The organism is Jiangella gansuensis DSM 44835 (assembly GCF_000515395.1).
Classification (GTDB): domain Bacteria; phylum Actinomycetota; class Actinomycetes; order Jiangellales; family Jiangellaceae; genus Jiangella; species Jiangella gansuensis.
Genome location: NZ_KI911782.1, coordinates 3,706,416 through 3,764,086 on the forward strand (window position 1 = coordinate 3,706,416; position 57,671 = coordinate 3,764,086).

Sequence of the window (57,671 nt, forward strand, 5' to 3'; positions counted from 1 at the left end):
CCGGCCGGCCCGGCTGGCGCGGCGGCCACATCGGCCGGGCGGCCGACGACCCCACCCTGTGGGTGGTCACCAGCGAGTGGGAGAACGTGGGCTCCTACCGGCGCGCACTGTCCTCGTACGAAGCCAAACTCGAAGCGGTGCCACTGCTGTCGCTCGCCGTCGACGAGCCGACCGCGTTCGAAGTGGTCGCCACCCTGCCCGCCGCCGGCGGCGCCAGCGGCGGAACGGTCGGAGCCGTACGAGCCGCCGACGCCGACGACATCGGGCTCGGCGCCGCCGCCAGCCCCGTCGTCCCCACGGATTTCGACCCGCCCTCGGGCGAAGGATCGGCCCCGTGACCGGCGCCCACCTGCATACCGAAGCCGCCGATTCGTTGCCGGTCGGGCGGCACGTCCGCAACCTCGTGCTCGGGGTGCTCATCCCGCTCGTGCTCGCCACCATCGCCGGGCTGATCGTGCTGTGGCCTTCCGGCGACCGGCCCAGCATCGAGACCGGTGAGCGCACCGACGCCACCATCCTGTCCGTCGGCCCGTGCACGGACATCGTCGACGCACCGCCCCCACCCGAAGGCGAGGACGGCGGGCAGACCGCCGACCAGTGCCGCGAGGCCGTCGTCCGGGTCGACGCCGGAGCCGACGAGGGTGCGGAGACGGTCGTGCCGCTGCCGTTCGGCCTCGGCGCCCCGGAGTTCGAGGAAGGCGACGCCGTCGTGCTCGGCGCCATCCCGGACGCGCCGATCGAGAGCCGCTACGAGGTCCTCGACTTCCAGCGCGACCTGCCGCTCATCTGGCTCGCGGCAGTCTTCGCCGTCGCCGTCGTCGTGCTGTCCGGCTGGAAGGGCCTGGCCGCACTGGGCGGTCTCGGTGTGTCCATGGTCGTGTTGCTGGTGTTCGTGCTGCCGGCGCTGCTGACCGGTCAGGCGCCGCTACCGGTCGCGGTGGTGGGCGCGTCGGTCATCATGATCGTCACGCTGTACCTCGCACACGGAGTGTCGATGCGTACCTCCGTCGCGCTCATCGGGACGCTGATCAGTCTCTCGCTCACCGGGCTGCTGGGCGCGCTGTTCACGTCCGTGGCGCACTTCACCGGGCTGTCGGGCGAGGCGACGTCGTACCTCGGCACCGTCAACACCGAGATCGACGTGCGCGGGCTCCTGCTCGCCGGTCTCGTCATCGGTGCGCTGGGCGTGCTCGACGACGTGACGGTGACGCAGAGCGCGGCGGTGTGGGAGCTCGCCGCCGCGGACCCGACGTCGTCGCGGCGCACGCTGCTGGCCGCCGGCATGCGCATCGGCCGCGAGCACGTCGCCGCCACCGTCAACACACTGGTGCTCGCGTACGTCGGCGCGTCGCTGCCGCTGCTCATGCTGTTCACCGTCATGGAGCAAGGGCTCGCGAACGTGATCACCATCGAGGCCGTCGCCCAGGAGGTCGTGCGTGCCCTCGTGGGCGGGCTCGGCATCATCGCCGCGGTCCCGGTCACCACCGGGCTGGCCGTGCTCGCGGTGCGCGGGCGCACTCACCGCCCGGCCGGGCGCCGGGCCGCGCGAACACCGTCGTCGGCATGACGACGACACCCGCGCGAGCAGCTGGTGTCGTCTAGGCTCGAACCTTGACCTGCCGCCGACACCCGGGATAGGAGTGACCGCCCGTGCCTGCGCCCGTCGATGCCATCGTGTCCCTCGCCAAGCGCCGCGGGTTCGTCTACCCGACCGGAGAGATCTACGGTGGAACGCGTTCGGCGTGGGACTACGGCCCGCTCGGGGTGGAGCTCAAGGAGAACATCCGGCGGCAGTGGTGGCGGGCCATGGTGCAGCAGCGCGACGACGTCGTCGGGCTCGACTCAGCGGTCATCCTGCCGCGCGACGTGTGGGTCGCATCCGGCCACGTCGACGAGTTCGTCGACCCCCTGGTCGAATGCCAGGCATGCCACCACCGGTTCCGCGCTGACCAGCTGGAAGAGGAGTTCGCCGAGCGCAAGGGCCGACCGGCCGACGGCGGTCTGGCCGAGGTGCCCTGCCCCACGTGCGGCGCGAAGGGCTCCTGGACCGAGCCGCGGATGTTCAACGGCCTGCTCAAAACCCACCTCGGCCCCGTCGAGTCCGAGGAAGGCCTGCACTACCTGCGCCCGGAGACCGCGCAGGGCATCTTCGCCAACGTCCTCAACGTCATGAACTCCTCGCGGAAGAAGCCGCCGTTCGGCATCGCCCAGGTGGGCAAGTCGTTCCGCAACGAGATCACCCCCGGCAACTTCATCTTCCGCACCCGCGAGTTCGAGCAGATGGAGATGGAGTTCTTCGTCGAGCCCGGCACCGACGAGCAGTGGCACGAATACTGGCTGCAGACCCGGTGGGACTGGTACCTCGACCTGGGGCTGTCCGCGCAGAACCTGCGGCTCTACGAGCACCCGGCCGAGAAGTTGTCGCACTACTCCAAACGCACCGTCGACATCGAGTATGACTTCGGCTTCGGCGGCGGCACCTCCGGGTTCGCCGAACTCGAAGGCGTGGCCAACCGCACCGACTTCGACCTCTCCACGCACGCCAAACACTCCGGTCAGGACCTCAGCTACTTCGACCAGGAGAAGGGCGAGCGCTGGACCCCGTACGTCATCGAACCGGCCGCCGGGCTCACCCGCTCGGTGCTGGCGTTCCTGCTCGACGCCTACGACGTGGACGAGGCACCCAACACCAAGGGCGGCGTCGACACCCGCACGGTGCTGCGTTTCGACCCGCGGCTGGCGCCGGTGAAGGTCGCGGTGCTGCCGCTGTCGCGCAACGCCGACCTCTCGCCCAAGGCCCGCGACCTGGCCACCCGGCTGCGGGCGCGCTGGAACGTCGAGTTCGACGACGCCGGCGCCATCGGCCGCCGCTACCGCCGGCAGGACGAGATCGGCACCCCGTACTGCGTCACCGTCGACTTCGCCACCCTCGACGACGACGAGGTCACCGTCCGCGACCGCGACACCATGCACCAGGAGCGCATCGGCCTGGACCGCGTCGAGGCCTACCTCGCCGAACACCTCCCGACCTGCTGACCCGTTCGGACCGTCCCCTTGCACCCGGCGCGGCCCGTTCCGCGCCCCCTCCCCGGTTGATCTTGGAGTAATGGCGGAATCGCCGCCCGATTTGCCGGATAGATACCGCGGTTACTCCAAGATCAACGCGGCCCGGGGCGGTGTGGGCGCGACTATCGGGGACAATGGGGGTGACATGACTGCGACCCTTTCCGTTCCCCCGCTGCGGCTCGGTCCGCTCCAGGTCGGCCCTCCGGTGGTGTTGGCGCCGATGGCCGGCGTCACCAACGCTGCATTCCGGCAGCTCTGCGCCGAGCAGGGCGCCGGCCTCTACGTCTGCGAGATGATCACCTCCCGCGGTGTGGTGGAGCGCGACGAGAAGACCCTGAACATGCTGGTCTTCGCCGACGTCGAGGCGGTGCGGTCGGTCCAGCTCTACGGAGTCGACCCGTACTACGTCGGCGAGGCGGTCAAGGTGCTGGCCGGCGACTACGGCGTCGCCCACGTCGATCTCAACTTCGGCTGCCCGGTCCCCAAGGTCACCCGCAAGGGCGGCGGGGCGGCGTTGCCGTACAAGCGTGGACTGCTCGATCGCATCCTGCGTTCGGCGGTCTCCGCGGCTGAGCCGTACGGCATCCCCGTCACCATGAAGACCCGCAAGGGCATCGACGACCACCTGCTCACGTTCCTCGATGCCGGCCGCATCGCCGAGGACGCCGGCTGCGCGGCCATCGCGCTGCACGGCCGCACCGCCGCCCAGCACTACTCCGGCTCCGCCGACTGGGGCTCCATCGCCCGGCTCAAGGAGCACGTCGGCATCCCGGTGCTCGGCAACGGCGACATCTGGGAGGCGGCGGACGCGGTGCGCATGCTGGAGCAGACCGGTGCCGACGGTGTCGTCATCGGCCGCGGCTGCCTGGGGCGTCCGTGGCTGTTCCGCGATCTGGCGGCGGTGTTCGCCGGCCAGGCCCTGCCGCCGTTGCCGACGCTCGGCGAGGTCACGGCGATGATGCGCCGGCACGCCGAGCTCCTGGCCGAACTGATGGGCGAGGAGCGCGGCCTGCGCGACATGCGCAAGCACATGGCGTGGTACCTCAAGGGCTTCGTCGCCGGCCAGCAGGTGCGGGCGTCGCTGGGCATGGTCTCCACGCTCGCCGAGCTCGACGCGCTCCTGGCCGAGCTCGACACCGACCAGCCCTACCCGCTGGCCGAGCTCGGCACCCCCCGGGGCCGCCAGGGCAGCCCGCGCGCGGTGGCGCTGCCGGCCGGCTGGCTCGACGACGCCGACGGTGCCGGCGACGACCTCGCGGACGCCGAGATCGGCATCTCCGGCGGCTGAGGCGTCAGGGGCCTCCGGCGACCGGCCACGTCGCAGGGGGAAACCGCGCATACGGCTCCCGGGAGCAGCGGTCTGTTGCGCGCTGTGCACCCGCGGAACCGGCCACAGGCGTTGATGCCATCGGGCTGGCGCCGCGGCCGGGCTGCTCCAGCCTCTTGACAGCGGACATTTGGTGCGTAACCTCGTCGTAACCGGTTACTGATACCGGTTACATTTCGCTGGAGGTCCAACAAATACGGGGTCGCGGGGGCACAGACGGGGGTTCGACGGAGAGGAACCGCTCATGGCTCGTCCTGGATCGCGCCGGCCACGTTCCCGGTCTCGCCGCCGGCAACGGCGCCACCGACCCCCTGCGGTGCTGGCGGCGGTCGTCGCACTGATCGCCGGCCTGCTCGCCGTCGCCGCTCCGGCGCAGGCACAGCAGGAGGAACCGCGTTTCAGCGCTCTGGTCTTCTCCAAGACCGCGGCGTTCCGGCATGACTCGATCCCGGCCGCCACCGCCGCCGTACAGCAGCTCGCGGCTGAGCACGACTTCACCGTCGATGTCACGGAGGATGCCGCCGCGTTCACCGACGAGAACCTGGCGAACTACGACGTCGTCATCTGGCTGATGACCACCGGCGACGTGCTGAACGACGAGCAGCAGTCGGCGTTCGAGCGCTACATCCGGGCCGGCGGCGGCTACGCCGGCGTGCACTCCGCATCCGACACCGAGTACGACTGGCCGTGGTACGGCGAGCTGGTCGGTGCCTACTTCCAGGGTCACCCGCGTAACCAGGACGCGACCGTCCACGTCGCCGACCGGTCGCACCCGTCGACCGCGCACCTGGACGCACAGTGGCCCCGGTTCGACGAGTGGTACAGCTTCCGCACCAACCCGCGTGGCAACGTCCATGTGCTCGCCAGCCTGGACGAGAACACGTACGACCCCGAGGCGAACCCGATGGGGCTGGACCACCCGATCGCGTGGTGCCAGCTCTACGACGGCGGCCGCTCCTGGTACACGGGCGGCGGCCACACGATCGAGAGCTACGCCGAGCCGGCGTTCCTGCAACACCTACTGGGCGGTATCGAGACCGCGGCCGGCGTCGCCCCGGCCGACTGCGGCGGCACGGTGTGGGACAGCTTCGACAAGGTCCCGCTCGACACCGGCACCGCCAATCCGATGGAGCTGGACGTGGCCGCCGACGGCCGGGTGTTCTACATCGAGCGGGCCGGCGAGGTCCGGATGATCGACCCCGTCACCAGCCAGACCACCGTCGTCGGGACCCTCGACGTCTACACGCAGCGTGAGGACGGGCTGCTCGGCATCGCCCTGGACCCTGACTTCGCCACGAACAGCTGGATCTATCTCTACTACTCGCCGGACGGGACCGAGGCGGAGCAGCGGCTGTCCAGGTTCACCCTCGACGGCACCACGCTCGACCTGGCCAGCGAGATCCAGCTGCTGGAGGTGCCGGTCGACCGTGAGGAGTCCGGGCACGCCGGCGGGTCGCTGGCGTTCGACGCCGCCGGCAGCCTCTATGTCGCCACCGGCGACGACACCAACCCGTTTGAGTCCGACGGCTACGCCCCGATCGACGAGCGGCCCGGCCGGGCGTCCTTCGACGCCCAGCGCAGCTCCGCCAACACCGACGACCTGCGCGGCAAGGTGCTGCGTATCCACCCCGAGCCCGACGGCACCTACACCGTGCCGGACGGCAACCTGTTCGCCCCCGGCACCGCCCAGACGCGGCCGGAGATCTACGCGATGGGCTTCCGCAACCCGTTCCGGATCGAGGTCGACGCCGCAACCGGCGCGCTGCTCGTCGGCGACTACGGACCGGACGCACCGCAGGCCGACCCCGAGCGCGGCACCGAGGGCCAGGTGGAGTGGAACCGCATCACCACGGCCGGCAACTACGGCTGGCCGTACTGCCACGGCGCGGGACCGTTCCGCGACTGGGACTTCGCCACTCGGACGGCCGGCCCTGCCTTCGACTGCGCCAACCCGGTCAACGACTCACCCAACAACACCGGCCTGACACAGCTCCCGCCGGTCACCGCCCCCGACATCTACTACGGCCGCTCCGAGACCGGCACCAACGCGCCGGAGCTGGGCACCGGCGGCGGCGCGATGGCCGGGCCGGTCTACCGCTACGACGAGGCCCTGGACTCCGACGTCAAGTGGCCGGCCTACTACGACGGCACCGCGCTCTTCTACGAGTGGACCAGCACCGACGACGGCTACCTCCGGCCGTTCGACAACGACGTCTGGGAGTTCCGCCTCGACGACGGCGACATCCACGACATCAACCCGTTGCTGACGTCGATGGAATTCCAGCGCCCGATGGACATGACCTTCGGGCCCGATGGAGCGCTGTACCTGATCGAGTGGGGCACCGGCTTCGGCGGCAACAACGCCGACTCGGGCGTGTACCGCATCGAGTACACCGGCGGCGCGACCCGGCCGACCGCGGAGGTCAGCGCGGACCCGACGTCCGGCGCGCTGCCACTGACGGTGAACTTCAGCAGCGAGGGTTCCGGGTATCCGGCCGGGCTCCCGGTCACCTACCACTGGGCGTTCGGCGACGGTGCGGAGTCCACCGAGCCCCACCCGACGCACACGTACACCGTCGCCGGGCAATACTCCGCCCGGCTGACGGTGACCGCCGAGGACGGCACCGAGCGGTCCCGGACGGTGCAGATCACCGCCGGCAACACCGCACCGGAGGTGGCGCTGGATCCGCCGGTCGACGGCGGATTCTTCGACTTCGGCGACGACATCGCCTACGGGATCGAGGTCACCGATGCCGAAGACGGCTCCAGCGGGTCCGGGTCGATCTCCTGCGACGGCGTCGAGCTCGGCGTGCTGTTCGGGCATGCCGGCCACGCGCACCCGGTCGAGGTGCTGCCCGGCTGCGAGGGCGTCGTCGCCACGCGCGCCGACGACGGCCACCCGGCCGGTGAGGATCTCTTCTGGGTGTTGGAGGCCCGCTACACCGACCAGGGCGGCGACGGTGTCGGCGCACTCACCGGCCGCGACGTGCACGTCCTGCACCCGAAGCTGAAGGAGGCCGAGCACTTCTCGTCACAGAGCGGCATCCAGCTGGAGGCCACCAGCGACCCGAAGGGCGGCCGCCAGAACATCGGGTTCATCGACGACGGCGACTACATCTCCTACGAGACGATGAACCTGGCGAACATCGACGCGATCACCTTCCGTTACGCCAGTGGCGGCCAGGGCGGGCGCATCGAGATCCGCACCGGCGCGCCCGACGGGCCGCTCGTCGCCGAGAGCGGCCTTCTCGAGCCCACCGGCGGCTGGCAGCGCTGGGCCGACGTCACCGTCCCGGTCGAGGACCCCGGCGGGACCCACGAGCTGTTCTTCGTGTTCCGGCACGAGCCGGGCGCCACCGGGCTCTTCAACCTCAACTACCTGAAGTTCCGGGGCAAGGGCGTGTCGTTGGACGCGCGCCCGGAGATGCTGTCGGTGACGGCGACGCCGGAGTCCGGCGAGCTGCCGCTGCAGGTGACGCTGACCGCCGAGGCGAGCGACCCGGAGGGCGAGGAGCTTACCTACACCTGGGACCTCGGAGATGGCAGCACGGCCACCGGTGCGCAGGTCACGCACACCTACGAGCTGTCCGGGGTGTACACGCCGACGGTCACGGTCACCGACGCTTCCGGCGCGGCCGCGGAGGACTTCGTCCGCGTCGAGGCGATCCCGGAGCCGTCGCCGCCCATCGAGTGCGCCGACCCGGGCAGCGACCCGCCCCCGGACGACGAGTTCGACGGCGACCGGCTGGACGGCTGCCGCTGGGACCAGGTCGTGCGACCGGACCTCAACCGGTTCCGCGTCGAGGGCGGTCAACTGAAGATCGACACCACCCCGACGAACCTGTTCGACCAGCACAACAACGCACCCAACCTGATGCTGCAGTCCGTGCCGGACGGCGACTGGGTGGTCGAGACGAAGGTGACCGGCCCGGTCTGTGAGCAGTGGCAGCAGGGCGGCATCCTCGTCTACGACAGCGACGCGACCTTCCTCAAGCTCGACTACGTCGGCACCTCACCGCCGGGGCAGCCGTGCGTCCGGAAGATCGAGATGCGGCACGAGATCGACGACATCTTCCAGCCGGCGTTCCCCGAGGTGGAGCTGCCCGACGGCGTCACCACCTGGTGGCTGCGCCTGGAGAAGACGGGCACGACCTACACCGGCTACTACAGCGCCGACGGCGTCACGTTCGAGCAGGTCGGCGCGATCGAGAACACCCGGCTGGGTGGCGCCGACGTGGGCCTGTTCGCCTTCGGGCAGGAGCAGACGCAGCCGACCACGGTCGCCTTCGACTACTTCCACGTGGTCGACGGCGGGCCGCCCGACGACGACGTCCCGCCTGCGGTGTCCGCGACGCTGGACCCGCCGGAGCCGAACGGCGACCCCGCACCGGGCTACGAGGGCACCTACAACACGCCGGTCTCCGTCGCCGTGACCGCGACCGACGAGGGCTCTGGAGTCGAGGCCGTCGAATACGCGCTGGACGACGGCGACTGGACGCCGTACACGTCGCCCGTCACCGTCAGCGCCGACGGCGAGCACACAGTGCGGTTCCGGGCCACCGACGTCGCCGGCAACACGTCGGAACCGGGCAGCGCGATGTTCACGATCCGGGCCGATGTCTGCCCGGGTTCGGACCTGGGCCCGACCGTCGTCGTCCGTGACGCGGACTCCGGCGTGGAGAACCGGGACCGCGGCGACGGCTGCACCGTCGACGACCTCATCGAGGACGAACGGGACTGGCCCTCGCACGGTCGCTTCATGATGCACGTTCGCAGCGTCACCCAGCACCTGGTCCACGACCGGGTCATCACCAGCGCCGAACGCGGCGCCATCATCGCCGCCGCCGGCACGTCCGGCCCGCGCGGGGCCGCGTCGTGACCGAGTACCTGGAGAAAGGACGAGCCATGCGATCCCTGTTCCGCCAATCGGGTGTCGCTGCCGTGGTGGTCACCGTATCGGCCCTGGTTGCGGGCGCGATGGTGCCCACGCAGGCCGCCACGCCGGCGTCGTCGTCGGCCACGGCGACCGGCGACGACGCCCGCGCCACGCTGCAGCGCTACGCCGAGGACACCTGGGCCTCGTTCGTCGCCATGACCGACGACGACAGCGGGCTGCCGGCCGACAGTCTGCACCACGACGGCACCCGCAGCGACCAGACGTCGACGACGAACATCGGCGCCTACATGTGGAGTGCCGTCGTCGCCGAGGAACTCGGGATCATCGACCGGGGCGAGCTGGTCGATCGGCTGTCGGTGACCATCGCGACCCTGGAGCGGCTGAAACGGCACGAGGAGAGCGGCCAGTACTTCAACTGGTACGACCACCGCACCGGCGAGGTAATCACCACCTGGCCGGACAGCGGTGAGCCGATCGTCCCGCACCTGTCCTCGGTCGACAACGGCTGGCTGGCCACGGCGCTGCAAGTGGTACGGGCATCCGTCCCGGAGCTCGCCGAACCGGCCGGCGCCCTCTTCGAGAGCATGGACTTCGGCTTCTACTACCGGCCGGAGGTCAACCGCATCCTGTTCCACTACGCGCCCAGCACTGGTGACGCACCGTGCTGCTACGACACCCTGGTCAGCGAGAGCCGCATCGCCAGCTACATCGGCATCGCCAAAGGGGAACTGCCGCGTGAACACTACTTCGGCACCTGGCGCAGCTTCCCCGACACGTGCGACTGGAGCTGGCAGCAGCAGAAGCCGGTCGGCGAGTGGCGCGACTACCTACACCAGGACGTGTGGGAAGGCGCCTACCGGTACCGCGGCATGGAGATCGTCCCGGGCTGGGGCGGCAGCATGTTCGAGGCGCTGATGCCCACGCTGTTCGTGCCGGAGGAGCAGTGGGGCCGGCGCAGCTGGAACGTCAACCACCCGCTGACCGTCCGGGCACACATCGAGCACGGCCTGGAAGAGGCCCAGTACGGGTACTGGGGGTTCTCGCCGGCCAACGACACCGAGGGCGGCTACCGCGTGTACGGCGTCCCGTGGATCGGGATGGACCCGACCGGCTACCCGTCGAACAACGACGGCACCACGGTCGACCCCGGCTTCGACGGCTGCGACCGGCCGGCGCAGCCGCTGCCCGGGCCGGAGGACTACACGAACGGCGTCGTCACGCCGCACGCGTCGTTCCTCGCCCTGCGGTACGCCCCGGAGGAGGCGCTGGAGAACCTCGCCAACCTCGAACGCGACTTCGGCATCTACACCGACTGGGGCTTCCGTGACACCGTCAACGTCGACACGGGAGTGGTCGACGAGCACTACCTCGCGCTGGACCAAGGCATGATCATGGGCGCGATCGGCAACCACCTGGCCGGCGACATGCTGCGCGACGCGTTCGTCACGCCGAAGCTGACCAGCCGGGTGCGGCCGGTGATGGCGATGGAGGAGTTCGCCAACTTCCGCTGACCGGATGTCGGGCGGGGTCCGGGGACACCGGCCCCCGCCCGCGTCGGCTCGTTCCTCGCCTCCGATGCCCGACCGAACCCTGGTCCGGTGTCCCCGGACCCCGCCGGACGGCCCGCCCGCGTCGGCTCGTTCCTCGCCTCCGATGCCCGACCGAACCCTGGTCCGGTGTCCCCGGACCCCGCCGGACGGCCCTGCCGGGTCGGCCGTTCGTCCTGACTGGTGGGCGGCGCCTCGTCGTGCCGGCGGCCGCCCCGTACCCTCGAAGCAGAGGCGAGCGACGACGGAGGGAGCGCCGCCGTGACGGTGCCGGTCGACATCACCGTGCGGGCCGGGGTCCTCGACTGGGCCACCCAGACCGCGACGGACGCCCAGCCCGTGCTCCAGACGGTCGCCATCACCGTGGCCATCGGCTTCGTGATCTACAAGGCCGTGCACTCGAAGTTCTCTCTCGGCACCATCGTGGTGTCCGCGCTGGCCGCCGGCATCTTCATCTGGCTCGTCTTCAACGTCACCGAACTCAGCGACACCATCGCCGAGGACCTCCCCGGCGGCACCTCCGCCGACGACTGACCACGTCTGACCGCGTCGAAGCACGTCAGACGCCTGTCCGCAACCAGTGGTCAGGAGAGGTCAGTACCAGTAGGTGTGCCCTTCGTCACGTCCTGGCCACCATGGAACCGGGGTCATCGGCGCTCACCTGTACGGGGCCGTGCCGAACCGGCGGCAGCCGAGAAATTGGTCCGCAATTGGTCGAGGCGGGACGGGGTAGGCCGTCGCTACGCTCCGCGAAAACTCGTTCCAGGTGTTTTCCGTTCAGCGACACGGAGGGCCGGCCGGTGCTGCAGTACGTTTTCGATTTCTCACAGGGAAGCAAGGACGACCGCGATCTGCTCGGTGGCAAGGGTGCCAACCTGGCTGAGATGACATCACTCGGACTACCGGTTCCACCCGGTTTCACCATCAGCACCGAAGCCTGCCGCGCTTATCTCGCCAACGGGCGGGAACCGGACGGCCTGGCCGACGAGGTCGGGCGTCACCTCGCCGACCTGGAATTACGGATGGGAAAGCGACTCGGCGACCCGCGGGATCCATTGCTGGTATCCGTACGGTCGGGCGCGAAGTTCTCGATGCCGGGAATGATGGACACCGTTCTCAACGTCGGGCTGACCGATGCCTCGGTCGGCGGACTGGCCGAGCGCGCCGGCGACGAGAGATTCGCGTGGGACTCCTACCGGCGGCTCATCCAGATGTTCGGCACCACCGTCCTGGGCATCGACGCCGAGCATTTCGACAAGGCCATGGAAGCGGTGAAGAAGGACCGTGGCGTCGAGGCCGACCTCGACCTCGGCGCTACTGACCTGCGGCGTCTCGTCGACGAGTTCAAGGGCGTGGTGAGCCGGGAAGCGGGCCGGGAATTCCCACAGGAGCCGCGCGGGCAACTCGACCTCGCCATCCGTGCGGTCTTCGATTCCTGGAACACCGATCGTGCCCACATCTACCGGCGGCAGGAGCGCATTCCCGACGACCTCGGCACCGCGGTGAACGTCGTCTGCATGGTGTTCGGGAATCTCGGGCCCGACTCCGGTACCGGGGTCGCGTTCACCCGCGATCCGGCCACCGGGGAACAGGGAATCTACGGCGACTACCTGCCGAACGCGCAGGGCGAGGATGTCGTCGCCGGAATTCGCAACACCTTGCCGCTAGCCGAACTGGAACGCCTCGACAAAGCCTCCTACGACCAGTTGCTGGCCATCATGGAAACCTTGGAACGGCACTACCGCGACCTGTGCGACATCGAGTTCACCATTGAGCGCGGAAAGCTCTGGATGTTGCAGACCCGGGTCGGGAAGCGCACCGCCGCCGCGGCGTTCCGTATTGCCGGCCAGTTGGTCGACGAGGGGCTCATCGACGAGGACGAGGCATTGTCGCGGGTGACCGGCGCGCAGCTGGCCCGGCTGATGTTCCCGCAGTTCGACCCTGCGGCGCCACGCACGCCGATCGCTCGCGGTATGGCGGCCAGCCCCGGCGCCGCGGTCGGCAAGGCGGCGTTCGACTCCGCGACCGCCGTCGACTGGGCCGGGCGGGGCGAGGACGTGATCCTGGTCCGCCGCGAGACCAACCCCGACGACCTGCGCGGCATGGTCGCCTCGCGCGGCGTCCTCACTTCGCGCGGCGGCAAGACGTCGCATGCCGCCGTCGTCGCCCGCGGCATGGGCCGCACCTGCGTCGTGGGGGTCGAGGCCCTGCGGGTCGATCCGCGCGGCCGCGGGTTCGTCACTCCCGACGGCGTGCGCGTCGCCGAGGGGGACGTCATCTCCATCGACGGCGGTACCGGAGAGGTGTTCGTCGGCACCGTCCCGGTGGTTCCGTCGGCGGTGTCGGACGCGCTGTACGGCGAGCCGCTGCCCGACGACGTCGACGATGCCCGGCGTCAGGTCGTCGACGCGGTGCTGCGTCTCATGCGACATGCCGACGAACGACGTCGCCTGGGTGTCCATGCCAACGCCGACACCGGCGAGGACGCGCGGCGGGCCCGCGAACTCGGCGCCGGCGGCATCGGACTGTGCCGGACCGAGCACATGTTCCTCGGCGCCCGTCGCAAGATCGTCGAGCGGGTGATCCTGGCCCGCACCGACGAGCAGCGCGACGCCGGCCTGGACGAGTTGCGCCCACTGCAACGGGCCGACTTCGCGGAGATCCTGGAAGCCATGGACGGGTTGCCGGTCACGATCCGGCTGCTCGACCCGCCGCTGCACGAGTTCCTCCCGGACCTGACCGACCTGTCGGTGAAGGTGGCCGTGGCCGAAGCGACCGGTCAGTCCGACCGCGAGGCGACCGAGCTGCTCGCCGAAGTGCAGCGCCTGCACGAACAGAACCCGATGCTCGGCATGCGTGGTGTCCGGCTGGGCCTCGTCGTGCCGGGGCTGTTCCAGCTGCAGGTCAGGGCCATCGCCGAGGCCGCCGCGGAGTTGCACGGCCGGGGCCTGGACCCACGCCCGCAGATCATGGTGCCGCTGGTCGCGGCGGTGCAGGAGTTGGAGGCGATCCGCGAGATGGCCGAGGCGACCGTGGCGGAGGTGGCCGCCGAGACGGGGGAGGACCTGCGCTTCCCGATCGGAACCATGATCGAGCTGCCACGTGCGGCCATGACGGCGCACGAGATCGCCCAGGCCGCGGAGTTCTTCTCCTTCGGCACCAACGACCTCACCCAGACCACGTGGGGCTTCTCCCGCGACGACGTCGAAGCGACCTTCTTCCCCGCGTACCTGGAACGCGGGGTCTTCGGGGTGAGCCCGTTCGAGTCGATCGACGCCGAGGGCGTCGGCCGGCTGGTGTCGATCGCCGCTTGGGAGGGCAAGGAGACCCGGCCGGAGCTGGAGCTCGGGATCTGCGGTGAGCACGGAGGCGACCCGGACTCGATCCACTTCTTCGAATCGATCAAGCTCGACTACGTCTCCTGCTCACCGTTCCGGGTCCCGGTGGCCCGGTTGGAGGCCGGCCGCGCCGCGTTGGCCGCCGCCGGCGGGGAGGGCAGCGACAGCCGCTGACGCCTGGCGTGGCTGGTTGCGGGCAGTCCGGCATCTTCGCTAATGTCCGGGCTGCTCCGCAGCAAATTCGTGCGTTTTGAGTATTGAGAGGCCATAGTGCGCCGCCTTGCCTACGTTGCAGCCGTTTTGCCCGCGTTTGTCATAGGCGCGGCCGTCTCCGCCGCCGCCAATGACGTGCATCACGACCACGATCACAACTTCTTCCCCGGTAACGGGAAGGACTGTGAAGACCCGGCCGTCATCGCGGCCGCGGCCACCCTCGGCGTCACCGAGCTGGGGGAGACCCTGGCCGACATCGAGGGGTCCGACTCCGGCGAGAACGACATCCTCACCTGGACCACCCACGGCAGCGAGCAGCAGTTCCTGGACGTGGAACTGAAGGACGACTCGTACGTGATCACCGCCATCGGCGTGAAGGGCGGCCCGGACTTCGCCCTGTACGTCGAGGAGCCGTGGACCAGCCTGCACGCGCCGCACAAGGGCTGGGAGCTGGCCGACGGCCGTTCCGGTGACAAGTACCCGCGGATCAGCCACTGGTTCGCGTGCGGTATGCCGACGACGCCGCCGACGGACGAGCCCACTGTGCCGCCCACGGACGAGCCCACCGAGCCGCCGACCGACGAGCCCACCGAGCCGACCGAGCCGCCGACCGACGAGCCCACCGAGCCGCCCACGGACGAGCCCACCCAGCCGACCGAGCCGCCGACCGACGAGCCGACTCCGACGGACACCCCGTCGCCGTCCGACACTCCGTCGCCCTCGGACACCCCGAGCCCGTCGCCGTCGGAGACGGACGAGCCGGGGCTGCCCGACACCGGTAGCTCTCCCGCGGTGCTCATCGCGGCGGCTCTGACGCTGCTGGCCGTCGGCGCGGTGGCGCTGCGCAACCGCCTCGTCAAGGCGTGACCGTCTCTCCGTAACGCACTGAACGATCAGGTGCACCGCTCGGCCCAAGTGGCCCGGGTCGGTGCACCTGATCGTCTTCGACGCCGTCGGACCTTGGTACGCGTCGTCATCCTCTTGGTACGCGAGGTCCTCGCTGAGCTGGCCGAAATGTCCGATCCCAGTGGTGATTTCGCCGACCAAGGCGAATCGGACGTCAGGCGGGTCCCGATCAGGTGACCGACGGTGGAGGGCTCAGGTCCGGTCCAGCAGGCCGGCGGCGACGTCGTCGGCGATGGCCAGGCACGCGGTCGCGGCCGGCGACGGCGCGTTGCGGATGCACACGACGTTGCCGACGCGGCTGATCCGGAAGTCGTCGACCAGACCACCGTCGGCGTCCATCGCCTGGGCCCGGATGCCGGCCGGCGCGGGCGTCAGGTCGGCGGCGGTCAGTCCGGGCAGGTAGGCCGCGGCCGCCGCCGCGAACCGGTGGCGGCTGAGGGAGCCGCGCAACTCCTGCACGGCGGTGCGCCGGTTGGCCCAGGCGAACCGGCGGAACCCGGGCCACCGGGCCAGCCCGAGCAGCTCAGCGGCGTCGAGGTCGCGGCGCCGGTAACCTTCCCGGGCCAGTGCCAGCACCGCGTTGGGGCCCACCATCACCTCGCCGTCGACCCGCTTGGTCAGGTGGACGCCGAGGAACGGGTAGCGCGGGTCCGGCACCGGGTAGATCAGACCGCGCACCAGGTCGCGCCGCTCCCGCCGCAGCAGCGCGAACTCGCCCCGGAACGGCACGATGCGCGGGTACCGGTCGTCGCCGGCCAGCACGGCCAGCCGGTCCGCGTGCAGGCCGGCGCAGATCACCACCCGGTCCACGGCGATGGTCTCGCCGTGTGCGCCGGTCACCCGGACCTCGTCCTGCGACTGCGCGAAGCCGGTGACCTGGAATCCGGTACGCACGGTGCCGCCGGCGTCGACGGTGTCGGCGAGCAGCGCGGCGGCGATCTCCGTGAAGTCGACGATGGCCGTGGTGGGGGAGTGCAGGCCGGCGACACCGCGTACGTGCGGCTCGATGTCGCGCAGGCCGGCCGCGTCGAGCATCCGCACCCCGGGCACGCCGTTGGCGAGCGCCCGGTCGCGCAGGTCGTCGAGGCGGCGTCGCTGGATGTCGTCGAGGGCGACGATCAGCTTGCCGCACTCGTCGTAGCGCAGCCCCTTCTCCGCGCAGTACGCACGCAGCAGGCCGACGCCGCGGCGGGAGAACCGCGCCTTCGCCGAGCCCGGCGCGTAGTAGATGCCCGCGTGCACGACACCGCTGTTGCGTCGCGTCTGGTGCTGCCCGGGCGCGGGCTCCTTCTCCAGGACGGTGACGTCGGCGTCGTCGGCCGACCGGGCGAGTGCACGGGCGATGGCGGCGCCGACGATTCCGGCCCCGATGACGGCGTACGTGGTCACGATGCGATCCCCCGGTCCCAGGACGCGGCCCGCCCGCGAGGCGGCGCCGCCGTGGAGAGCGTAACCTCAAGCGTTGATGAGCGGCTACGACGACGCCGACCGGGAGCGCTGGGCACCCGAGCCACCGAAACGGGCGGTGCGCACGGCGTTCGAACGCGACCGGGCCCGTGTGGTGCACTCGGTGTCGCTGCGCCGCCTGGCGGCCAAGACGCAGGTCGTGGCGCCGGGCAGTGACGACTTCGTCCGTAACCGGCTCACCCACTCGCTGGAGGTCGCGCAGGTCGGCCGCGAGCTGGGCAAGGCGCTGGGCTGCGACCCGGACGTCGTCGATGCCGCCTGTCTCGCGCACGACCTCGGGCACCCGCCGTTCGGGCACAACGGCGAGCAGGTTCTCGACGAGATCGCCGCCGACATCGGCGGTTTCGAGGGCAACGCACAGACGCTGCGGCTGCTCAGCCGACTGGAGGCGAAGGCTGTGCACCCGGACGGGCGCTCGGCCGGGCTGAACCTCACCCGGGCCAGCCTCGACGCGGCCACGAAGTACCCCTGGCGGCGCGGCGAGCGCGCGGGCCGCAAGTTCGGCGTCTACGACGACGACGCCGAGGTGTTCGGCTGGCTGCGCAGCGGTGCCGCGGGGGACCGTCGCTGTCTCGAGGCACAGGTCATGGACTTCTCCGACGACGTCGCCTACAGCGTCCACGACGTCGAGGACGCCATCGTCGGCGGCTGGTTGCAGCTGGACGAGCGGCTGGACGACCCGGACGAGCGGGACCGGCTGGCGGCGCTGACCCGCGACTGGTACCTGCCCGACGCCGAACCGGACGAGATCGGCGCGGCGCTGGAACGACTGCGGGCACTGCCGTACTGGGTCGGCGACTACGACGGCCGGATGCGCTCACAGGCCGCGCTCAAGGACATGACGAGCCAGCTGATCGGCCGGTTCTGCGACCACGCCGAGCGGGCGACGCACGCGGCCTACGGCGGCGGCCGGCTCACCCGCTATGCCGCCGACCTCGAGGTGCCGAGAGCCACCCGGGTCGAGGTGGCGCTGCTCAAAGGGCTGGCGGCGGTGTATGTCATGACGGCCTCAGACCGTGCACCCATCTACGAGCGGCAGCGTGAGCTCATCGAGGAGCTGGTGGCGGCGCTGCGGCTGCGAGCCCCGGAGGCGCTGGAACCGCCGTTCCAGGAGAGCTGGGCCGGTGCCGCCGACGACGCCGCCCGGCTGCGGGTCATCGTCGACCAGGTCGCATCGTTGACCGACGATTCCGCGCATGTCCTGCACGCGGCGCTGACTGGCCGGCGCTGACCGTCCGCCGTCCGGCGCGTTTCCGTTGATCTTGGAGAACGTGCGGAATCAATCGGACATCTCGCCCAGGAATTCCGCGCTTACTCCAAGATCAACGGGGCTGCCTGCCTCAGTCCCGCTGGCAGTTCGGGCACCAGACCGTGGAGCGGCCCCCGACGCGGGCGCGACGCAGCGTCGTGCCGCACCGCGGGCAGCTGCCGTCACGATCGTCGCGGTGGCCGGTGAGCCAGGTGTCCCACCCCGGGACCCGGCCGGCCCGGGACGAGCGCTTCAGCACCGTGCGCAGGTTGCGGTGCAGGCGGCCCCGGTCGGCGTCGGTGAGGTCCTGGGTTCCGCGTTCCGGGTGGATCCGGGCCCGCCAGAGGATCTCGTCGGCCAGGAGGTTCCCGAGCCCCGCGACGACGGTCTGGTCCATGAGCGCGGGCTTGAGGCGCCGCCGGGTCACCTCGAGTCGTTTGCCGAGCTCGGCCTCGCCGAGGCCGGCCGCGTCGGGCCCGAGCTCGCCCAGCAGGTCCGCGACGTGGTCGTCGTCGGGCGCGAGCCGGAGCCCATGGAGCTTGCGCAGGTCGCGGTAGCGGAGCTCTCTCGAGGTCGTGATGATGACGACCCGGTCGTGCCGGTGACGCTCCTCATTGCCGTCGACCCAGGCCAGCGCGCCGGTCATGCCGAAGTGGAAGACCACGCTCGGCTCCGCCTGACGGTGCCGCCGGCCGGAGCGGACCGGCGCGACCAGCCACTTGCCGTGCCGCTTCGGCGTGGCGAACGTCTGCCCGGTCAACGCGTCCCGCAGCGCGTCGGCGGTGACGCCGCGCAGGACGCCGGAGTCGAGGACGTCGACGCGCTCGATCCGGTGCCCGGCCGCCCTGTCGAGCACCCGGCGGAAGCCTTCGACGTCCGGTAGTTCCGGCATGTCTACGACATACCCACGACGCCGGGTCGTATGGGACGAGCGGTTCAGCGCGACCGCGGCGGCGGTCGTAGACTCAGCTCTCGTGGCGGGACGCATCCGGGACGAGGACATCGCGGCGGTTCGCGAGCGCGCCCGCATCGACGTCATCGTCGGCGAGTACGTCGCGCTGCGCAACGCCGGCGGCGGGTCCCTCAAAGGCCTGTGCCCGTTCCACGACGAGAAGACGCCGTCCTTCCACGTCACTCCAGCCCGCGGTTTCTACCACTGTTTCGGCTGCTCCGAGGGCGGCGACGTCATCAGCTTCGTGCAGAACATCGATCAGCTGTCGTTCGCCGAGGCGGTCGAGCGGTTGGCCGACAAGGTCGGGCTGCAGCTGCGGTACGAGGAAGCCAAGGCCGGCTCGGCGCCGCGGCAGAGCCGTGAACAGCGCACCCGGCTGGTCGAGGCGCACCGCATGGCGGCGGAGTTCTACTCGGAGGCGCTGGAGTCGTCGCCGGAGGCGATGACCGGCCGCCAGTTCCTCGACGAACGCGGCTTCGACCAGACCGCGGCCGAGCGGTTCGGTGTGGGCTATGCCCCGCAAGGCGGCGAGGTGTTGCGCAAGCACCTGCGGCAGAAGGGCTTCAGCGACCAGGAGCTCATCGCCGCCGGGCTGGTCGCGCAGGGCCGCAACGCCCCGTACGACCGGTTCCGCGGCCGGCTCATGTGGCCCATCCGCGACCTGCTCGGCGACGTCGTCGGCTTCGGTGCCCGCCGGCTGTTCGACGACGACCGCATCGAGGCCAAGTACCTCAACACGCCGGAGACCTCGATCTACAAGAAGAGCCACGTGCTCTACGGGGTCGACCTCGCGAAGAAGGACATCGCGCGCACGTCGCAGGCCGTCGTCGTCGAGGGCTACACCGACGTCATGGCCTGCCACCTGGCCGGCGTCACCACGGCCGTCGCCACCTGCGGGACGGCGTTCGGCGACGACCACGCGCGTACGCTGCGCCGGCTGCTGCGCGACCAGGACGAATACCGCGGTCAGGTGATCTTCACCTTCGACGGCGATGCCGCCGGTCAGAAGGCCGCGCTGCGGGCGTTCGAGGGCGACCAGCGGTTCGTCTCGCAGACGTACGTCGCGATCGAGCCCGATGGTCTCGACCCGTGCGAGTTGCGCCAGCGCTCCGGCGACCTCGCGGTGCGCGAACTGGTGGCGCGGCACCGGCCGCTGTTCGAGTTCGCCATCCGCACCATGGTCGACGGATACGACCTGGACCACCCGGAGGGCCGCACCCGGGCCCTGGAGAAGGCGGTGCCACTGGTCGCCCAGATCCGTGACCGCGCCCTGCGGGACGAGTACGCGCGCCGGCTGGCCGGTTGGGTCGGCGCACCCGACGAGCTGTCCGTGGTGCGCCGGGTGCGGGCGGTCTCGGGGGCGCCGGAGCAGCGCGGCCGGCAGCGCCCGCCCGCCCCGCCGGCGGGTCAGCAGGCGCTGGGCGTGCCCGTACACGGCGACGTCGACCCGCAGACGCTGGGGCTGGAGCGTGACGCACTGCGCATCGCGGTGCAGCGGCCCGCGCTGGCCGGTCCGACGTTCGACGATCTGGGTGCCGACGCGTTCGTGTCGCCGGTGTACCGCGCGGTCCGCGAGACCATCGGCAAAGCCGGCGGCTGCGCCACCCAGGCCGGGGGCCACCCGTGGGTGGACGCACTGTTGGGTGCCACCTCCGATGAGGCGGTCCGGCAGGTGATCACTCAGCTGGCGGTCGAGGCGATGCCGGTCGACGAGAACGCCGTACAGCGCTACACCGTATCGGTGGTGCTGCGGCTGCACGAGGTCTGGGTGTCCCGGCAGCTGGTGTCGCTGAAGGCGAAGCTCCAGCGCACTGACCCGTCAGCGCAGGTCGAGCTCTACAACCGCCTGTTCGGTGAGCTGATGGCGCTGGAGAAGCACCGGCGCGACCTGCGCGAACGGGGCATCGGCGCCAGCACCTGACGACCGGCGGCGCCGCGCGCGGTCAGCCGTCTTCGCGGTGGAAGACGTGCCGCGTCAGCGCCTGCACGTCACCGTCGAGGTGGTCGATGCGCCGGTTGACCTCGTCAAACCGGGTGTTCATCTCGGCGCGCATGGAGTCGAACTTCGTGTCCATGGCGCCGAACTTCGTGTCCATGGCGCCGAGCCTCGTGTCCATGGATTGGAAGCGGGCGTCGAATTTCTCGTCCATCGCCGCGAATCGGAGGTCGATGGTGTCGAACCGGCTGTCGAAGCGGCTCTCGATGCCGCCGACCTTGGCGTCGACCAGGCGCAGCAGCATCGTGAACATGATGCTGACAACGGCGATGAAGCCGCCGATGAGCGTCCAGGTCTGCGCGTCGTTCATGCACTGCTCCTTCGTGGATCGTCATGGTACGACCCTGGCTGATCGCGGCGCAGCTCGGCGGGGAGAAATCGGACATTGTGGATAACGTCCGGAACTCGTCTGGCTTGTGGACAGCGTGCGGGCCAGCTGCGGCCGGCCCGAGCCGGGCATCGCGGGAATGCGGCAGGACCAGTTGACGCTTCAACCATCATGAGCGAACCACGGGAGACCGCGACCGCCGCCATCACCGAGGAAGCGCGGGAGGAGCTGGCCGCCCCGAACGGGCGGATCGTGCTCAGCACGGTGGGCGGCGCGGCAGACGTGGGCGCCGGTGCGTGCACCGACGGATTCTGCGCGCTCTGACCCCGCCCGACGTCCACGACAACGCAAGGAGAACGCGACAGTGCTGATCGAGGTGTGGTCGGACTTCGTCTGTCCCTGGTGCTACATCGGTAAGCGGCGGTTGGAGACCGCGCTGAGCCGGTTCGAGCACGCCGGCGACGTCGAGATCCTGTGGCGTAGTTACCAGCTCGACCCGACGGTAGAGCCGGGCGCCGACGGGCTGGTCCTGGACCACCTGGCCAAGAAGATGGGCGCCGGGCCGGAGCAGGTCCGCGCGATGACCGACCGGGTGACCGCGCTGGCGGCCGCCGAGGGCCTCGAGTACGACCTGGAGAACGCGCACGTCGCCAACACCTTCGACGCGCACCGCGTCGCCCACCTGGCCCGGAAGTACGACGCCGGGCCGCAGGTGCACGAACGTTTCATGCGCGCGCACCTGATCGAGACCCAGCACCTGAGCGACCCGGAGACGGTGATCCGCCTCGCGGCAGAGGCCGGCGTGCCGGCCGACGAGGCGCGCCGGGTACTGGCCGGCGACGACCACGCCGACGACGTGCGGGCCGAGATCGACCTCGCCCGGCAGTTCGGTGCCAACGGGGTGCCGTTCTTCGTCCTGGGCCGCACGCACGGCGTGTCCGGAGCCCAGCCGGTGGAGACCTTCCTGTCGGCGCTTCAGGAGGCGTACGGCCGGGCGGTCGCCGCTTCCTGACGAGCGCCACCGTAGCGGGACCGTGCCTTCCGGTGTCCCGGGCCCGGCAGGCATGATGCTCGGCATGACCCTCGTCGCTGGCATCGACTCGTCCACTCAGTCCTGCAAGGTCGTGCTCGTCGACGCCGACTCCGGCGCCGTCGTCGACTCCGCCCGGGCCGACCACCCCGACGGCACCGAGGTCGACCCGCGGGCCTGGTGGGACGCACTCGCCAAAGCCGGCGACGGTCTGCTCGAGCGGGCCGACGCCGTCGCGGTCGGGGGACAGCAGCACGGCATGGTGGTCCTGGACGCCGACGGTGACGTCGTGCGGCCGGCCCTGCTGTGGAACGACACGCGGTCAGCTGCGGCCGCCCGCGACCTGACGCAGGAGCTCGGTGGCCCGCAGGCCTGGGCTGACGCCGTCGGGCTGGTACCGGTCGCGAGCTTCACGGTCACCAAGCTGCGCTGGCTGGCCGTGCACGAGCCTGCCGCCGCCGACCGCGTCGAGCAGGTCATGCTCCCGCACGACTACCTCACCTGGCAGCTGGCCGGCCGGCCGGAGCGGCCCGTTACCGATCGCGGCGACGCCTCCGGCACCGGGTACTGGTCCGCCGGCACCAACGACTACCGGCTCGACCTGCTGCGACTGGGCTTCGGGCGCGAGATCGGCGTGCCCCGGGTGGCCGCGCCCGCCGAGGTGGTCGGGACGACGGCGTCCGGCGCGGCCATCGCGGCCGGCACCGGCGACAACATGGGCGCCGCCCTCGGCCTGACGCTGGAGCCGGGCGATGTCGTCGTCTCCCTCGGCACCAGCGGCACCGCGTTCGCTGTGTCGGAGTCGCCGGTCGCCGACGCCAGCGGGCTGGTGGCCGGGTTCGCCGATGCCACCGGCCGCCACCTCCCACTGGTGGCCACGCTGAACGCGGCTCGGGTCCTCACGGCCGCCGCCACGATGCTCGGCGCCGACCTGTCCGGCCTGGATCAGCTGGCCCTGCAGGGCGAACCCGGCGCCGGTGGCATGGTTCTGCTGCCCTACCTCGACGGCGAGCGCACCCCTGACCTTCCCGACGCGACCGGCTCGCTGGTCGGGCTCACCCGTGCCGCCATGACCCCCGCCAACCTCGCCCGCGCGGCCGTCGAAGGCATGCTGTGCGGCCTCGCCGACGGCGTGGACGCGCTGGCCGCGCAGGGCGTCGTCGTCGAGCGGGTGGTGCTGATCGGCGGCGCGGCGCAGTCGGCCGCGGTCCGTGCGGTGGCGCCCGAGGTGTTCGGCACGCCGGTGGTCGTGCCGGCGGCGGGGGAGTACGTCGCCCGCGGGGCGGCCCGGCAGGCCGCCTGGGCGCTCACCGGAGCGCCGACGCCGCCGGCCTGGCCGCTCGACGTCGAGGCGACGGTGGAGCCACGCGGCGGCGGCGCGGCTGTCCGCGAGGCCTACGCGCAGGCGCGGACCAGGTTGCACGGCTGATCGCGGGGTACGGGGACACCGTCGTGGGACGGCTGGGCGGCGGTGCGGACGAGCCGGAATACTGGCGGGTGGTCGCGGGTTGAGGCGAACAAGTTCGTTGACACGTCAACGATCTAGCCGAGAGGGAGTGACCTGAGATGCAGTTCGGGATCTTCACGGTGGGCGACGTGACCACCGATCCCACCACGGGGCGGACCCCCACCGAACACGAGCGAATCAAGGCGACGGTCGAGATCGCCAAGAAGGCCGACGAGGTCGGCCTCGACGTGTTCGCCACCGGTGAGCACCACAACCCGCCGTTCATCGCCTCGGCGCCCACCACCACGCTGGCCTATATCGGCGCTCAGACGAAGCGGATCATCCTCTCGACGGCGACGACGTTGATCACCACCACCGATCCGGTGCTGATCGCGGAGAACTACGCCAAACTGCAGCATCTGACCGACGGCCGGGTGGACCTCATGATGGGCCGCGGCAACACCGGGCCGGTGTACCCGTGGTTCGGCAAGGACATCCGCGACGGCATCGCGCTGGCGGTCGAGAACTACGCGCTGCTGCACCGGTTGTGGCGTGAGGACGTCGTCGACTGGCAGGGCCGGTTCCGCACCCCGCTGCAGGGCTTCACCTCGACACCGCGGCCGCTGGACGGCGTGCCGCCGTTCGTCTGGCACGGCTCGATCCGCAGCCCCGAGATCGCCGAGCAGGCCGCCTATTACGGCGACGGATTCTTCCACAACAACATCTTTTGGCCGATGTCGCACACGAAGCAGATGGTCGACCTCTACCGGCGCCGCTTCGAGCACTACGGTCACGGGCCGGCCGACACCGCCATCGTCGGGCTCGGCGGACAGGTGTTCATGCGCAAGAACTCGCAGGACGCCGTGCGCGAGTTCCGTCCGTACTTCGACGTCGCCCCCGTGTACGGCCACGGGCCCTCGCTGGAGGAGTTCACGGCGCAGACACCGCTCACCGTCGGCAGCCCGCAGCAGGTCATCGACCGGTATGCCGCCATGCGCGACCACGTCGGGCACTACCAGCGCCAGCTGTTCCTCATGGACCACGCCGGGCTGCCGCTGCCGACCGTCCTGGAGCAGATCGAGATCCTCGGCTCCGAGGTGGTCCCGGTGCTGCGCCGGGAGATGGCCGCCGGCCGGCCGGCGCACATCCCGGACGCGCCGACACATGCCTCCCTGGTGGCCGCCGCGGGTGGTGCGCGCGACGCGACGGTGTCCGCCGTCGACGACGTCACCGGCCGGGTCGCCGAAAACGCCGCGGAGACCACCACGGAGTCGCTGCGATGAGCCGGCGCACCCTCGCGGTCGTCTCGGCCGGCCTGCGTCAGCCGTCGTCCACCCGGCTGCTGGCCGACCGGCTGGCCGAGGTGACCGTGCGCGACCTCGCCGGCCGCGAGGTCGAGGCCGAGATCCGCGTCGTCGAACTGCGCGAGCACGCTCACGACCTCACCAACCACCTGCTCGCCGGCTTCCCGAGCCCGGCGCTGTCCAACGCCATCGACGACGTCACCACGGCGGACGGCATGATCGCGGTGTCGCCGATCTTCTCCGCGTCCTACAGCGGCCTGTTCAAGTCGTTCTTCGACGTCCTCGACACCGACGCGCTGAGCGGGATGCCAGTGCTGCTGGGCGCCACTGGCGGCACCGAGCGGCACTCGCTGGCGCTGGAGCACGCACTGCGTCCGCTGTTCGCCTACCTGCGCGCCGTCACGGTGCCGACCGCGGTCTACGCCGCCACGTCCGACTGGGGGAGCGAGAACGGCGACGGCGCCGGTGCGACGTCAGGGCTGTCCCGCCGTATCGAACGGGCCGCCGCGGAGCTGGCGGATCTGATGGCGGCCAGGCCGGCGCGCGAGCCGGCCGACCCGTTCGCCCTCCCCACATCGTTCGAGCAACTGCTGTCCGAGAACTGACGGCGAACCCCGGACCTCCCGTTGATCTTGGAGTTATCGCGGAATCAATCGGACATCACGGGCCGAGATTCTGCGGTTACTCCAAGATCAACGGCCAGGGGGATGGGTATGAGCCGGTCAGTCACTGGGCGAGCATGAGGTCGACCTGGGTCGGTGCCAGGGCGTGGTCGATGACCATGACAGCCGCGCCGATGATGCCGGCGCGGTCGCCGGTGCTGGACTGCACGATCCGCAGGTCCTGGGTGGCCAGCGGCAGCGAGCGCCGGTAGACGATCTCGCGGACCCCGGCGATGAGGTGCTCGCCGGCCTGCGACAGCGACCCGCCGATGACGATGACCGACGGGTTGAACAGGCTCACGGCCGCGGCGAGTACCTCACCGATGTCACGTCCGGCCTGGCGCAGCAACTGCAGTGCCTCGATGTTGCCGCCCCGTGCCAGCGTGACGACGTCGGCGCTGGTCTCGGCGCGGGTGCCGTTGGCGGCGAGCTTGGCCGCGATGGCCGCGCCGCTGGCGACCGCCTCCAGGCACCCGGTGTTGCCGCACCGGCAGACCACCTCGGTGCCGTGCGGCAGCTGCAGGTGGCCCATGTCGCCGGCGGCGCCCTGGGCGCCTCGGTGCAGCCGGCCGTCGCTGATCAGGCCGCTGCCGATACCGGTGGCGACCTTGACGAACATCATGTGTGGTGCGTCGCTCCACTGGGTGAAGTGCTCGCCTAGCGCCATGATGTTGACGTCGTTGTCGACCAGTGCGACGGCGCCGAAGCGGTCCTCCAGGTAACCCTGCACGTCGAAGCCGTCCCAGCCGGGCATGATGGGCGGGCTGACCGGGCGGCCGGTGGAGTGTTCGACGGGGCCGGGTAGTCCGATCCCGACGCCGAGCAGGTCGGCGGGGTCGCGGCCGGCGCGGGCGATGAGGTCGTGCCCGGCGCTGGCAACCCACGACAGCACCGGCTCCGGCCCGGAGGCCACCAGCAGCTCGTCGTAGGCCTCCGCCAGCACCTCACAGGCGAGGTCGGTGAGGGCGAGCCGGGCGTGGGTGGCGCCGATGTCGGCGGACAGCACGAACCGGGCGTTGGGGTTGAACGCGAACCGGGTGGGCGGGCGGCCGCCGGTGGACGCGGCCTTGTCGGCCGGGCCGATGAGATTACTGGCCAGCAGGGCGTCGACGCGCTGGGTGACCGTGGAGCGCGCCAGCCCGGTTTCGGCGGCGAGTTCGGCGCGGGTGCGCGGCCGGCCGTCGCGCAGCAGCTGGAACAGGGAGCCGGCGGCATACATAGAGCCGCCGTTGTCAGCCACCGCGCTGACCGGCCGCGACGTGGTGACGCGTACGCCTTCGAGCATGGCACTAGTGAAACACACCCGACTTCATTCCGTGTAGCAACAGTCTCGGTGGTAACACTCGCGCAACTTTTGCTTGACGTGCGTGCAAAAGTGCCTCTAAGTTCCTCTGCCATGGCAGTGACTCCGATCACAGAGCGCGCGTACGGCGGCGACAGCGCCCCGCCGACCCCGGGCTACCGTGCAGCGATCGTCGGAACCGGCTTCATGGGCCGGGTGCATGCCCGGGCCGTCCAGGTGGCGGGCGGCCGGGTGGTCGGGGTCGTCGGCTCCAGCACCGAGCGAGCGTCGTCGGCGCTCACGGACCTCTCGGCCGGACGCGTGTTCGCCGGCCTGGACGACATGCTCGCCGCCGACGGAGACGACCGCGTCGACGTCGTGCACGTGTGCACGCCGAACCACCTGCACGAGCCGGTGGTGCTCGCGGCGCTGGCCGCCGGCAAGCACGTGGTGTGCGAGAAGCCGCTGGCCACCTCCGCGGCGGCCGCCGCCGCGATGACCGCCGCCGCGGCCACGGCGGGCCGCGTCGCCGCCGTCCCGTTCGTCTACCGCTTCCACCCGATGGTCCGCGAGGCGCGCGAGCGGGTCCGCGCCGGTGAGGTCGGCACCATCTTCGTCGCCCACGGCAGCTACCTGCAGGACTGGCTGCTCCACCCGTCCGACGACAACTGGCGCGTCGATCCGGACCTCGGCGGACCCACCCGGGCGTTCGGCGACATCGGCTCGCACTGGTGTGACCTGCTCGAATTCGTCACCGGCGAGCGCATCATCCGGGTGTCGGCGCAGTCGTCGACCGTGAACAAGCGGCGCGGCGTCGACAGCTTGCGCAACGTCACCACCGAGGACGTCGTCGTGGTGCAGTTCGCGACCGCGTCCGGCGCCATCGGCTCGGTGGTCGTCAGCCAGGTCTCGGCGGGCCGCAAGAACCGCCTGCTGCTGGAGGTGTCGGGCTCGCACGGGTCGCTCTCGTTCGACCAGGAGAACCCGGAGCAGCTGTGGTGGGGCGGCCGCGAACGCAGCAGCCAGCTGGTCCGCGACCCGGAGACGCTGAGCTCTCCCGCAGCCCGCTACGCCCGGGTCCCGGCCGGTCACTCACAGGGTTACCAGGACTGCTTCGACGCCTTCGTCGCCGACACGCGAGCGGCCATCGGCGGCGACGCCCCGGACGGGTTGCCCACCTTCGACGACGGCCTGCGCGCAGCCCGGCTGGCCGAGGCCGTCGTCCTGTCCGCACACGAGAGCCGCTGGGTGGAGGTGCAACCGTGACCGTCGAGTCCAGCGTCGCCGGCCCGGGTGCGCAACCGGCCACGACGGTGTTGCGGATGCGGGGGATCGACAAGTCGTTCCTCGGCGTCCAGGTCCTGCACGGCGTCGACCTGGAACTGCGCGCGGGCGAGGTGCACGCGCTGATCGGCGAGAACGGTGCCGGCAAGTCGACGCTGATGAAGATCCTGGCCGGGGTTTACCAGGCGGACGGCGGCACCATCGAGCTGGACGGCCGGGAAGTCCGCTTCGAGCACCCGCTGCAGGCGCAGCAGGCAGGCGTCTCCACGGTGTTCCAGGAGTTCAACCTGCTGCCGGAGCGGACCGTCGCCGAGAACGTCTTCCTCGGCCGTGAGCCGCGCCGGCGTGGCATGGTCGATGCCGCCCGCCTGAACGCCGACACCGCGGCGCTGCTGAACGACCTCGGGCTGACCTGGCTCTCCCCGGAAGCGCGGGTGCGCTCGCTGTCGGTGGCCGGCCAGCAGGTGGTGGAGATCGTCAAGGCGCTCTCCTACGACGCGCGCATCATCTCGATGGACGAACCCACCGCCGCCCTCGCCGACGAGGAAGTGGAGCTGCTCTACCGGCTGATCGCGACCCTGCGCCAGCGTGGCGTCGCCATCCTCTACGTGTCGCACCGGTTGAAGGAGATCTTCGACCTCGCCACCCGCGTCACCATCCTCAAGGACGGCGCATTGGTGGAAACGGCCGACGCCGACCAGTTGAACACCGACGAGCTGGTCCGCAAGATGGTGGGCCGGCCCATCTCCAGCTTCTTCCCGGACAAGCTGCCCGGCAGCGAACTCGGTGACGTCCGGCTGTCCGTCACCGGCGGCGGCAACGAGCAGCTCGACGGCATCGACCTGCAGGTCCGCGCGGGTGAGATCGTCGCGCTGGCCGGGCTGCAGGGCAGCGGGCGCACCGAGATCGCGCACGCGCTCTTCGGCGTCGAACGGTTCACCCGTGGCGAGGTTCGCTTGGACGGCAAACCGGTCACGTTGCGGTCGCCGCGGCAGGCGGTCCGCGCCGGGCTGGCGCTGGTCACCGAGGACCGCAAGGCCGAGGGCCTGGTGCTCAACCAGTCGGTGGCCGCCAACGCCCGGCTGGTGCTGGACGCGGTACTGCCGCGGCGGGCCGCGCAGAGCGCCCGGCGGATCCCCGGGATCCTGTCCTCGCTGGAGCTGGCGTCCCGCGGCACCGGCCAGGAGGTGCGCTTCCTGTCCGGCGGCAACCAGCAGAAGGTGGTGCTGGCCAAGTGGCTGGCCACCGAGCCGTCGGTGATCGTGCTCGACGAACCCACCCGCGGCATCGACGTCGGCGCCAAGGAACGCGTCTACACGCTGATGCGGGAGCTGTCCGCCCAGGGTGTCGCGATCCTCATGATCTCCTCCGAGCTGCCGGAGGTCATCGGCATGGCCGACCGCATCGTCGTCCTGAGGGACGGCCGCATCGCCGGCGAGCTCCCCGCCGGTCCGGACGAGGAGACCGTCATGGCGCTGGCCACCGGCCACGAAGCCGACCTGGGCACCACCACGGAGGGAGATCGATGAGCCGGGCAGTCGCCGTCGCCGGCCGAAGCGGCACGTCGCGCCGCCGGCTCGGCTCCACCGAGATCGTCTGGCTGGCGCTGGTCGCCGTCCTGATCATCGGTGTGGTGCTCGTCGCGATCGACGGGCAGAACCTGCTGAGCACCGCGAACACCCGCGACATGCTGGCGCGCTCGAGCCTGCTGGGGTTCGTCGCCATCGGGCAGACGCTGGTCATCCTGTGCCGGTCGCTGGACCTGTCCGTGGGTTACGTGATGGCGCTGAGCAGCCTGATAGCGGCGACGACGATGAACGGCGACCCCGCACGGGTACCGCTGGCCATCGCGGCGGTGCTGGTGGTCGCCGGGCTCATCGGGCTCGGCAACGGCCTGATCATCTCGGTGCTCAAGGTCAACCCGTTCATCGCCACCCTCGGTGTCGGCCTCATCATCAAGGGCTATCTGGACACGGAATACCAGGGCCCCGCAGGTGCGGTGCCCGGCTCGTTCCAGCAGTTCGGCTTCAGCCGCATCGGCCCGGTGCCGGTGTCGACGCTGGTGATGCTCGCCGTCGCGGTCGCCGGCATCCTGTTCCTGCGCAAGACCCGCACGGGTTACCACATGTTCGCCGTCGGCGGCAGCGCGGACGTGTCGCGGCTGTCGGGCATCAGGACCGGACGGGTCATCGTCACCGCGCACGTGCTGTGCTCCATCGCGGCCGGGCTGGCCGGCCTGCTGATCGCCGCCCGGTTCGGCACCGGCAGCGCCCTGGTCTACAACTCCGGCTACGACCTGGAGTCCATCGCCGCTGTGGTGCTCGGCGGGACGCTCCTGCTGGGCGGCCGCGGCGGCATCGCGGGCACCATCGCCGGCGTGCTGATCCTGGCGGTGCTGGACACCGTGTTCAACATCCTCGAAGTCGACCCGTTCTTCAAGGACGTGCTGCGCGGCGTGATCATCGTGGCCGCGGTCGCCATCTACGCCCGCCGTCAGATCGACCGGAAAGCCAGCCGCATCCGCTTCGGCGACGACGGTGGTGGCGGCGGCGGTGCCGCCCCGCCGGGTCCGCCACCGGACGGCGGCCCCGGTCACACCGTCCCCGCGGGGACTACAGGAGGGGCGGACGATACCGACCGGCGAGCGGGGGCCGGAGGTTCCCGTGAGGCGTCGGTCCACGCTGACGGCGCTTCTGGGGATCAGTCGGGGCATCGTCCGGCCCGACACCTCGACGGCCCGGGTGGGGCGGACGACACCGACCGGCGAGCGGGGGCCGGAGGTTCCCGTGAGGCGTCGGTCCACGCTGACGGCGCTTCTGGGGATCAGTCGGGGCATCGTCCGGCCCGACACCTCGACGGCATGGGAGGTGCGCGATGACGGTCACGTCCCCGCAACCCACGCGGCGCCCGAGCGCCGGATCCCGGGCGGCCGAGGTCGCCGGCCGGTTGTTCGGCGGCGGCAGCGCGACTGTGTTCGCCCTGCTGATCGTCGTGTTCGTGTGGATCTTCATCCTCAACCCGAACTTCGCCGAGCCGCCGTCGCTGATGGCGTTCGTCAAGCAGGCGGCGCCGCTGGTGATCCTGGCTGTCGGGCAGTACTTCGTCATCGTGTCCGGCGAGTTCGACCTGTCGGTCGGGTCGCTGGTGGGTGCGCAGGTGGTCATTGCCGCCGCGCTGCTCGACGGGGAGGAGAGCCGCACGGTCCCGGTCATCCTGGTGATGCTGGCGTTCGGTGTCCTCGTCGGCCTGGTGAACGGCCTCGTCACCACGGTGCTCAAGGTGCAGTCGTTCATCACGACGCTCGGCATGATGCTGGTCCTGTACGGCGCCATCCGGTTGTGGACCGGCGGTGCGCCCACCGGCGCCCTGTCCGAGGCGTTCCGGCAGGCCGGCCGCGGCGGCATCGACATGGCCGTGGTGCGCCAACTGCCGTACGCCCTGCTGATCCTGGTCGGCATCGTCATCGTGGCGATCGCCATCATGCGCAGCTCCTACGGCCGGACGCTGATGGCGACCGGCGACAACGAACGTGCCGCCGGGTTCTCCGGCGTGCGGGTCTGGCAGGTGCGCACGCTCGCGTTCGTCCTGTCCAGCGTCATGGCGACCGTCGCCGGCATCCTGATCGGCGGCTATGCGGGCGTCACAGCTCAAGTGGGTCAAGGCCTGGAGTTCACCGCCATCACCGCGGTGGTGCTCGGCGGCGTGGTGCTCGGAGGCGGCCGTGGCACCGTCGTCGCCGCCATGGCCGGCGCGCTCACCCTCGAAGCCCTGTTCACCTTGTTCAACCAGCTCAGCATGCCGTCGACCATCCGGCCGGCGGTCCAAGGCGTGATCATCATCGCCGCGGTGGCCTACGCCGCACGTGAGAGAGCGCGACCCCGGCAGCAGCCGGACACCGCACCGGAGGCACCGGTGCCAGCACCCGAAGCGAACCAGTCCTAGCGAGAACGTCCGAGGAGGACAACGATGCGCAGATCGCGCGCTCTATTGGCAGCGTCGGCGGCAGCCGCGCTGATGCTCACCGCCTGCACCACCGATGACCCCGACGAGACCGCGGCACCGGAGGAGACCGCTGCCGCCGGTGAGGAGCCGGGCACCGAAGACGGGGGCGAGGGTGAGGAGGAACCGGCCGCCGACGGCGAGTGGTTCGTCCAGGCCGACTACGAACGCCAGCTCGCACAACGCGACATCGAGCCGGAGGGCCCGGCGGACCAGCCGTGGCTGCAGGCGATCGAGCCGGAGTACGTCGACACCACGGAGTACGCCAACCCGGAGGGCAACACGCTCTGCTTCTCCAACGCCTCCGTCAGCAACCCGTGGCGGGTCACCGGCTGGATCACCATGCAGCAGCAGGTCGAGGTGCTGCAGGCGGCCGGCGAGATCGGTGAGTTCCGGGTGTCCGACGCCGCCGACGACGACAACCAGCAGATCTCCGACATCCAGGCGTTCGTCGACGCCGGCGACTGCAACGCGATCATCATCTCGCCGTCGACGACGGCCACCCTCACCCCGGCGGTGGAGGCGGCCTGCGCCAGCGGCGTGCCGGTCATCGTGTTCGACCGCGGTGTCAACACCGACTGCATGGTGACGTTCATCCACCCGATCGGCGGCTACGCCTACGGTGCGGACGGCGCGGAGTTCCTGGTCGAGAACCTGGAGCCCGGGTCGACGGTGCTGGCGCTGCGCATCCTGCCCGGCGTCGACGTGCTGGAGCACCGGTGGGCAGCGGCGCAGGAGATCTTCGCCGACAGTGAGCTGGAGATCCTCGGCGACGAGTTCACCGGCGGCGACGGCGCGCAGATCAAGACCCTGGTCACCCAGTACCTGCAGCGCGGTGAGGTCGACGGCATCTGGATGGACGCCGGCGACGGCGCCGTCGCGGCCGTCGAGGCGTTCGAGGACACGGGCAACGACTACCCGGTCATGGTCGGTGAGGACGAGTTGAGCTTCATGCGCAAGTGGCAGGAGACCGGCATGACCGCGATCGCGCCGGTGTACTCGAACTTCCAGTGGCGCACCCCGATCCTCGCCGCGACCATGATCTGGGCCGGCGAGCAGGTGCCGAGCGAGTGGGTGCTCCCGCAGGCGCCCATCACCGACGCGGACCGGGACGAGTTCCTCGACCGCAACGCCGAGATGCCTAGCCTGCACTACGCCAAGTTCGGCGGCGAGGACCTGCCCGGTTACCCGTCCGCCTGGCAGGACCGCTGACGCACCGCCCCGTCCCCGTCACCTGACGCGCCACCTCGTCGCCCCCACCCAGGTTGATCTTGGAGTTGTTCGGCGAATCCCGGGCGATTTGTCCGGGCGATACCCGAACAACTCCAAGATCAACGGGGTGATGGCGGCGGGAGCGGTGCAGGCGAAAGGAGCACGATCGATGACTCGACTCCTCGGGGTCAACACCTGGGTGTGGACGTCGCCGCTCACCGACGCGTCGCTCGCCGAGCTGGCCCCGCGCATCAAGGACTGGGGTTTCGACGTCGTCGAGCTGCCGGTCGAGAACCCGGGCGACTGGGACCCCGCCCAGGCGGCGAAACTGCTCGGCGAACTCGACCTCGCGGCCACGGTCACCCTCGTCATGGGGCCGGGCCGCGAACTGGTGGCAACCGACGACACGACCGTCCGGGCCACCCGCGACTATCTCCGCCACGTGGTGGACGTCGCGGCGGCGGTCGGGTCCGCGGTGATCGCTGGTCCCGCCTACGCCTCGGTCGGCCGGACCTGGCGCATGAGCGAGGACCAGCGCCGGGTCCGCTACAGCGAGCTGCGCGACGGGTTGGCGCCCGTCGTCGAGCACGCTGTGAGCGCCGGCGTCACGGTCGCGGTCGAGCCGTTGAATCGATACGAGACCAGCCTGCTGAACACCGTCGACCAGGCCATGGAGGCGCTCAGCGACCTGCCTGCCGCCGGCTGCGGCCTGGCACTCGACGTGTACCACATGAATATCGAGGAGCAGTCCGTTCCGGACGCGATCCGCCGGGCCACCGGCCGGATCGCGCACGTGCAGGTCTGCGCGAACGACCGCGGCGCCCCCGGCGCCGACCACCTCGACTGGCCCGCCATCCTGGCCGCACTCGACGCGGCCGGGTACGACGGGCCGCTGGTGATCGAGTCGTTCACGGCCGACAACGCGACCATCGCCACGGCCGCCTCGATCTGGCGGCCGCTGGCCGCGAGCCAGGACGCCATCGCCGTCGACGGCCTGTCCTTCCTGAAGGGAGTGATGCAGGACCGGACCTAGCGCGAAAGCAGTTCAACCAGTCACTTCGCTCTCACCTGAGAAGCGCAGGTCAACCAGTCACTTCGGTTTCACCTGAGAAGCGCAGTTCAACCGGCGGCGCCGGCACGCCGCGGGGTTTCAGCAGCATCGTCGCTCTTTCCCCTGGAGGAACCCCCTGATGATCGTCGCTCTACGCCAACGGTGGGCCCGGCTGTTAGCCGTGGCACTCGCCGCCGTGCTGGCGATACCGCTGCTCACCGCGATGCCGTCGTCGGCGCACGACGGAGAACACGGTGACGCGCACGTGCTGATCTTCACCAAGACGACCCAGTTCCGGCACACCGAGGCGATCACGCAAGGTGTGCCGGTGCTCGAGGCCGCCTTCGAGGCCGCCGGCATCACGTCCGAACACACCGAGGACTCCTCGATCTTCAACGACGAGGACCTCTCCCACTTCGACGCCCTGGTCATGTTCCAGGCCTCCGGCGACCCGTGGACCGCCGACGAGAAGGCCGCACTGGAGCGTTACCAGCAGGCCGGCGGCGGCATCGTCGCCATCCACAACGCCGCCGACATGCGCGGCAACTATGCCTGGTGGGACAACCTCGTCGGCTCGCTCATGCCGGGCCACGCCGCCACCGGCACCAGCCCGGGCCTGCCCGGCACCGTTCGCATCGAGGACCAGACCCACGCCTCCACGACCCACCTTCCGCAGCGGTGGGAGCGCGCTGACGAGTGGTACAACTTCTCGACGAACGTCCGCGGCACCGCGCACGTCCTGGCCACCATGGACGAGACGACGTACAACCCGGGCAGCAACGCCATGGGCTACGACCACCCGATCTCCTGGTGCAAGCCGTACGACGGCGGCCGCGCGTGGGTGACCGCGATGGGTCACTTCGGCGCCCACTACACGCAGGAGCCGGACTTCGTCCAGCACATCGTCGGTGGCGTGCAGTGGGCCGCCGGCGTGGTCGAGAGCGACTGCGGCGGCACCGTGTGGGACCAGTTCGAACGGGTCCCGCTGGACCAGAACACCAGCGCGCCGTTCGCCATCGACGTCGCACCCGACGGCCGCGTCTTCTTTACCGAGCTGGTGCGCGGCCAGATCCGCGTGTACGACCCGAGCACCCAGACGACGTCGACGGCCGTCACCATTCCGGTGTACTCCGGCGGCGAGGACGGCCTGCTGGGCATCGCGGTGCACCCGGACTTCGAACAGAACGGGCACCTGTTCGTGTACTACTCGCCGGCCAGCTCGAACGACAGCGACCCGGCGAACTTCTTCAGCCGGGTCTCGCGCTTCACCGTCGGTGAGAGCTCGCAGATCGACCCCGCCTCCGAGGTCGTCGTGCTCGAGGTGCCGGCCCGCCGGTTGCCTGACGAGCCCGGCCACACCGGCGGCGGCCTGGCCTTCGACGCCGACGGCAACCTGTACCTCGGCGTCGGCGACGACGTGAACCCGCACTCGGAGCCCTCGGGCGGTTACGCACCGCTGTCCGAGCGCGACGGGACGTTCCACGACGCTCGCGAGACCTCCGCCAACACGAACGACCTGCGCGGCAAGCTGCTGCGCATCCACCCGGAGCCGGACGGCAGCTACACCATTCCCGAGGGCAACATGTTCGCCCCGGGCACGCCGAACACGCTCCCGGAGATCTACGCGATGGGCTTCCGCAACCCGTTCCGGTTCTCCATCGACCCGGAGACCGGCTGGGTGGGCGTGGCCGACTATGGTCCCGACAACAGCAGCAACAACCCCAACCGTGGCCCCGCCGGCATGGTCGAGTGGAACCTCATCAAGGAGCCGGGCTTCTACGGCTGGCCGCTGTGCATCGGGCCGAACGAGCCGTACCGGGACGTCGACTACCGCACCAACCCGGTCACCGTCGGCGACTACTTCGACTGCGCCAACCCGGTCAACGACTCCGTCCGCAACACCGGCCTGACCGAGCTCCCGCCGGCACAGGAACCGGAGCTCTACTACGGCTACCAGACGTCCTCGGTCCCGGGTGTCATCCCGGCCGGCGGCGGTCTGGCGCCGATGGGCGGCCCGTTCTACGACTACGACCCGAACCTGGAATCGGACACGAAGTTCCCGGAGTCGTACGACGGCAAGCCGTTCTTCTACGAGTGGGCGAAGAACAAGCTCTACTCGATCGACCTGAACGAGGAGACCGGCGGGCTGGAGAAGATCAACCCGTTCCTGCCGGGCGAGCCGTGGATGGCCCCGATCGACTCCAAGTTCGGCCCCGAAGGCTCGATGTACGTGCTCGACTGGGGTGGCGGCTTCGGCCGCGACAACCCGAACTCGGGGCTGTACCGGGTCGACTACGTCTCCGGCTCCCGCTCGCCGGTCGCGCACGCGGCGGCGACACCGGACTCGGGCCACGCTCCGTTGACGGTGCAGTTCGACGGCAGCACCAGCACCGACCCGGAGGACGAGGAGCTCACGTACGCGTGGGACTTCGACGACGACGGCACGGTCGACTCAACCGAGGTGCAGGCTAGCCACACCTACACCGAGAACGGCGTCTACAACGCCCGGCTCACCGTGACCGACCCGCACGGCAAGACCGGCACCACCACGGTGCCGATCACGGTCGGGAACACCCGGCCCGAGGTCGAGTTCAACCTGCCGCCCGACGGCGCGTTCTTCGACTTCGGCGACGAGATCAGCTGGGACGTCAGCGTCACCGACGCCGAGGACACCGAGATCGCCGACGAGGACATCGTCATCCAGCCGGCGCTCGGCCACGACGATCACCCACACCCGGCCGACCCGATGAGCGGACGGACCGGATCGGTGGTGACGGCGCTGGGCGGCGGTCACAGCGAGGACATGAACGTCTTCTATATCCTCAACGCCCGCTACACCGACCGCGGCGGCGCCGGCGGCATCCCGGCACTGGCCGGCGAGGACACGTCCCTGCTGTTCCCGAAGCAGCGGGAGGCGGAGTTCTTCAAGCGCGCCGAGGGCGTCACCACCAGCTCCTCGCGTGACATCGAGGGGCACGGAGACGCCATCACCGGCCAGGACGGCGCCTGGGCGGCGTACGAGCCGGTGAGCCTGCACAACGTCGACGCGCTCGTCCTGCGGGCATCGTCGGTCGCGGGTGGCCCGATCGAACTGCGCAGGGACGCGCCGGACGGCGAGCTGATCGGCACCGCGGAGGTACCGGCCACCGGCTCGGCCGCCTACGCGGACGTCTCCGTCGCCGTGGAGGACCCGGGTGAGAGCTTCACCCTCTACGCGGTCTTCCCGGGTGCGGGCGAGCGTCGGCTGAACTTCATCGAGGCCGACGGCAAGGGCGCCTCGCCGACGTCGAAGCCGAAGGTGGCCGTCACCGCGCCGACCCCGGCCGACGAGCTGGAGCCCGGCGAGATCACCGTCACGGCGGACGCCAGCGACGCGGAGAACACCATCACCCAGGTGGAGTTCTTCGCCGACGGCGAGTCGATCGGCGTCGACACGGAGACGCCGTACGAGGTGACCTGGACGGTCGCGGAGGAGCAGCGGTACCGGCTCACCGCGGTCGCCACCAACGACCTCGGCGTCAGCACGACGTCGCGGATCGTCCAGGTGGAGGTCGGCGACCTGTTCGGCGACTGGTTGACGTTCTCGCACCCCGCCGCGAACGGCGTGTTCGACCGTCCGGACGCTGACACCTGGGTCGTGGAGTCCGGCGGCGGCAACATGTGGCAGGGGACCGACGAGTACAGCGCCGTCTACCTGCCGGGTGCCGCCGGTGAGCAGTGGACCGCCACGGCGAAGGTCGAGAGCCTGGTCAACACCAACAACTCGGCCAAGGCCGGCCTGATCGTCCGCAACGATGTCACGCAGCCGGGGGTCTCACCCGGGTACGCGGCGATGACGATGCGCGCGGGGTCGGGCTTCGAGTGGCTGCGCGACACCGACGGCAACGGTCAGCTCGACGCCAGTACCGGGGCCAGCACCAACGGCTTCCCGGCCTGGGTACGGATCGTCCGCGACGGCGACCAGTACACGTCGTACTGGAGCAAGGACGGCGAGACGTTCACGGCGGTGGGCGAGCCGGTGACCCTGACCGGTGCGGCGGACGTGCAGGACATCGGCCTCGCGGTCACCGCGCACAGCGGCTCCGCGCGGACCACGGCGGTGTTCAGCGACTTCACGCTGGTCGACGGCACCCCCGGGCCCGACCCGGAGCCGGAGCAGCCGCCGGTCTGCCTGATCACCGGGACCGACCAGTTCGACGGCTCCACGCTGGACACCAAGCGTTGGACGACGGTCCGCAACGCCGACGGTCTCCCGGTGTCCGTGGCCGACGGCGGACTGGTGCTGCCGGTCACCAACGGCGACATCAACGAGGCGGTCGCCGGGCCGATCAGCTACGTGGGCCAGCCGGCCCGGGCCGGGGAGTGGACCGTCGAGACCGCGGTCTCGCTGGAGCACACCCGCGAGTGGCAGCACGCCGGACTGCTGATGCACGGCAGCGACGACGACTACGTCAAGCTGGCGTTCACCCGCAACAACTCCGGCGGCCGGCTCCTGGAGTTCCAGACCGAAGCGGGCGGCACCCGGACCTGGCACGCCAACGTGACCCTGCCGGCGGACTTCCCGTCGACGGCGCACCTGCGGCTGGCCAGTGACGGGACGCAGCTCACGGCCGCGTACTCCGCCGACGGTGAAACGTGGGTGGACCTGGCCGGCGCCGCGCAGGTGATCGAGAACTCGACGATCGGCCTGATGGCCGCGGGTGACACCGCCGCCCACGAGGTCGACGCCGTGTTCGACCACTTCACCATCACCCCCGACGTGGACGACGACGGCGTCCGGGAGCCCAGTGACGAGTTCGACGGCAGCGCCATCGACGGCTGCCGGTGGAACGCCGTGGTGCGTTACGACTCGTCGAAGGTCGGGCTGGCCGACGGCCAGCTGCGGATCGAGACCCAGCCGGGAGACATCAACGGCGCCGCGAACGAGGACCCGCGCAACTTCATCCTGCAGAAGGTCCCCGACGGCGACTGGACGATCGAGACCAGGCTGACGCCGACGATGCTGCACCAGTGGCAGCTGGCCGGCTTCATGGTCTACGGCGACGACGACAACTACGTGAAGTTCGACGTCGTCGCCCAGAACGCCGCCGGCGGGGCCACGAACCTGCACGCCGAGCTCGTGTCGGAGAAGGGCGGCCAGTTCGGCAACGGCGGCAACCGGAACATCGACATCCCCGAGACCAGCGAGAGCGGCTGGTTCTACCTGCGGCTGACGAAGAGCGGCGACACCTACGCCGCCGAGATCAGCGACGGCGGAGTGAACTGGACGTCTCTCGGTGACCCGGTCACGAACGACGCCGAGCTGACGTCGTTCGGCCTGATGGCGATCGGTCCGGAGCAGACGCAGCCGGTCACCGTGGCGTTCGACTACTTCCGGGTCACGACGGAGCAGCCGGACACAACGCCGCCGGTGATCACCGTCACCGGGGTCGAGGACGCCGGTGTCTACGATCTGGCCACTCCGCTCGAGTTGGGCGCCACGGCGACGGACGACGTGTCCGGTGACGTGCCCGCCACGCTCACGCTCGACGGGCAGCCGGTCGAGAACCCGGAGACGGTCACACCGTCGCTCGGCGCCCACGAACTGGTCGCCGCGGCGACGGACGAGGCCGGCAACGTCGCGGAGGTGACGGTCTCCTTCGAGGTGGTCGCCACCTACGACGGCGCCCGGGCGCTGGTCCAGCGCTACCGGGAGGACGGGACCGTCAACCGGAACCAGTCCGTGCAGCTGACCACGCACCTGACCAACGCCGAGCGGTTGGCCGGTCAAGGCGTCACGACCGGTGCCAACACCTCGCTGGACCGGTACGTCGCGGTCGCGGAGGGGGTGACGGACGACGACGCTCGCGGCTGGCTGCTGGCCTACGCCGACGCGCTGCGAGCACAGCTGTAACAGCACCACGGTGATCGACAGGGGGTCACGACCCCTATGGAGGTACTGGCCCCCTGTCGATCACCGGCACCACCGATCGGGCCGATCACGGGGAACGAGGGCGCGCACGTCAGTACACGTTCGAGGGAGGCACTGGTGCCACACCATCCGAGAACCTCACGATCACTCGCCCGCGGCGTTGCCGTCGCCGCGGCCGGAGCTCTGCTCCTGCCGCTCGGCGCGACGGCGACCTCATCGGCGACGACAGTCCCATCGGCCGAATCCGCCGAGTCCGTCGTCGAACCGCTGCACGACGGCGCTCACGTGCTCGTCTTCTCCAAGACCGCCGGCTTCCGGCACGACTCCATCCCGGCCGGCATCGCGGCCATCGAGGAACTGGGCGCGGAGCACGGTTTCGAGGTGACCGCGACGGAGGACGCCGCGGCGTTCACGGCCGACAACCTGGCCCAGTACGACGCCGTCGTCTGGCTGTCCACGACCGGTGACGTCCTGAACGACGAGCAGCAGGCCGCGTTCGAGGAGTACATCGCGGCCGGCGGCGGATACGCCGGCGTGCACGCGGCGGCGGACACCGAGTACGACTGGCCCTGGTACGGCGAGCTGGTCGGCGCCTACTTCGACTCGCACCCGCAGATCCAGCCGGCCACCGTCACGGTCGCCGACCGCGTGCACCCGTCCACGGCCGGCCTGCCGCAGCGGTGGGAACGCACCGACGAGTGGTACAACTACCAGACCAACCCGCGTGGCGACGTGCACGTCCTGGCCACGCTCGACGAGGACTCCTACGATGCCGGCGGCGGCGCGATGGGTCTCGACCACCCGATCGCCTGGTGCCACGACTACGAGGGCGGCCGGTCCTGGTACACCGGCGGCGGCCACACCCAGGAGTCGTTCGCGGAGCCGGCGTTCCGCGAGCACCTGCTCGGCGGCATCCTGACCGCGGCGGGCCAGGTCCCCGCCGACTGCGGCGCCACCGTCGAGCAGAACTTCGACCAGATCACGCTGGCTCGAGGGCCGGAGGAGATGGGCGAGCCGATGGGCGTCGCGGTGCTTCCCGACGGCAGCGCCCTGCACACCTCGCGCGACGGCCGCGTCCTCTACACCGCGGCCGCGGGGGAGACGACGCTCGCCGCACAGGTCCCGGTCTACGACTTCCGCGAGGACGGGATGCAGGGCATCGCACTCGACCCGGACTTCGAGACCAACGGCTGGGTGTACCTCTACTACTCGCCGGTGCTGGACACCCCGGACGGCGAGGTCGCGCACAGCAGCCTCGACCCGGCCGTCTGGGAAGCATACGAGGGACACAACAACCTGTCCCGGTTCCGGTTCGCCGACGGCGTCCTGGACCTCGCCTCGGAGCAGGTGATCCTGCAGGTGCCGCAGGACCGTGGCAACTGCTGCCACCACGGCGGCGACATCGACTTCGACGCCGACGGCAACCTCTACCTGTCCACCGGTGACGACACCGACCCGTTCGAGTCCAACGGGTACACGCCCACCGACGACCGGGTCGACCGGGCGCCGCAGTTCGACGCCCGCCGCACCTCCGGCAACACCAACGACCTGCGCGGCAAGGTGCTGCGGATCACCGTGCAGGAGGACGGCTCCTACACCGTCCCGGACGGCAACCTGTTCGCTCCCGGCACGGAGGGCACCTTGCCGGAGATCTACGCGATGGGGTTCCGCAACCCGTTCCGCATCAGCGTCGACCAGGAGACCGGTGACGTCTGGGTCGGCGACTACGGCCCGGACTCCGGCAGCGCGGGCCGCTACGGCCCCGCGGGCCAGGTCGAGTTCAACCGGGTCACCGAGCCGGGCAATTTCGGCTGGCCGTACTGCACCGGCTACAACACGCCGGAGGAGACGTACGTCGACCGCGACTTCACCGCGTACTACGGCATCAACCCGCACACCGGGCAACAGGACCCCAACAACGGCGCCAACGATCCCATCGGCGCGAAGTTCGACTGCGCCGGCGGCCCGGTCAACGACTCACGGCTCAACACCGGCCTCGACACCGTCCCGCCCGCCGAGCCGGCGTGGATCGCCTACAACGCCGGGTCGGTGCCGGAGTTCGGCACCGGCAGCGAGTCGCCGATGGGCGGCCCGGTCTACCGCTACGACCCGGACCTGGAGTCCGACACCAAGTTCCCCGAGTACTACGACGGGCAGTTCTTCGCGTACGAGTTCGGCCGCCGCTGGATCAAGAACATCGGCGTGGCCGAGGACGGGACGTCGCTGTCCATCGAACCGTTCTCCGACGTCGTCACCAACACCCAGCTCATGGACCTGGAGTTCGGCCCGGAGGGCTCGCTGTACGTGCTCGACTACGGCACCGGGTACTTCGGCGGCGACCAGAACTCCGCGCTGTACCGGATCGACTACGTCAAGGGCACCCGGTCGCCGTCGGCGATCGCCACCGCCAGCCCGACCTCCGGGCCGGCACCGCTGACCGTCGAGTTCTCCGCCGCGGGATCCGACGACCCCGACCCCGGCGACACCATCACGTACGCCTGGGACTTCGACGGCGACGGCGTCGTCGACAGTACGGACGAGGAGGCGTCGCACACCTACACCGAGAACGGCGAGTACACCGCCCGGCTCACCGTGACCGACCAAGCCGGGCTCGAGGGCGTCGCGACGGTGCACATCGTCGTCGGCAACACCGCACCGGTGATCGAGTTCGTGCAGCCGCCCAACGGCGGCATGTTCAGCTTCGGCGAGGACGTCTCGTTCGAGGTCTCGGTCACCGACCCGGACGGGCAGCCGGTCGACTGCGCCGACGTCGAGGTCACCTTCGCGTTGGGGCATGACCAGCACACGCACGGCGGCGAGAGCGTCAACGGCTGCTCCGGCACCCTCCCGACCGGCACCGACGGCTCGCACGGCACGAACGACAACATCTTCGGGCTGCTGCTGGCCGAGTACACCGACACTCCGCCCTCGCCGGACACCGTCCCGGTGACCGGTAGCGCGGAGTTGATCCTGCAGCCGAAGCACCGGCAGGCCGAGCACTTTTCCGCGCAGAGCGGCGTCCAGGTGGTCAGCCACGGCGGAGCCGAGGGCGGCGCCCGGGTCGGGTACATCGAGCCCGGCGACTGGATCGCGTTCGAGCCGTGGAACCTGGCCGGGATCAGGTCGGTCGCCCTGCGGGTGTCGGCCGGCGGCCCGGGCGGCACCGTCGAGCTGCGGATGGGCGCACCCGATGGTCCGCTCGCGGCCGTCGTGGACGTGCCGCACACGGGCAGCCCGGACAACTACGTGGACCTCGAGCCGGTACCGGTCACCGACCCCGGTGGCACCGACACGCTGTACCTGGTCTTCCAGGGCACCGGCGGCGGGCTGATGGACATCGACGCGATGACGTTCAGCACTTCGGCCGGCGTCTGCGAGGACCCGGGCGCCGAGGTCGACCCGAACGACGAGTTCGACGGCGACGCCCTGGACCGGTGCCGGTGGGCGACGATCCTGCGGCCGGACCCGGAGCACCTGACGGTCGCGGACGGCCAGCTGCGGATCGACGCGCTGGAGGGTGACATGCACGCCGGTAACACCAGCGCCGCGAACATCGTCCTGCAGAACGTGCCGGACCCGGCGGCCGGGTTCGAGGCGTCGACCCAGCTCTCGCTGCCGGCCGGCGGCGACTACGAACAGGCCGGGCTGCTGGTCCACGCCGGCGATCAGAACTTCGCCAAGGCGGTCCTGATCAACGTCCCGGGGCTGGGCTGGCGGTTCGAGTTCGGCATGACTACCGGCGGCCAGGCGGTCTTCGACGCCGCGCTGGACCGCTCCGGCGAGCTGCCCGCCGCCATCACCGAGAACGCGCACGTCAAGGTGGTCAGCAACGGCCACACCCTGACGGCGTACTGGTCGGCCGACGGTGCGGAGTGGACGGCGTTCGGGCGGCCGCGCCCGATGTCGGCGCTGCCGAACCCGAAGGTGGGTCTCGGCGCGTACAACGGCGTCGGCCAGACCGCGGCGTTCGAGCACTTCCACCTCGGCGAGGCGCCGACGACGCAGTGCGAGCCGACGGCGCCCGAGGCCGGCTATCGCAGCCTGTTCGACGGTACGGCGGCCAGCCTGGCGGACTGGGGGATGGCCGGTCCGGGCGGGTTCCACCACACCGACTGTGAGCTGCTGTCGTACGGCGGGCTCGGCCTGTACTGGTATCAGGCTGACTCGTTCGAGGACTACAGCCTGAAGTTGGACTGGATGATGCCGGGGGATGACAACTCCGGTGTGTTCGTGGGGTTCCCGGATCCGGGTGAGGACCCGTGGGTGGCGGTCGAGCAGGGTCATGAGATCCAGATCGATGCCACGGATGCTGCGGACCGGACGACGGGTGCGGTGTATGCGTTCCAGTCGGCGGATATCGCGGCGCGTGATGCGGCGTTGAATCCGCCGGGGGAGTGGAACGAGTTCGAGATCGTCGTGCAGGGTGACCGGATCCGGGTTTACCTGAACGGTGCATTGATCAACGATTACACCGATACTGATCCGAATCGGATGAACCAGCCGAGTTTCGTCGGTATCCAGAACCACGGCAACGGCGACGACGTGTACTTCCGCAACATCCGGATCCAGGAGTACACGTTCGAAGCCGCGGCCGGCCTCGTCGGCGACCTGTACGACGCGGGCGACCTCAACCGCTCGCAGGAGCGTCAGCTGCTGCAGCACCTGTCCATGGCCGAGCGGCTGGCCGGCGACGGCCTGACCGCCCGCGCCGGCGAGTCCCTCGATCGGTACGAGGCGGTCGCGTCCCGCGTGGCCGACGAGTCCGTCCGGGCCGAGCTACTGGAGATGGGCGAGGCCCTGCGGGCCCGTCTGTGAGCCGTGATCACCAGGGGGCCGTCGTGCCCCCGTGGCGGCCCCCTGGTGATCACCTGAGAAAGGAGACGTCACCGTGCCGACTCAACGTCCTGCGAGCGTGGCGAACCGACGCGACGGATCTCGGAGACCGAGCGGACGCGGTGGCCGGGCGACCGGTGCCGGCCGGTCGCCGTCCCCGGCGCCGGGGCAGGTGGCCCCGTCCCGGCGCCGGGCCTTCTGGATCGCCGCCCTCGTCGCTCTGGTGGCCCTGAACATCGTGCTGGCGACGCTGGTGCTGTCCGGAGGTGGCGACGACGACGACCCGTTGGCCTCGCGGGTGGCTGAGCTTGAAGCCGAGGAGGAAGCCCGCAACGCCGAGGTCGTCACCGAGCTCACCCAGCAGGCCACCGCGGCGCACCACGCGCTGTTGTCGCTGATGGAGGGCATGCACGGCGTGCTGCCGGCCGAAGGAGCCCCGTCGGCGACCCCGGCCACGGCCACCGACATCGCCGGCTGGCGGGCCGCCGTCGACGAAGCCACCGCCACGTTCGGTGAGCCGCCGTCGGCGTCCACCGAGGTCAACGTCACGCGCAACGGTCTCGTGCTCGCCGTCGACCTGCTCCGGTCGGCGGTGACGGCGTACGAGTCCGCGGTGGCGACGCCCGCGGGGGACCAGCAGGACACGCTGCTCACCCTGGCGTCGGACCTGCGCACCCAGGCCGTCGGCGCCTGGGCGGTGGCAGCGACCCAACTCGACGTGCTGAACATCGACGCGGGCAACGGTCACGTCCACATCAATCTGCCGATCCGCCCCGGCGAGGAGACCGACCCGCACAGCCTCGACGTCCCCAGCACCACCGAGGGCGACGTCGCCGAAGGAGGCGCCCACGGTTCCCACCACCAGTGACCGCCAACCGCCCCGAAATGATCACGTGGCGTTGGGGTGTTCACCCTCCACCACCCATGCTTGCCTGGGGAACCGGGAGCAATCATGGTGATGGCTCGCTCACTCATTTGCGTGTCGCATGCGGAACTTTCGATGCGGCGCGGCGAAAGCATGGCACGATGGGCGCATGGCGCATACGCTCGCCGGCCGGCCGGAGACGGCGACCCAGGCGAAAGTCCTGAAGCTCCTGCGTGACGAGGGGCCGCTGTCGCGGGTCGAACTCGCCGACCGCCTCGGTGTCTCACGCACCACGATGGCCAGCGAAGTGGGCCGGCTGACCGAGCTCGCCCTGGCCGAGGGGGCCGGCCCGGCGGCCTCGCGTGGCGGCCGTCGCTCCACGCTCGTCGACCTCTCCTCCGACGTGCGCTTCGTCGGCATCGCCATCGGCGCGACGACGGTGTCGGTGGCGGTCACGGACGGCCGGCTGGCAGTGCTCGGCCAGCGCTCTGTCGACATGGACGTGCGGCAGGGGCCGGAGCCGGTGCTGGCTCGCGCCCTGGAGCTGACCCACAAGGTGCTGGCGGAGCAGGGCGTGACCCGGCCAGTGGGCGTAGGCGTCGGGGTGCCCGGGCCGGTGGACTTCCACGGCGGCATGCCGGTCTCACCGCCCATCATGCCCGGCTGGGACGGCTACCCGGTGCGCGACGCACTCGCCCGTGAACTGGGCTGCCCGGTGCTGCTGGACAACGACGTGAACGTGATGGCGCTGGGCGAGCAGCACTCCGGCGTCGCCAAGGCCGCCCGCGACTTCCTGTTCGTCAAGATCGGCACCGGGATCGGCTGCGGCATCGTCGTCGACGGCCAGTTGTACCGGGGCGTCGACGGCTGTGCCGGCGACATCGGGCACATCCGGGTCGAGGAGTTCGGCCCCACCTGCGCATGCGGCAACACCGGCTGCCTCGAGGCGTTCTTCGGCGGGGCCGCGATGGCCCGCGACGCGCTCGCGGCGGCCCGCGGCGGCCGGTCGCCGGCCCTCGCGGCCATACTGTCCGAGAAAGGCGAGCTGACCGGCGCCGACGTCGCCTCCGCCGTGGCCATGGGCGACCCGTACACCGTCCAGATGATCCGCGACGGCGGCCACCGCGTCGGCTGGGTCCTCGCCAGCCTGGTCTCGTTCTTCAACCCTGGCCTGATCGTCATCGGCGGACGGGTCGCCCGGCTCGGCCATCCGCTGCTGGCCGAGATCCGCGGCGTCGTGTACCGGCGCTCGCTGCCGCTGGCCACCGGCAACCTTCCGGTCGTCCTCAGCGAGATGGGCGACGACGCCGGCGTGGTCGGCGCCGCGGCACTGATCAGCGACGCGATCTTCGCCGCGCCCTGACGGCGTCTGCGCCGGGGCGTGGCCACCCCAGGCGTCCTCCCGGTGCCCCAGGCAAGCATCCCTGGTGAAGGGTGAGCACCCATGGTGGACGTGATCATTTGGGGCTTGGTCGCGGGCGACAAAGCGCGTTACTTACACCGTCAAGTTTCGAAAGTTTGACGGGAACTGTTGACCTTTGTTTCGTTTGAGGTCTAGCTTGCGTGATCAACGGCTGGCATCTTCCGGCCGCGATCTTCCTGCGCGTCGAACGGATCCGTGCCCGGAAAGGGGGGTGGCACGGCACGGCCTTCTGATCCCGCGCCCCCGTCATGTCCGCCGTAGCGGTCGATCGGCTCAATGAGGAGAACGACATGGCACGTCCCGAGATCAACAGGCGGCAGTTCCTGAGCGCCGTCGCCGGCACCACGATGGCGGTCACGGCCGCGGGCCTCGCGGCACCGGCGGTGGCCGGCGCGGCGAAGGGCATGCTCGTCCCGCCCGGCAAGATCGGTATCCAGCTGTTCACCATCCGCAACCTCGTCTCCTCCCTCGGCTTCCGGGTGGTCTTCGAGGAACTGGCCCGCATCGGCTACAAGAACATCGAGTTCGCCGGCTACACGTCGCCGGCCGAGCCGGGCATCACCGTGCAGCAGATCCGGCAGCTGCTCGACGACAACGGCCTCACCCCCATCGGCAGCCACGTCGGCCTGAACGCGTTCCGCAACAACCTGCAGCAGGAGTTGGACCGGGCGGAGATCCTCGGCCTGCCGTTCATCGGCACCGCGAACGAGCCGGTCAGCGCCGCGAACCGCACCGTCGCCGGCTACCAGGCCGCGGCCGCGGAGTTCAACGCGTTCGGCGCCGCCGCGCAGGCCCGCGGGATCCGCTGGTACCACCACAACCACCAGAACGAGTTCAGGTTCGCGAACGACGATCCGAACACGCGCCTCTACGACGTGCTGCTCGCGGAGACCGACCCGAAGCTGGTCTTCCTCGAGATGGACATCTACTGGGCCTACGTGGGCCAGCACATCGCGCCCGGCTTCGACCCGATCGACTACGTCGTCGACAACCGCCTGCGGTACCCGCTGTTCCATGCCAAGGACGGCCGGGAGTCGGCGTCCGCCAACGGCTACGACATCGTCGAGTTCGGTGCCGGGAGCATCGACTTCCAGCGCTTCTACAGCGCGATCGGGTCGCGCGGCCGGCACTACTCGCTGTGGGAGCAGGACAACGCGCCGAACACGCCGGCCGAGGCCGGCGGTGCGCTGGGCGCAGCGGAGCGCAGCTACGACGCTATCTACAGCCTTCGCGGCTGACCCGGCCGACACGAGAGGACGACGCGATGCGCCGTTTCGCCAGTATCGCCCTGGCCGCCCTGATGCCGGCCGCCGTGCTCGCCGCGGCCCTGCCCGCCAGCCTGTCCGCGTCAGCGCACCCCGGCCACGAGCACAGCGAAGCCGAGGAGACCGCCCGCGACTGGAACAACTACGAGAAGATCCTGCTCAGCAAGAACACCGGTGAACCGATCGATTTGGCGGTGCTGCCGGACTCCCGGGTGCTGCACACCGCCCGCAACGGTGACGTCCGGCTGACCGACCCCGCCACCGGCATCACCAGACTCATCAACACGATCGACGTCTATGCCAACTCCGAGGACGGTCTGCAGACCATCGCGATCGACCCGGACTTCGAGACCAACCAGTGGGTGTACCTCTTCTACGCACCTCGCGTCATGGAGGCGCCGTACCCGGAGACCACGCCGGCGGGCAACGCGCCGAACTCGCTGCCGGCCGGTGAGACCGACGCGTACTGGGACCGGTGGAAGGGCTACAACGTCCTCGCCCGCTTCAAGTGGGACGAGGCGACCGACTCGCTCGACCTGGCGACGAAGCAGGAGATCATCAAGGTCGAGGTGCAGCGTGGGCAGTGCTGCCACGTCGCCGGTGACCTCGCCTGGGACGCCGACGGCAATCTCTACATCTCCACCGGCGACAACACGCCGGCCGGCACCCCCGGTGCCAACGGCTATGCGCCCAACAACGACGCGCCGGGCATGAACCCGGGCTTCGACGCGCGCCGCGGCCCGGGCAACACCAACGACCTGCGCGGGAAGATCCTGCGGATCAACGTCGGCGAGGACGGGTCCTACACCGTCCCGGAGGGCAACCTGTTCGCGCCCGGCACGGAAGGCACCCGGCCGGAGATCTTCGTCATGGGTGTACGCAACCCGTTCCGCATCGACTACGACGTCGAGACCGGCTCGCTGGTCTGGGGCGACTACGGCCCGGACGCCGGCCAGCCGAACCCCGACCGCGGCCCGATGGGCTACGTCGAATGGCAGACCACCGGCGAGCCGATCAACGCCGGCTGGCCGTACTGCCACGGCCCGAACGCCAACTACAACGAGTGGGACTTCGCGACGGCGACGCCCGGCGCGTGGTTCGACTGCGACGCCGGCGCGGAGAACAACTCCCGCTGGAACACCGGCCTCGACGTGGTCCCACCGGCCACCGCGCCGCACCTGTACTACGGCGACAACGCCAGCCACCAGCCGTGGCCGGAGCTGACCGATCTCGGCGGCGGCGGCCAGGGCCCGATGGGCGGCCCGGTGTACCGCTACGACGCGGACAACCCGTCGCCGTCGAAGTTCCCGGAGCACTGGGACGGCAAGGCGTTCTTCGCGGAGTTCTCGCAGGACTACGTGGCAGCGTTCACGCTCGACCTGGCCACGAGCGGCCCGGTCACCGAGATCGTGGACTTCCTGCCGAACGCGCACCTGAACCACGTCGCCCAGCCGATCTGGGACAACGTCATGGACATGGAGTTCGGCCCGGACGGCTCGATGTACGTACTGGAGTACGGCGACGGCTTCTTCCGGCAGAACCCCGACGCCGGCCTGTACCGGGTCGACTATGCCGAGGGCAACAAGAGCCCGCAGGCGCGGTTCACGGCCGACCCCATCTCCAGCAGCGACGCGCCGCTGACGGTGCAGTTCGACGCGTCGGCGTCGTCCGATCCGGAGGGCGCGACGCTGACCTACGACTGGGACTTCGACGGTGACGGCTCGTTCGACGCCAGCGGTGTCACGGCCAGCCACACCTACACCGAGCTCGGTCAGTACAACGCGGCGCTGCGGGTCACCGACCCGTCCGGCAAGTTCGGCGTGCGCTCGACGCAGATCACGGTCGGCAACGTCGCACCCACGGTCACGCTGGACACCCCGGACGGCGGGTTCTTCGACTGGGGCCAGGCGGTGCCGGTGACAGTCTCCGTCGAGGACCCGGAGGACGGGAACACGCCGGTCTGCTCGCGGGTGCAGTGGGAGTTCGGGCTCGGGCACGACGAGCACGCGCATCCGCTGAGCTCGGGCTCGGGGAACTGCACGTTCGGCGTCCCGACGCCCGCCGATGCTCCGGAGCACGGTGAGACGGAGAACATCTACGGCGGGCTGGTCGTCGGCTACACCGACAACGGCCACCTCGGCGTGCCGCCGGCCCGGGGGGAGGCGTCGATCCTGCTGAACCCGAAGACGCAGCAGGCGGAGTGGTTCGACGACGCCGAGGGCGTCGAGATCGTCGACGACCCGGACGCCAACGGCCTGCGCAAGGTGACGTCGTTCGACGCCCGGGACTGGATCGCCTTCGACCCGGTCAACCTGGTGAACATCGACAGCATCGTGGCCCGCGCGTGGGGCCGGGGCACGCTGCACCTGCGGTGGGACGACCCGAAGGCGACGCCGTTCGCCACGTTCTCGTTCCGCAATCGCACCGGCTGGTTCGAGATCGAGCAGGCTCTCACCGACGCCCCGGAAGGCACCGGCCGGCTGTACCTCACGTCCACCAGCGGCTTCGACCTCGACGAGCTGCGGTTCGTCGGCGACGGCGTGGCCGACGTCACGGCACCGACGGTGAGCCACACGCTCAACCCGGCGGCACCGACCGGCGCCAACGGCTGGTACACCGGCAACGTGTCGGTCGCCGTCAACGCCACTGACAACGGCACTGTCGCCAGCCGGCAGCGTTCCACCGACGGCGGGGTCACCTGGGCCAACGCCAACAACCCGCTGACGGTCAGCGCCGAGGGCACCACCACGGTGCACTACCGGGCGACCGACAACGGTGGCAACGTGTCCGAGGTCGGCTCCGTCGCCGTCAAGATCGACAAAACCCCGCCGGCGGCGTCCGTCGGCGGCGTCGACGACGGGTCCAGCCATGCGGCCAGCGGCACGCTGACGCCGTCGTTCACCGGGACCGACGCGGTCTCCGGGATCGCCTCGGTGACCGGCACCCTGGACGGTGACCCGGTGGAGTCCGGCGCCGTCGTGGAGCTGTGGACGCTCGAGGTCGGCTCACACGAGCTGGTCGCGAGCGCCACGGACAACGCCGGGCATCACGGCAGCGCGACGGCGACGTTCACGGTGACGACGTCGCTGGCCGACCTGGCGGCGATCGTCGGCCACTACAGGCAGGCCGGGGTGCTGACGACGGCGGGGGACAGCCGGCTGCGGCTGCACCTGGACGCCGCCATCCGGCACGCCGGCGCGGGCCGCACGGACAGCGCTGTGCGGTCGCTGGCGCAGTTCGCCTCGACGGCTGCCAGCGCCACGTTCGTCACTGACCCGGCGGCGCGGGAGGTGCTCGGCTATCACACCGGTGTGGTGACCGACCAGCTCTCCGGCTGACAGCCTCGTCGGCCCAGTCCCGAAGTTGATCTTGGAGTAATGACATCAACCCGGACCCATATGTCCGATAGATGCCGCGCTTACTCCAAGATCAACTTCGGGGGCGAGGGCCGGCGGCGCCTTTTGCCGCTCAGTGGCCTGGATTACACCGTTGGTGGCGAAAGAGTTTCAAACGTCTTGACATAGAGGAAATGTGACGTTTATCTGAGGCCTTCCGAACTCGATCGGAGGGCAGCATGCGCAGAGCCGTAGGGATGACAGCCGGCGCGCTGGTCGCGTCCGTGCTCGTCGCCACGCCCGGAGCCGCGGCGCCGGGCACCGGTGGGACACCGGCATCGGAGCCACCGCCTGACTCCGCGTTCCAGAAGGTCACGCTCAACGACTCACCCGGCGAACCGATGGACCTCGCGGTCCTGCCGGACGGCCGGGTACTGCACACCACCCGGTTCGGCGAGGTGTGGCTGCACGACCCCGACACCCGGCTGAACACGCTGGCCGCGGAGCTCGACGTCTACGAGCACGACGAGGAGGGCTTGCAGAGCGTCGCCGTCGACCCCGGCTTCGGCACGGACAACCAGTGGGTCTACCTGTACTACTCGCCGCCACTGGACACCCCTGTCGACGACCCGAGCACCCCGGACGTCAACGAGGGCGACGCGCCGCTCTTCGGCGACCCAGCCGACTTCGAGCCGTTCGAAGGCGTGATCCGGCTGTCCCGGTTCGAGCTGGACGGCGACGAGCTCGACCTGGCAAGCGAGCAGGAGATCATCGACGTCCCGGTCGACCGCGGCATCTGCTGCCACGTCGGCGGCGACATCGTGTTCGACGACGCCGGCAACCTGTACCTCGGCACCGGCGACGACACCAACCCGTTCGAGTCCGACGGCTTCACCCCGATCGACGAGCGGCCCGACCGCAACCCCGCATTCGACGCCCAGCGCACCTCGGCCAACACCAACGACCTGCGCGGCAAGGTGCTGCGAATCACCGTCCAGGACGACGGCACGTACACCGTCCCCGACGGCAACCTGTTCGAGCCGGGCACCGAGGGAACCCGCCCGGAGATCTACGCCATGGGCTTGCGCAACCCGTTCCGGATCGAGATCGACCCGGGCACCGGCGACGTGTACGTGGGTGACTACTCACCCGACGCCGACACCGCCGACCCCGAGCGTGGCCCGGCCGGAGTCGGCAAGTGGACCGTCGTGCGGGAGCCGGCCAACTACGGCTGGCCGTACTGCGCCACGGCGGAGCTGCCCTACGTCGACTACGACTTCGCTACCGAGGCCTCCGGTGAGCCGTTCGACTGCGCCGCCCCGGTCAACGAGTCGCCGCACAACACCGGCCTGACCGAGCTGCCGGCGGTGACCCAGCCGGACGTCTGGTACTCCTACGGCCAGTCCGCGGAGTTCCCCGAACTGGGCACCGGCGGCATCGGCCCGATGGCCGGCCCGGTGTACGACTTCGACCCGCGCACCACGCGCGGCCGGGCGCCGGTGGCGTGGCCGGAGTACTACGACGGCGTGCGGTTGTTCTACGAGTGGACCCGCGACTACATCAAGGGCTTCCGCCTCGACGACGCCGGTCGGCTGGCATCCATCGAGGACGTCGTGTCCTCGGTCGTCACCGACAACCCAATGGACATGGAGTTCGGCCCGGACGGCGCGCTCTACGTCCTGGAGTACGGCGACGGCTTCTTCGCCGAGAACCCGGAGGCGCAGCTCGCCCGGATCGACTACATCGGCACGGACGGCAACCACACCCCGGTCCCGGTGGCGACGGCCGACGTCACCAACGGCGAGGCGCCGCTGACGGTCCAGTTCAGCAGTGAAGGCACCGCCGACGCCGACGGTGACCGGATGCGCTACGAGTGGGACTTCGACGCTGACGGCAGGGTCGACTCGCGCCTGCGGAACCCGTCGTTCACCTACGAGGAGAACGGCCTGTACCGAGCCACCCTCAAGGTCACCGACCTCGGCGGCCCGCACCGCGGCAAGACCGCGTCGGCGGAGGTCGAGATCGTGGTCGGCAACGTCGCGCCGGTGGTCGAGTTCGTCACCCCGTCCGACGGCGACACGTTCTCCTTCGGCGACGTCGTCGCGTTCGAGGTGCGGGTGACAGACGACCAGCCGGTCGACTGCTCCCGGGTGCAGGTGACCTACATCGTCGGCCACGACGACCACGGTCACCCGCAGACCACGGCGGCGGGCTGCACGGGCACCATCCAGACGACGCTGCCCGGCGGCCACGGCCCGGGGGACAACCTGCGCGGCGTCTTCAATGCCGCTTACACCGACCCAGGCGGTGACGGCCTGCCGCCGCTGTCCGGGAGCGCGGAGGTGGTGCTGGAGCCGGTCGGCTGACGCACGTTGATCATCAAGGGTTGACCCGGTCATGGCCGGGTCAACCCTTGACGATCAAGGGGTGGGGGCCGACGGCCAGGCGCGGGCGTTCGCGGCGAACTCCTCCGGGTCGCTGTGCACCGGGATGACGCAGAGCAGGTGCCCGCCCGGCGCCCGCAGCGTGTGGCAACCTTGCCAGCTCGCCACCTCCACGGCACCGAGCCCGGCCAGCCGGGAAACCTCGGCGGCGACCTCGTCGGTCTCGATGTCCAGGTGGTAGCGGGGCGCGTCGTCCACTGACTGCACCGCGGTCACCAGGCCGGGGATGGCGTCCTCGAGCACGGTGAACTGCGGCTCGCCGGGAGGGCTGTGGGTGGCGACACCCAGTGCGCCGGCCCAGAACCCGGTGGTGGCGGGCGCGTCCTCGCGGGGCACGTCGATGAGCAGGGTCGAGATCCGGCTGCGATGCATCGCCGCATCGTACTGAGAGGCGCTGACGCAGCTCACTTTGTCCAACTGGATGCGTAAGTAGCGCCGATGCCGGTTGGTCAGCGATCCCGCTCGGCAGGGTTTTGCGTGGTGCGTGGCCGAACTGTGACCTGGCGCCGGTGTCGCGTCATGTGCGCGGCGTGCCAGCCGGCCGCACCGCGCTGCGCCGCAGATGGGAAGCCGTTTCGGGGGCTATCGCCAGAATCGTCCGGCCATCCTGGCGCGACCCGCGAGGCATGGAGCCGCCTGACCGTCATCGTTGCGTCACCGCAAGAAACTCCGTCGTAACCCTTGACCGCCAGGCAGGCGGCTTCCTAGTTTGTTGTCTCATCCGACGAACACCGGTGATGCACGTCACGTGAGTTCACGGATTCTCAGCGCGGGCCGAGCCGACGAGAGGAGGCTGTCCATGAACGACGGGCTGCTTCCCGATCGCGGGCTCACTCCGGCCGACCAGGTCTTCCTGCGCCGGCACAACCTCGCCATGGTGTTGCGCGACCTGCGCGACGCCGGTCCGCGCTCGCGGGCGCGCATCGCCGCCGACACCGGCCTGAACAAGGCGACCGTCTCGAGCCTGGTGGCCGAGCTCGCCGAGCTGGGCCTGGTGCGCGACGGCGACGTCGAGCGCGTGGGCGGGGTGGGCCGGCCCGGCCAGACGGTCGAGATCGACGGCCGGGTCTGCGGGCTGGGCGCCGAGATCAACGTCGACTATGTCGCGGTCCTGGTGCTCGACCTGCGCGGCGAGCAGGTCCTCTACGAGCGCACCCCCCTCGACGTGCCGCGGCTCGGAGTGGAGAAGACGCTCGACGAGCTGGCCGCGGCCATCGCCGCCGCGGCCGGGAGGGCCCGGGAGCTCGGGCACGACATCGCGGGCATCACCGTCGGCATTCCCGGCATGGTGGAGACCGCCCCCGGGGTGTTGCGCCACGCGCCCAACGTCGGCTGGCGCGAGGTGCGCGTCGCCGACGAGCTGGCCACCCGGTTCGGCGGACCCGGCATCCCGATCCGGGTCGACAACGACGCCAACCTCAGCGCCCTGGCCGAATACACGATGGGAGCGTCGGCCGGCACCCCCGACCTCGTCTACGTCACCGGCGAGACCGGCGTCGGTGGCGGCGTCATCTCCGACGGTGTCCTGCTGCGCGGTACCGAAGGCTACGGCGGCGAGATCGGACACATGCCGATCGGCGACCCAGCGCATCCCTGCGGCTGCGGGAAGCTCGGCTGCTGGGAGACCTCGGTCGGGCTCGCGGCGCTGCTGCGGGAGGTGGCCGATCCCGCCGACTCGGTCACGGACCCGTCGGTGGACCTGGAAGTACGGCTGACGGAGATCCGCCGCCGCGCCTCCCTGGGCGACGGGCGCACGCTGCGCGGCCTGCAGGCCGTCGGCACCAGCCTCGGCCTGGGCGCGGCGATCCTGGTCAACCTGTTCAACCCGCGGGTCATCGCGCTCGGCGGCTACTTCGCGGTGCTGGGCGAGTTCCTGCTGCCGGCCATGGAGGCCGAGCTGGACAAGCGGGTGGTCGCGCCGGCGCGGGGCGGCTGCCGCATCGAGCTGTCGGCGCTCGGCTTCACCGCCGCCTGCCGCGGCGGAGCGCACGTCGCGCTGGAGGCGGTGCTCACCGATCCGGCGTCCGTGACGCTCTCCGCCGCCGACGCCGCCGCCGATGCCGCCGCCGTCCGGGCCAGCGGTCAGAACCGCGGCTCGACGGAACCGGCCGACCCCATTCCCAGCCAGCTACCGGGAGGTATGGCGTGAGCGACCCGTTGCTCCGGATGCACGGCATCGTCAAGGTCTTCCCCGGCGTCCGCGCCCTGGACGGCGTCGACCTCGAGGTCCGCCCCGGCGAGGTGCACTGCCTGCTGGGCCAGAACGGCGCCGGCAAATCCACCCTGATCAAGGTGCTGTCCGGCGCTCACCAGCCGGACGAAGGTCAGATCACCTGGCAGGGCGAGGAGATCCGGCTCACGACGCCGCAGGCGGCCATGAACCACGGCATCGCCACCATCTACCAGGAACTGGACCTCGTCGACGGTCTCAGCGTCGCCGAGAACATCTATCTCGGCCACGAACTCGCCGCCGCCGGGTTCTCCCGCCGCGGCGACACCCAGCGGGAGGCGGCGGCCCTGCTGGACCGGCTCGGGCACAGCGAGATCTCGCCGCGGCGTGAGGTCGGGAGGCTGTCCGCGGCGGGCAAGCAGATCGTGAGCATGGCCCGGGCGCTGTCGCACGACGTGAAGCTGATCGTCATGGACGAGCCGTCGGCGGTGCTCGACCAGGAGGAGGTCGGCCGGCTGTTCACGGTCATCCGCGACCTGACGGCCGACGGTGTCGCCGTCGTCTACATCTCGCACCGGCTGGAGGAGATCCGCCAGATCGGCGACCGGGTGACGGTTCTGAAGGACGGCCGCACGGTGGCCGCCGGGCTGTCCGCCCGGGACACCCCCACCCGCGAGCTGACCCGCCGGATGACCGGCCGCGACATCGAGTACGTCTTTCCTGAGCGGGTGTCCGGCGACGGCGACGGCGCGGTTGTCCTGTCGGTGCGTGACCTGGCGGCCTCCGGTGCGTTCAGCGGCGTCGACTTCGACGTGCGCGCCGGCGAGATCGTCGGGCTGGCCGGCCTGGTCGGTTCCGGCCGGTCGGA

34 protein-coding genes and 2 pseudogenes (2 of these 36 cut by a window edge) are annotated in these 57,671 nt (G+C 70.5%); 31 read left to right on the plus strand and 5 right to left on the minus strand.

Annotated elements, in window-relative coordinates; all coding sequences use genetic code 11:
- The 9 genes and pseudogenes from JIAGA_RS30520 to JIAGA_RS33240 all read left to right on the plus strand — a co-directional run.
- Positions 1–251: pseudogene (locus JIAGA_RS30520) on the plus strand (antibiotic biosynthesis monooxygenase family protein); its annotated part reaches 85 nt to the left of the window's first position; the annotation flags it as partial.
- 83 nt (positions 252–334) lie between these two features.
- A complete protein-coding gene (locus JIAGA_RS30525; RefSeq protein ID WP_051426218.1) occupies positions 335–1,567 on the plus strand; it encodes a YibE/F family protein in 1,233 nt (410 codons plus the stop codon).
- Positions 1,568–1,650: 83 nt separating this feature from the next.
- Entirely contained in the window at positions 1,651–3,036 is a 1,386-nt protein-coding gene (locus tag JIAGA_RS0117545) for a glycine--tRNA ligase (RefSeq protein WP_026876678.1), read from the plus strand.
- A 175-nt stretch (positions 3,037–3,211) separates the two neighbouring features.
- Positions 3,212–4,354: a tRNA dihydrouridine synthase DusB gene (gene dusB / locus JIAGA_RS0117550; RefSeq protein ID WP_026876679.1), complete on the plus strand. Its 1,143-nt coding sequence runs from the start codon at positions 3,212–3,214 to the stop codon at positions 4,352–4,354.
- 283 nt (positions 4,355–4,637) lie between these two features.
- The gene (locus JIAGA_RS30530; protein ID WP_084469762.1) at positions 4,638–9,272 is read left to right on the plus strand and encodes a ThuA domain-containing protein; all 4,635 of its coding nucleotides are present in this window, start codon (positions 4,638–4,640) and stop codon (positions 9,270–9,272) included.
- 26 nt (positions 9,273–9,298) lie between these two features.
- Positions 9,299–10,801, plus strand: a complete 1,503-nt coding sequence (locus tag JIAGA_RS0117560) for a glucoamylase family protein (protein WP_026876680.1) — start codon at positions 9,299–9,301, stop codon at positions 10,799–10,801.
- A gap of 297 nt (positions 10,802–11,098) precedes the next feature.
- The gene (locus JIAGA_RS0117565) at positions 11,099–11,371 is read left to right on the plus strand and encodes a hypothetical protein (RefSeq protein WP_026876681.1); all 273 of its coding nucleotides are present in this window, start codon (positions 11,099–11,101) and stop codon (positions 11,369–11,371) included.
- A 269-nt stretch (positions 11,372–11,640) separates the two neighbouring features.
- The gene (ppdK, locus tag JIAGA_RS0117570; protein ID WP_026876682.1) at positions 11,641–14,349 is read left to right on the plus strand and encodes a pyruvate, phosphate dikinase; all 2,709 of its coding nucleotides are present in this window, start codon (positions 11,641–11,643) and stop codon (positions 14,347–14,349) included.
- A gap of 126 nt (positions 14,350–14,475) precedes the next feature.
- Positions 14,476–15,255: a hypothetical protein gene (locus tag JIAGA_RS33240; RefSeq protein WP_157553271.1), complete on the plus strand. Its 780-nt coding sequence runs from the start codon at positions 14,476–14,478 to the stop codon at positions 15,253–15,255.
- A 231-nt stretch (positions 15,256–15,486) separates the two neighbouring features.
- Here the strand turns inward: JIAGA_RS33240 and lhgO are convergent, their stop codons facing one another.
- Positions 15,487–16,686: an L-2-hydroxyglutarate oxidase gene (gene lhgO, locus JIAGA_RS0117580; RefSeq protein WP_026876683.1), complete on the minus strand. Its 1,200-nt coding sequence runs from the start codon at positions 16,684–16,686 to the stop codon at positions 15,487–15,489.
- Between the two features lie 73 nt (positions 16,687–16,759).
- Between lhgO and JIAGA_RS0117585 the strand changes: the two genes are divergently transcribed.
- Entirely contained in the window at positions 16,760–17,992 is a 1,233-nt protein-coding gene (locus tag JIAGA_RS0117585) for a deoxyguanosinetriphosphate triphosphohydrolase (RefSeq protein WP_026876684.1), read from the plus strand.
- A 109-nt stretch (positions 17,993–18,101) separates the two neighbouring features.
- Here JIAGA_RS0117585 and JIAGA_RS0117590 read toward each other — a convergent pair whose 3' ends face one another.
- Complete coding sequence (locus JIAGA_RS0117590) at positions 18,102–18,902, minus strand: Fpg/Nei family DNA glycosylase (protein ID WP_026876685.1); 801 nt, start codon at positions 18,900–18,902, stop codon at positions 18,102–18,104.
- Between the two features lie 82 nt (positions 18,903–18,984).
- Here JIAGA_RS0117590 and dnaG point away from each other — a divergent pair, with 82 nt between their 5' ends.
- Positions 18,985–20,883 carry a DNA primase gene (gene dnaG, locus JIAGA_RS0117595; protein ID WP_026876686.1) on the plus strand — a complete coding sequence of 633 codons (1,899 nt, stop codon included), beginning with the start codon at positions 18,985–18,987 and terminating at the stop codon, positions 20,881–20,883.
- A 22-nt stretch (positions 20,884–20,905) separates the two neighbouring features.
- Here dnaG and JIAGA_RS0117600 read toward each other — a convergent pair whose 3' ends face one another.
- Entirely contained in the window at positions 20,906–21,268 is a 363-nt protein-coding gene (locus tag JIAGA_RS0117600) for a hypothetical protein (RefSeq protein ID WP_026876687.1), read from the minus strand.
- Positions 21,269–21,457: 189 nt separating this feature from the next.
- Here JIAGA_RS0117600 and JIAGA_RS34660 point away from each other — a divergent pair, with 189 nt between their 5' ends.
- The 5 genes from JIAGA_RS34660 (at position 21,458) to JIAGA_RS0117625 (ending at position 25,672) form a co-directional block, all read left to right on the plus strand.
- On the plus strand, positions 21,458–21,610 hold the full coding sequence (locus JIAGA_RS34660) for a hypothetical protein (protein WP_157553273.1): 153 nt from the start codon (positions 21,458–21,460) through the stop codon (positions 21,608–21,610).
- A gap of 40 nt (positions 21,611–21,650) precedes the next feature.
- The gene (locus JIAGA_RS0117610) at positions 21,651–22,298 is read left to right on the plus strand and encodes a DsbA family oxidoreductase (RefSeq protein WP_026876688.1); all 648 of its coding nucleotides are present in this window, start codon (positions 21,651–21,653) and stop codon (positions 22,296–22,298) included.
- A 64-nt stretch (positions 22,299–22,362) separates the two neighbouring features.
- Complete coding sequence (gene xylB, locus JIAGA_RS0117615; protein WP_026876689.1) at positions 22,363–23,745, plus strand: xylulokinase; 1,383 nt, start codon at positions 22,363–22,365, stop codon at positions 23,743–23,745.
- A 137-nt stretch (positions 23,746–23,882) separates the two neighbouring features.
- Entirely contained in the window at positions 23,883–25,046 is a 1,164-nt protein-coding gene (locus tag JIAGA_RS0117620) for an LLM class flavin-dependent oxidoreductase (RefSeq protein ID WP_026876690.1), read from the plus strand.
- The gene (locus JIAGA_RS0117625) at positions 25,043–25,672 is read left to right on the plus strand and encodes an FMN reductase (protein ID WP_026876691.1); all 630 of its coding nucleotides are present in this window, start codon (positions 25,043–25,045) and stop codon (positions 25,670–25,672) included. Before JIAGA_RS0117620 ends, JIAGA_RS0117625 begins: the two co-directional genes overlap by 4 nt.
- 121 nt (positions 25,673–25,793) lie before the next feature.
- Here the strand turns inward: JIAGA_RS0117625 and JIAGA_RS0117630 are convergent, their stop codons facing one another.
- Complete coding sequence (locus JIAGA_RS0117630) at positions 25,794–27,014, minus strand: ROK family transcriptional regulator (protein WP_026876692.1); 1,221 nt, start codon at positions 27,012–27,014, stop codon at positions 25,794–25,796.
- Between the two features lie 111 nt (positions 27,015–27,125).
- On the opposite strand from JIAGA_RS0117630, the gene JIAGA_RS0117635 reads away from it, so the two are divergent.
- The 13 genes and pseudogenes from JIAGA_RS0117635 to JIAGA_RS0117700 all read left to right on the plus strand — a co-directional run bounded on the left by JIAGA_RS0117635 (position 27,126) and on the right by JIAGA_RS0117700 (position 54,555).
- A complete protein-coding gene (locus tag JIAGA_RS0117635; protein WP_084469763.1) occupies positions 27,126–28,277 on the plus strand; it encodes a Gfo/Idh/MocA family protein in 1,152 nt (383 codons plus the stop codon).
- Positions 28,278–28,333: 56 nt separating this feature from the next.
- Positions 28,334–29,824, plus strand: coding sequence for an ATP-binding cassette domain-containing protein (locus JIAGA_RS30540; protein ID WP_051426684.1), 1,491 nt, complete (start codon positions 28,334–28,336; stop codon positions 29,822–29,824).
- A pseudogene (locus JIAGA_RS30545) lies at positions 29,821–30,921 on the plus strand (ABC transporter permease); the annotation flags it as partial. The gene JIAGA_RS30540 and the pseudogene JIAGA_RS30545, both read left to right, overlap by 4 nt.
- A 248-nt stretch (positions 30,922–31,169) precedes the next feature.
- Positions 31,170–32,237 carry an ABC transporter permease gene (locus tag JIAGA_RS0117650; RefSeq protein WP_026876694.1) on the plus strand — a complete coding sequence of 356 codons (1,068 nt, stop codon included), beginning with the start codon at positions 31,170–31,172 and terminating at the stop codon, positions 32,235–32,237.
- Between the two features lie 24 nt (positions 32,238–32,261).
- Positions 32,262–33,506 (plus strand): substrate-binding domain-containing protein, encoded by a 1,245-nt coding sequence (locus tag JIAGA_RS0117655; RefSeq protein ID WP_026876695.1) that lies wholly within the window; start codon positions 32,262–32,264, stop codon positions 33,504–33,506.
- 169 nt (positions 33,507–33,675) lie between these two features.
- Entirely contained in the window at positions 33,676–34,539 is an 864-nt protein-coding gene (locus JIAGA_RS0117660) for a sugar phosphate isomerase/epimerase family protein (protein WP_026876696.1), read from the plus strand.
- A gap of 157 nt (positions 34,540–34,696) precedes the next feature.
- Positions 34,697–40,450 (plus strand): ThuA domain-containing protein, encoded by a 5,754-nt coding sequence (locus tag JIAGA_RS33245; protein ID WP_051426220.1) that lies wholly within the window; start codon positions 34,697–34,699, stop codon positions 40,448–40,450.
- Positions 40,451–40,585: 135 nt separating this feature from the next.
- Positions 40,586–45,283, plus strand: coding sequence for a ThuA domain-containing protein (locus JIAGA_RS30555; protein WP_051426221.1), 4,698 nt, complete (start codon positions 40,586–40,588; stop codon positions 45,281–45,283).
- 97 nt (positions 45,284–45,380) lie between these two features.
- Complete coding sequence (locus tag JIAGA_RS30560; protein WP_157553277.1) at positions 45,381–46,169, plus strand: hypothetical protein; 789 nt, start codon at positions 45,381–45,383, stop codon at positions 46,167–46,169.
- 166 nt (positions 46,170–46,335) lie between these two features.
- Positions 46,336–47,529, plus strand: coding sequence for an ROK family transcriptional regulator (locus JIAGA_RS0117680; protein ID WP_026876697.1), 1,194 nt, complete (start codon positions 46,336–46,338; stop codon positions 47,527–47,529).
- Between the two features lie 350 nt (positions 47,530–47,879).
- The gene (locus JIAGA_RS0117690) at positions 47,880–48,827 is read left to right on the plus strand and encodes a sugar phosphate isomerase/epimerase family protein (RefSeq protein ID WP_026876698.1); all 948 of its coding nucleotides are present in this window, start codon (positions 47,880–47,882) and stop codon (positions 48,825–48,827) included.
- Between the two features lie 26 nt (positions 48,828–48,853).
- Positions 48,854–52,192, plus strand: coding sequence for a PQQ-dependent sugar dehydrogenase (locus JIAGA_RS30565; protein ID WP_051426223.1), 3,339 nt, complete (start codon positions 48,854–48,856; stop codon positions 52,190–52,192).
- 236 nt (positions 52,193–52,428) lie between these two features.
- A complete protein-coding gene (locus tag JIAGA_RS0117700) occupies positions 52,429–54,555 on the plus strand; it encodes a PQQ-dependent sugar dehydrogenase (protein ID WP_035812660.1) in 2,127 nt (708 codons plus the stop codon).
- A gap of 54 nt (positions 54,556–54,609) precedes the next feature.
- Here the strand turns inward: JIAGA_RS0117700 and JIAGA_RS0117705 are convergent, their stop codons facing one another.
- Positions 54,610–55,005: a VOC family protein gene (locus JIAGA_RS0117705; RefSeq protein ID WP_026876700.1), complete on the minus strand. Its 396-nt coding sequence runs from the start codon at positions 55,003–55,005 to the stop codon at positions 54,610–54,612.
- Between the two features lie 427 nt (positions 55,006–55,432).
- Here JIAGA_RS0117705 and JIAGA_RS30570 point away from each other — a divergent pair, with 427 nt between their 5' ends.
- The gene (locus JIAGA_RS30570) at positions 55,433–56,782 is read left to right on the plus strand and encodes an ROK family transcriptional regulator (RefSeq protein WP_084469764.1); all 1,350 of its coding nucleotides are present in this window, start codon (positions 55,433–55,435) and stop codon (positions 56,780–56,782) included.
- Between the two features lie 17 nt (positions 56,783–56,799).
- Positions 56,800–57,671 carry the 5' portion of an ATP-binding cassette domain-containing protein gene (locus tag JIAGA_RS0117715; RefSeq protein WP_026876701.1) on the plus strand. It continues 613 nt past the right edge of the window, so only the first 872 of its 1,485 coding nucleotides appear in the window; the start codon lies at positions 56,800–56,802; the stop codon falls past the right edge of the window.

Coding starts and splice junctions, on each gene's coding strand:
- dusB (WP_026876679.1), top strand. CDS start 3,212: ATGACTGCGACCCTTTCCGTTCCCCCGCTGCGGCTCGGTCCGCTCCAG.
- JIAGA_RS30530 (WP_084469762.1), top strand. CDS start 4,638: ATGGCTCGTCCTGGATCGCGCCGGCCACGTTCCCGGTCTCGCCGCCGG.
- JIAGA_RS0117560 (WP_026876680.1), top strand. CDS start 9,299: ATGCGATCCCTGTTCCGCCAATCGGGTGTCGCTGCCGTGGTGGTCACC.
- JIAGA_RS0117585 (WP_026876684.1), top strand. CDS start 16,760: ATGAGCGGCTACGACGACGCCGACCGGGAGCGCTGGGCACCCGAGCCA.
- JIAGA_RS0117590 (WP_026876685.1), bottom strand. CDS start 18,902: ATGCCGGAACTACCGGACGTCGAAGGCTTCCGCCGGGTGCTCGACAGG.
- JIAGA_RS0117600 (WP_026876687.1), bottom strand. CDS start 21,268: ATGAACGACGCGCAGACCTGGACGCTCATCGGCGGCTTCATCGCCGTT.
- JIAGA_RS34660 (WP_157553273.1), top strand. CDS start 21,458: ATGAGCGAACCACGGGAGACCGCGACCGCCGCCATCACCGAGGAAGCG.
- xylB (WP_026876689.1), top strand. CDS start 22,363: ATGACCCTCGTCGCTGGCATCGACTCGTCCACTCAGTCCTGCAAGGTC.
- JIAGA_RS0117620 (WP_026876690.1), top strand. CDS start 23,883: ATGCAGTTCGGGATCTTCACGGTGGGCGACGTGACCACCGATCCCACC.
- JIAGA_RS0117625 (WP_026876691.1), top strand. CDS start 25,043: ATGAGCCGGCGCACCCTCGCGGTCGTCTCGGCCGGCCTGCGTCAGCCG.
- JIAGA_RS0117630 (WP_026876692.1), bottom strand. CDS start 27,014: ATGCTCGAAGGCGTACGCGTCACCACGTCGCGGCCGGTCAGCGCGGTG.
- JIAGA_RS0117635 (WP_084469763.1), top strand. CDS start 27,126: ATGGCAGTGACTCCGATCACAGAGCGCGCGTACGGCGGCGACAGCGCC.
- JIAGA_RS30540 (WP_051426684.1), top strand. CDS start 28,334: ATGCGGGGGATCGACAAGTCGTTCCTCGGCGTCCAGGTCCTGCACGGC.
- JIAGA_RS0117650 (WP_026876694.1), top strand. CDS start 31,170: ATGACGGTCACGTCCCCGCAACCCACGCGGCGCCCGAGCGCCGGATCC.
- JIAGA_RS0117655 (WP_026876695.1), top strand. CDS start 32,262: ATGCGCAGATCGCGCGCTCTATTGGCAGCGTCGGCGGCAGCCGCGCTG.
- JIAGA_RS0117660 (WP_026876696.1), top strand. CDS start 33,676: ATGACTCGACTCCTCGGGGTCAACACCTGGGTGTGGACGTCGCCGCTC.
- JIAGA_RS33245 (WP_051426220.1), top strand. CDS start 34,697: ATGATCGTCGCTCTACGCCAACGGTGGGCCCGGCTGTTAGCCGTGGCA.
- JIAGA_RS0117680 (WP_026876697.1), top strand. CDS start 46,336: ATGGCGCATACGCTCGCCGGCCGGCCGGAGACGGCGACCCAGGCGAAA.
- JIAGA_RS0117690 (WP_026876698.1), top strand. CDS start 47,880: ATGGCACGTCCCGAGATCAACAGGCGGCAGTTCCTGAGCGCCGTCGCC.
- JIAGA_RS30565 (WP_051426223.1), top strand. CDS start 48,854: ATGCGCCGTTTCGCCAGTATCGCCCTGGCCGCCCTGATGCCGGCCGCC.
- JIAGA_RS0117700 (WP_035812660.1), top strand. CDS start 52,429: ATGCGCAGAGCCGTAGGGATGACAGCCGGCGCGCTGGTCGCGTCCGTG.
- JIAGA_RS0117705 (WP_026876700.1), bottom strand. CDS start 55,005: ATGCATCGCAGCCGGATCTCGACCCTGCTCATCGACGTGCCCCGCGAG.
- JIAGA_RS30570 (WP_084469764.1), top strand. CDS start 55,433: ATGAACGACGGGCTGCTTCCCGATCGCGGGCTCACTCCGGCCGACCAG.